At 69.0% G+C, this 57,671-nt stretch carries 55 protein-coding genes, 1 tRNA gene and 2 pseudogenes (1 of these 58 running past the window's edge); 46 read left to right on the top strand and 12 right to left on the bottom strand.

Translation table 11 applies throughout. The features are described 5' to 3' along the window. From alaS to G510_RS0100190, 22 genes are all read left to right on the top strand, one after another. On the top strand, positions 1 to 1,079 hold the 3' end of the coding sequence (gene alaS / locus G510_RS0100295) for an alanine--tRNA ligase (RefSeq protein ID WP_029151946.1). 1,582 nt of this gene lie to the left of the window's left edge; only the last 1,079 of its 2,661 coding nucleotides appear in the window; the start codon falls outside the window, past its left edge; it ends in the stop codon at positions 1,077 to 1,079. Beyond that, on the top strand, positions 1,076 to 1,540 hold the full coding sequence (gene ruvX, locus G510_RS0100290; protein WP_029151945.1) for a Holliday junction resolvase RuvX: 465 nt from the start codon (positions 1,076 to 1,078) through the stop codon (positions 1,538 to 1,540). Before alaS ends, ruvX begins: the two co-directional genes overlap by 4 nt. 7 nt (positions 1,541 to 1,547) lie before the next feature. Beyond that, positions 1,548 to 2,954, top strand: coding sequence for an endolytic transglycosylase MltG (gene mltG, locus G510_RS14805; RefSeq protein WP_051216081.1), 1,407 nt, complete (start codon positions 1,548 to 1,550; stop codon positions 2,952 to 2,954). Beyond that, positions 2,942 to 3,757, top strand: a complete 816-nt coding sequence (locus G510_RS0100280; protein WP_029151944.1) for a hypothetical protein — start codon at positions 2,942 to 2,944, stop codon at positions 3,755 to 3,757. Before mltG ends, G510_RS0100280 begins: the two co-directional genes overlap by 13 nt. Positions 3,758 to 3,762: 5 nt before the next feature. Continuing rightward, on the top strand, positions 3,763 to 4,971 hold the full coding sequence (aroC, locus tag G510_RS0100275) for a chorismate synthase (protein ID WP_029151943.1): 1,209 nt from the start codon (positions 3,763 to 3,765) through the stop codon (positions 4,969 to 4,971). Further along, positions 4,964 to 5,497 (top strand): shikimate kinase, encoded by a 534-nt coding sequence (locus tag G510_RS0100270; protein ID WP_029151942.1) that lies wholly within the window; start codon positions 4,964 to 4,966, stop codon positions 5,495 to 5,497. The genes aroC and G510_RS0100270 overlap by 8 nt, the downstream gene beginning before the upstream one ends. Beyond that, entirely contained in the window at positions 5,494 to 6,612 is a 1,119-nt protein-coding gene (gene aroB, locus G510_RS14800) for a 3-dehydroquinate synthase (RefSeq protein WP_051216079.1), read from the top strand. Before G510_RS0100270 ends, aroB begins: the two co-directional genes overlap by 4 nt. Before the next feature lie 63 nt (positions 6,613 to 6,675). Continuing rightward, positions 6,676 to 7,239 (top strand): elongation factor P, encoded by a 564-nt coding sequence (gene efp / locus G510_RS0100260; protein WP_029151941.1) that lies wholly within the window; start codon positions 6,676 to 6,678, stop codon positions 7,237 to 7,239. A 2-nt stretch (positions 7,240 to 7,241) separates the two neighbouring features. Further along, the gene (gene nusB, locus G510_RS0100255) at positions 7,242 to 7,652 is read left to right on the top strand and encodes a transcription antitermination factor NusB (RefSeq protein WP_029151940.1); all 411 of its coding nucleotides are present in this window, start codon (positions 7,242 to 7,244) and stop codon (positions 7,650 to 7,652) included. 62 nt (positions 7,653 to 7,714) lie between these two features. Further along, positions 7,715 to 8,254 (top strand): bifunctional pyr operon transcriptional regulator/uracil phosphoribosyltransferase PyrR, encoded by a 540-nt coding sequence (pyrR, locus tag G510_RS0100250; RefSeq protein ID WP_029151939.1) that lies wholly within the window; start codon positions 7,715 to 7,717, stop codon positions 8,252 to 8,254. After that, on the top strand, positions 8,254 to 9,222 hold the full coding sequence (locus G510_RS0100245) for an aspartate carbamoyltransferase catalytic subunit (RefSeq protein ID WP_029151938.1): 969 nt from the start codon (positions 8,254 to 8,256) through the stop codon (positions 9,220 to 9,222). Before pyrR ends, G510_RS0100245 begins: the two co-directional genes overlap by 1 nt. Further along, positions 9,219 to 10,529 (top strand): dihydroorotase, encoded by a 1,311-nt coding sequence (locus G510_RS0100240; RefSeq protein WP_029151937.1) that lies wholly within the window; start codon positions 9,219 to 9,221, stop codon positions 10,527 to 10,529. Before G510_RS0100245 ends, G510_RS0100240 begins: the two co-directional genes overlap by 4 nt. After that, positions 10,526 to 11,029, top strand: coding sequence for a PH-like domain-containing protein (locus tag G510_RS0100235; RefSeq protein WP_029151936.1), 504 nt, complete (start codon positions 10,526 to 10,528; stop codon positions 11,027 to 11,029). The genes G510_RS0100240 and G510_RS0100235 overlap by 4 nt, the downstream gene beginning before the upstream one ends. After that, the gene (gene carA, locus G510_RS0100230; RefSeq protein WP_029151935.1) at positions 11,026 to 12,192 is read left to right on the top strand and encodes a glutamine-hydrolyzing carbamoyl-phosphate synthase small subunit; all 1,167 of its coding nucleotides are present in this window, start codon (positions 11,026 to 11,028) and stop codon (positions 12,190 to 12,192) included. The genes G510_RS0100235 and carA overlap by 4 nt, the downstream gene beginning before the upstream one ends. After that, positions 12,185 to 15,466 (top strand): carbamoyl-phosphate synthase large subunit, encoded by a 3,282-nt coding sequence (gene carB, locus G510_RS0100225; RefSeq protein WP_029151934.1) that lies wholly within the window; start codon positions 12,185 to 12,187, stop codon positions 15,464 to 15,466. Before carA ends, carB begins: the two co-directional genes overlap by 8 nt. Then, complete coding sequence (pyrF, locus tag G510_RS0100220; RefSeq protein ID WP_029151933.1) at positions 15,463 to 16,311, top strand: orotidine-5'-phosphate decarboxylase; 849 nt, start codon at positions 15,463 to 15,465, stop codon at positions 16,309 to 16,311. The genes carB and pyrF overlap by 4 nt, the downstream gene beginning before the upstream one ends. After that, a complete protein-coding gene (gene gmk, locus G510_RS0100215; protein WP_029151932.1) occupies positions 16,304 to 17,203 on the top strand; it encodes a guanylate kinase in 900 nt (299 codons plus the stop codon). Before pyrF ends, gmk begins: the two co-directional genes overlap by 8 nt. A gap of 44 nt (positions 17,204 to 17,247) precedes the next feature. Then, on the top strand, positions 17,248 to 17,511 hold the full coding sequence (gene rpoZ / locus G510_RS0100210; protein WP_029151931.1) for a DNA-directed RNA polymerase subunit omega: 264 nt from the start codon (positions 17,248 to 17,250) through the stop codon (positions 17,509 to 17,511). Positions 17,512 to 17,612: 101 nt separating this feature from the next. Continuing rightward, positions 17,613 to 18,803: a methionine adenosyltransferase gene (gene metK, locus G510_RS0100205; RefSeq protein ID WP_029151930.1), complete on the top strand. Its 1,191-nt coding sequence runs from the start codon at positions 17,613 to 17,615 to the stop codon at positions 18,801 to 18,803. Between the two features lie 5 nt (positions 18,804 to 18,808). Next, positions 18,809 to 20,818: a primosomal protein N' family DNA-binding protein gene (locus tag G510_RS0100200; protein ID WP_245563196.1), complete on the top strand. Its 2,010-nt coding sequence runs from the start codon at positions 18,809 to 18,811 to the stop codon at positions 20,816 to 20,818. 19 nt (positions 20,819 to 20,837) lie between these two features. Beyond that, on the top strand, positions 20,838 to 21,770 hold the full coding sequence (fmt, locus tag G510_RS0100195; RefSeq protein WP_029151928.1) for a methionyl-tRNA formyltransferase: 933 nt from the start codon (positions 20,838 to 20,840) through the stop codon (positions 21,768 to 21,770). Then, the gene (locus tag G510_RS0100190) at positions 21,767 to 23,167 is read left to right on the top strand and encodes an RsmB/NOP family class I SAM-dependent RNA methyltransferase (protein WP_036321360.1); all 1,401 of its coding nucleotides are present in this window, start codon (positions 21,767 to 21,769) and stop codon (positions 23,165 to 23,167) included. The genes fmt and G510_RS0100190 overlap by 4 nt, the downstream gene beginning before the upstream one ends. On the opposite strand, the gene G510_RS0100185 is transcribed toward G510_RS0100190, so the two are convergent. Together G510_RS0100185 and G510_RS0100180 are read right to left on the bottom strand one after the other, a co-directional pair. Then, positions 23,161 to 24,576, bottom strand: coding sequence for a hypothetical protein (locus G510_RS0100185; protein WP_029151926.1), 1,416 nt, complete (start codon positions 24,574 to 24,576; stop codon positions 23,161 to 23,163). The genes G510_RS0100190 and G510_RS0100185 overlap by 7 nt on opposite strands. Before the next feature lie 44 nt (positions 24,577 to 24,620). Then, positions 24,621 to 25,412: a hypothetical protein gene (locus tag G510_RS0100180; RefSeq protein ID WP_029151925.1), complete on the bottom strand. Its 792-nt coding sequence runs from the start codon at positions 25,410 to 25,412 to the stop codon at positions 24,621 to 24,623. A 729-nt stretch (positions 25,413 to 26,141) separates the two neighbouring features. On the opposite strand from G510_RS0100180, the gene rpe reads away from it, so the two are divergent. From rpe to G510_RS0100095, 17 genes are all read left to right on the top strand, one after another. After that, positions 26,142 to 26,837 (top strand): ribulose-phosphate 3-epimerase, encoded by a 696-nt coding sequence (rpe, locus tag G510_RS0100175; RefSeq protein ID WP_029151924.1) that lies wholly within the window; start codon positions 26,142 to 26,144, stop codon positions 26,835 to 26,837. Continuing rightward, a complete protein-coding gene (locus G510_RS0100170; RefSeq protein WP_029151923.1) occupies positions 26,834 to 27,097 on the top strand; it encodes a phosphoribosyl-ATP diphosphatase in 264 nt (87 codons plus the stop codon). The genes rpe and G510_RS0100170 overlap by 4 nt, the downstream gene beginning before the upstream one ends. Positions 27,098 to 27,138: 41 nt before the next feature. Continuing rightward, positions 27,139 to 27,981: an ATP phosphoribosyltransferase gene (gene hisG / locus G510_RS0100165; protein ID WP_029151922.1), complete on the top strand. Its 843-nt coding sequence runs from the start codon at positions 27,139 to 27,141 to the stop codon at positions 27,979 to 27,981. A 7-nt stretch (positions 27,982 to 27,988) separates the two neighbouring features. Next, positions 27,989 to 28,780 (top strand): imidazole glycerol phosphate synthase subunit HisF, encoded by a 792-nt coding sequence (hisF, locus tag G510_RS0100160; protein WP_029151921.1) that lies wholly within the window; start codon positions 27,989 to 27,991, stop codon positions 28,778 to 28,780. Next, complete coding sequence (hisI, locus tag G510_RS0100155; protein WP_029151920.1) at positions 28,777 to 29,136, top strand: phosphoribosyl-AMP cyclohydrolase; 360 nt, start codon at positions 28,777 to 28,779, stop codon at positions 29,134 to 29,136. The genes hisF and hisI overlap by 4 nt, the downstream gene beginning before the upstream one ends. Continuing rightward, a complete protein-coding gene (locus G510_RS0100150; protein ID WP_051216076.1) occupies positions 29,099 to 29,758 on the top strand; it encodes a Trp biosynthesis-associated membrane protein in 660 nt (219 codons plus the stop codon). The genes hisI and G510_RS0100150 overlap by 38 nt, the downstream gene beginning before the upstream one ends. 58 nt (positions 29,759 to 29,816) lie before the next feature. Beyond that, positions 29,817 to 30,047 (top strand): DUF6704 family protein, encoded by a 231-nt coding sequence (locus G510_RS0100145; protein WP_029151918.1) that lies wholly within the window; start codon positions 29,817 to 29,819, stop codon positions 30,045 to 30,047. Next, entirely contained in the window at positions 30,047 to 30,835 is a 789-nt protein-coding gene (gene trpC, locus G510_RS0100140) for an indole-3-glycerol phosphate synthase TrpC (RefSeq protein ID WP_036321357.1), read from the top strand. Before G510_RS0100145 ends, trpC begins: the two co-directional genes overlap by 1 nt. Next, positions 30,835 to 32,046, top strand: a complete 1,212-nt coding sequence (gene trpB / locus G510_RS0100135) for a tryptophan synthase subunit beta (RefSeq protein ID WP_029151916.1) — start codon at positions 30,835 to 30,837, stop codon at positions 32,044 to 32,046. Before trpC ends, trpB begins: the two co-directional genes overlap by 1 nt. Then, complete coding sequence (gene trpA, locus G510_RS0100130; RefSeq protein ID WP_029151915.1) at positions 32,043 to 32,828, top strand: tryptophan synthase subunit alpha; 786 nt, start codon at positions 32,043 to 32,045, stop codon at positions 32,826 to 32,828. Before trpB ends, trpA begins: the two co-directional genes overlap by 4 nt. A 48-nt stretch (positions 32,829 to 32,876) precedes the next feature. Further along, complete coding sequence (gene lgt, locus G510_RS0100125; protein ID WP_084644126.1) at positions 32,877 to 33,881, top strand: prolipoprotein diacylglyceryl transferase; 1,005 nt, start codon at positions 32,877 to 32,879, stop codon at positions 33,879 to 33,881. A gap of 117 nt (positions 33,882 to 33,998) precedes the next feature. After that, entirely contained in the window at positions 33,999 to 38,573 is a 4,575-nt protein-coding gene (gltB, locus tag G510_RS0100120) for a glutamate synthase large subunit (RefSeq protein WP_029151913.1), read from the top strand. Beyond that, positions 38,566 to 40,023: a glutamate synthase subunit beta gene (locus G510_RS0100115; RefSeq protein ID WP_029151912.1), complete on the top strand. Its 1,458-nt coding sequence runs from the start codon at positions 38,566 to 38,568 to the stop codon at positions 40,021 to 40,023. Before gltB ends, G510_RS0100115 begins: the two co-directional genes overlap by 8 nt. 165 nt (positions 40,024 to 40,188) lie before the next feature. After that, entirely contained in the window at positions 40,189 to 41,631 is a 1,443-nt protein-coding gene (gene pyk, locus G510_RS0100110) for a pyruvate kinase (protein WP_029151911.1), read from the top strand. 45 nt (positions 41,632 to 41,676) lie between these two features. Beyond that, a tRNA-Leu gene (locus G510_RS0100105) sits at positions 41,677 to 41,759 on the top strand. Positions 41,760 to 41,787: 28 nt separating this feature from the next. Next, the gene (locus tag G510_RS0100100) at positions 41,788 to 42,111 is read left to right on the top strand and encodes an L-rhamnose mutarotase (RefSeq protein WP_029151910.1); all 324 of its coding nucleotides are present in this window, start codon (positions 41,788 to 41,790) and stop codon (positions 42,109 to 42,111) included. 69 nt (positions 42,112 to 42,180) lie between these two features. Continuing rightward, on the top strand, positions 42,181 to 42,795 hold the full coding sequence (locus G510_RS0100095; protein WP_029151909.1) for an ANTAR domain-containing response regulator: 615 nt from the start codon (positions 42,181 to 42,183) through the stop codon (positions 42,793 to 42,795). A gap of 52 nt (positions 42,796 to 42,847) precedes the next feature. On the opposite strand, the gene G510_RS0100090 is transcribed toward G510_RS0100095, so the two are convergent. After that, complete coding sequence (locus tag G510_RS0100090; protein ID WP_029151908.1) at positions 42,848 to 43,261, bottom strand: PaaI family thioesterase; 414 nt, start codon at positions 43,259 to 43,261, stop codon at positions 42,848 to 42,850. 57 nt (positions 43,262 to 43,318) lie between these two features. On the opposite strand from G510_RS0100090, the gene polA reads away from it, so the two are divergent. The 4 genes from polA to G510_RS18150 all read left to right on the top strand — a co-directional run bounded on the left by polA (position 43,319) and on the right by G510_RS18150 (position 49,256). Continuing rightward, the gene (gene polA, locus G510_RS0100085) at positions 43,319 to 45,943 is read left to right on the top strand and encodes a DNA polymerase I (RefSeq protein WP_029151907.1); all 2,625 of its coding nucleotides are present in this window, start codon (positions 43,319 to 43,321) and stop codon (positions 45,941 to 45,943) included. 43 nt (positions 45,944 to 45,986) lie between these two features. Then, on the top strand, positions 45,987 to 47,657 hold the full coding sequence (locus G510_RS0100080) for a DUF885 domain-containing protein (RefSeq protein WP_029151906.1): 1,671 nt from the start codon (positions 45,987 to 45,989) through the stop codon (positions 47,655 to 47,657). A 36-nt stretch (positions 47,658 to 47,693) separates the two neighbouring features. Further along, positions 47,694 to 49,007 carry an MFS transporter gene (locus G510_RS0100075; protein WP_029151905.1) on the top strand — a complete coding sequence of 438 codons (1,314 nt, stop codon included), beginning with the start codon at positions 47,694 to 47,696 and terminating at the stop codon, positions 49,005 to 49,007. 90 nt (positions 49,008 to 49,097) lie between these two features. Next, positions 49,098 to 49,256 (top strand): hypothetical protein, encoded by a 159-nt coding sequence (locus G510_RS18150; protein WP_157560366.1) that lies wholly within the window; start codon positions 49,098 to 49,100, stop codon positions 49,254 to 49,256. An 89-nt stretch (positions 49,257 to 49,345) separates the two neighbouring features. Here the strand turns inward: G510_RS18150 and G510_RS0100065 are convergent, their stop codons facing one another. Beyond that, on the bottom strand, positions 49,346 to 50,095 hold the full coding sequence (locus tag G510_RS0100065) for an SGNH/GDSL hydrolase family protein (protein ID WP_029151904.1): 750 nt from the start codon (positions 50,093 to 50,095) through the stop codon (positions 49,346 to 49,348). A 131-nt stretch (positions 50,096 to 50,226) separates the two neighbouring features. Between G510_RS0100065 and G510_RS14795 the strand changes: the two genes are divergently transcribed. Continuing rightward, on the top strand, positions 50,227 to 51,294 hold the full coding sequence (locus G510_RS14795; protein WP_051216074.1) for an LLM class flavin-dependent oxidoreductase: 1,068 nt from the start codon (positions 50,227 to 50,229) through the stop codon (positions 51,292 to 51,294). 389 nt (positions 51,295 to 51,683) lie between these two features. Here G510_RS14795 and G510_RS14790 read toward each other — a convergent pair. Beyond that, positions 51,684 to 51,917, bottom strand: a pseudogene (locus tag G510_RS14790) (integrase core domain-containing protein); the annotation flags it as partial. A gap of 86 nt (positions 51,918 to 52,003) precedes the next feature. On the opposite strand from G510_RS14790, the pseudogene G510_RS19045 reads away from it, so the two are divergent. Next, positions 52,004 to 52,243, top strand: a pseudogene (locus tag G510_RS19045) (IS110 family transposase); the annotation flags it as partial. 13 nt (positions 52,244 to 52,256) lie between these two features. Next, positions 52,257 to 52,475, top strand: coding sequence for an integrase core domain-containing protein (locus tag G510_RS18965; RefSeq protein ID WP_084644125.1), 219 nt, complete (start codon positions 52,257 to 52,259; stop codon positions 52,473 to 52,475). Between the two features lie 40 nt (positions 52,476 to 52,515). Here G510_RS18965 and G510_RS0100035 read toward each other — a convergent pair whose 3' ends face one another. The 7 genes from G510_RS0100035 to G510_RS0100005 all read right to left on the bottom strand — a co-directional run. Then, complete coding sequence (locus tag G510_RS0100035) at positions 52,516 to 53,262, bottom strand: ABC transporter ATP-binding protein (protein ID WP_245563194.1); 747 nt, start codon at positions 53,260 to 53,262, stop codon at positions 52,516 to 52,518. A gap of 26 nt (positions 53,263 to 53,288) precedes the next feature. Beyond that, complete coding sequence (locus G510_RS0100030) at positions 53,289 to 54,314, bottom strand: FecCD family ABC transporter permease (protein ID WP_245563193.1); 1,026 nt, start codon at positions 54,312 to 54,314, stop codon at positions 53,289 to 53,291. Positions 54,315 to 54,342: 28 nt separating this feature from the next. Next, the gene (locus G510_RS0100025; protein WP_245563192.1) at positions 54,343 to 55,293 is read right to left on the bottom strand and encodes an ABC transporter substrate-binding protein; all 951 of its coding nucleotides are present in this window, start codon (positions 55,291 to 55,293) and stop codon (positions 54,343 to 54,345) included. A gap of 95 nt (positions 55,294 to 55,388) precedes the next feature. Continuing rightward, positions 55,389 to 56,372, bottom strand: coding sequence for a DJ-1/PfpI family protein (locus G510_RS0100020; RefSeq protein WP_245563191.1), 984 nt, complete (start codon positions 56,370 to 56,372; stop codon positions 55,389 to 55,391). 47 nt (positions 56,373 to 56,419) lie between these two features. Next, positions 56,420 to 57,034 (bottom strand): integrase core domain-containing protein, encoded by a 615-nt coding sequence (locus G510_RS14785; protein WP_425411281.1) that lies wholly within the window; start codon positions 57,032 to 57,034, stop codon positions 56,420 to 56,422. Between the two features lie 42 nt (positions 57,035 to 57,076). Next, on the bottom strand, positions 57,077 to 57,304 hold the full coding sequence (locus G510_RS14780; RefSeq protein ID WP_051216065.1) for an IS3 family transposase: 228 nt from the start codon (positions 57,302 to 57,304) through the stop codon (positions 57,077 to 57,079). A 22-nt stretch (positions 57,305 to 57,326) separates the two neighbouring features. Further along, on the bottom strand, positions 57,327 to 57,671 hold a 345-nt coding region (locus G510_RS0100005), incomplete at its 5' end, for a transposase (RefSeq protein WP_029151898.1).

Raw genomic sequence — 57,671 nt, 5'->3', positions numbered from 1 at the left:
TCGACGTTCAGCGCCCGGTCGCCGGGCTCGTGAGCCACACCGTGACGGTGCACTCCGGCGAGGTCGCCGTGGGCGACGCCGCCACGACCGTCGTCGACGAGAACAACCGCCGGCGCGCTCAGGCCGCGCACTCCGCGACGCACCTTGTACACGCCGCGCTGCGCGACACCCTCGGGTCGGCCGCCACGCAGACCGGATCCCTGAACCGCGCGGGCTACCTGCGGATCGACTTCTCCTGGGGACAGTCGCTGTCGAACGCGACGAAGACCGAGATCGAGGAGATCGCCAACAGCGCCGTCTCCGACAACCTCGAGGTCACGACCCGGGTGATGAGCCTCGACGACGCCAAGGCCGCGGGCGCCACCGCGCTGTTCGGCGAGAAGTACGGCGCCGAGGTGCGCATGGTCGACATCGGCGGCCCGTGGTCGCGCGAGCTCTGCGGCGGCACCCACGTGGGGCGCTCGTCGGAGATCGGCCTCATCTCGCTCACGAGCGAGGCATCGGTCGGCGCGTCGAACCGCCGCGTCGAGGCCTTGGTCGGCCAGGACGCGCTGCGCGAGCTCACGGCAGAGCGCGCGCTCGTCGCCGAGCTCAGCGGCCAGCTGAAGGCGCCGAAGGATCAGCTCGCGGCGCGCATCGCTGAGCTGAGCGCCAACCTCAAGCGCGCCGAGAAGAAGATCGCGGCGTTCGAGGCCCAGAGCCTGTCGCAGCGCGTGCCCGCGCTCGTATCGGGCGCGGCGCCCGCCGGTCGCGTCCAGCTGGTCGCGGCATCGGTCGGCGAGGTCGGATCCGCGGATGACGTGCGCGCGCTCGTCACGCAGGTGCGCGAGCGGCTCGCCGCGCAGGCGGCCGTGGTCGCGCTCGTCGGCGTCGTCGGCTCGCGCCCCGTCGTCGTGATCGCGACGACCGAGGCCGCGCGCCAGGCCGGCGCACAGGCCGGAGCCCTCGTGAAGACGGCGACCGGCGTGCTCGGCGGCGGCGGCGGCGGCAAGCCCGACCTCGCCCAGGGCGGCGGCCAGGACGCAACTCGCGTCGACGCGGCCCTCGACGCGGTGCGGGCGGCCGTTCTGGCGCTGTGAGCGAGTTCCGAAGGGGCGTGCGCCTCGGCGTCGACGTCGGCCGGGCGCGCATCGGCGTCGCCCGGTCCGACGCCGACGGCATGCTCGCCGTTCCCGTCGAAACCGTCGCGAGGAACGACGGTTCGATCGCCCGCATCGTCGAGATCGCGGGCGAATACTCTCCGATCGAGATCGTCGTGGGCCTGCCCCTGAACATGCGCGGCGACGACACGCCGTCGACCGCCGACGCTCGCGAATTCGCCGCGCTGATCGCCGCGGCGCTGCCGGAGACCGGCGTGCGGCTCGTGGACGAGCGCCTGAGCACCGTGAGCGCCCACACCGCGCTCCGCCAGTCCGGCAGGTCGCAGAAGGGTTCTCGCGGTATCGTCGATCAGATTGCGGCGGTCGTGTTCCTGCAGCACGCCGTCGACACCGAGAAGAGCACCGGACGTGCGCCCGGAGCGCTGCTGGACGAGGAGTAGACCCGCCATGAGCGACCCCCTTTCCCCCGAGGGCCGACCCCTGTCGAGGCGCGAACTGCGCGAGCTGCGCGCCAGACAGTCGGCCGACTGGGACGCTGCCGCCCGGGCGGCGGGCGACTCGACGCCCTCGGATCCCTCGCCGTCGAGCGAACCCGCACGCGGGTCGACCGGCCCGCGCGCCACGCCCGCGCGCGGCGCGGTGCTGGAGACGACCGCGCCGGAGGCGATCGTCATGTCCGGCGGATCCCGCCTCGAGCCTGCGAAGTCGAACGATTCGCACGCGGGCCTGCACGACCTGTTGACCACCGGCTCGTCCCCGACGACGCGCGGACCGAAGAAGCGCCGGCGCGGCGCGATCATCATCCTCCTCGTCATCCTCGCGCTGATCGCCGCGCTCGCCTTCGGCGGCTGGTGGGCGGCCAAGCAGATCGGCGGACCGATCGGCGATTTCTTCGGCGTGAACGCCGAGCCGACCGACTACGAGGAGGGCCTGGCGACCGGCGAGGCCGTCATCGCGATCGAGCAGGGCGACACCGGGTGGGAGGTGTCGCAGAAGCTGAACGAAGCCGGCGTGACGATGACCGAGTCGGTGTTCTACGACATGCTCGTCTCGGCCCAGCAGAACCCCGAGTTCCGTCCCGGGGTGTACGAGCTCCAGCAGAAGATGACGGCGTCCGCGGCCCTCACGACGCTGACCGATCCCGACTCGCGCCTGCCCGGCGTCGTCTACCCCGAGGGCTACACGATCACGCAGATCGTGCCGATCATGGCGTCGGTGCTCGAGGTGTCCGAGGACGACGTCGACGACGCGCTGGCCGATCCCTCGGACTACGGCGTCGATGCCGATTCGCTCGAGGGCTGGCTGTTCCCCGCCGCCTACGACTTCGCGCCCGGAACCGACGCGACAGAAGCGGTGCAGCAGATGGTCGATCGCACTCGCTCGTCGCTCGACGACGCGGGGGTGCAGAAGGAGGACCGGCAGCGGATCCTCACGGAAGCGTCCGTGATCCAGCGCGAGGCGGCCGCGGAAGAGGACTTCTTCAAGGTCGCGCGCGTGATCGAGAACCGGCTCGACGACGACATGCTGTTGCAGATGGACTCGACGGCGCAGTACGGCGTCGGCAAAATGCACGACGGCGACGTCTTCAGCTCGGCGGAGGCGCTCGAAGACGACAACGCCTGGAACACGTACGTGCACAAGGGCCTTCCTGCGGGGCCGATCGCGAACCCCGGCGAGCTTGCGATCGAGGCGGCGGTGGAACCTGCCGACGGAAGCTGGCTGTACTTCGCCACGGTGAACCTTGCAACAGGCGAGACGCGATTCGCATCGACGCTGGACGAGCATGAGAAGAACGTCGCGCTGCTGCAGGAATGGTGCGCCGATAATCCCGACTCGACCGGATGCGGCGGTTGACCGGCGCGGAGGTCTGGGGCGCCCCGATCGCCCACAGCCGGTCGCCCGAGCTGCACCTCGCGGCGTACCGCGCGCTCGGCCTCGACTGGACGTTCGAACGGCGCCTCGTCGAGGCCGACCGGTTCGCCGATGAGCTTGCGCGCGCCTCGGTGCGCGGGCTCGCGGTCACGTTCCCGCTGAAGGACGCCGCCTTCCGTCAGGCGGCGCTCCGGGACCGGCCCGCCGAGCTCACGGGCGCGGTAAACACGCTGTTCTTCGGAGACGACGAGGGGCTCCGCGGGTTCAACACCGATGTCGGCGGGCTCGCGAACGCGCTCGAGGAGTCGGGCGTCGGCGGCGCGGAGACGGTTCGCCTCGTCGGATCCGGCGCGACCACGACCTCGGCGCTCGTCGCCGTATCCGCGCTCGGGGCGCGCCGCGTCGAGATCGCCGCGCGCCGGCCCGAGCGCGCCGCGGCGATGCTCGCTCTGGCCGCGCGCATCGGCGTCCCGGCGCGCGCGGTCGCGCTCGGCGAGGTGCGGGATCCGGTGGATCTGACGATCGCGACGCTGCCCGGGGGCGCGGAGCTCGATCCGGGCCACGCCGACGCGCTCGCGGACGCGGGCGGCGTGCTGTTCGACGTGGCCTACAGCCCGTGGCCGAGCGCGCTCGCGCAGCGGTGGCAGGCTGAGGCGCATCACGGCCTCGGCATGCTGCTGCACCAGGCCGTGCTGCAGGTGCGGATCTTCGTGTCGGGCGACGCCGATCGCGAGCTGCCGGACGAGGCTCAGGTCATTCGGGCGATGCGGGACGCCCTAGGCTAGAGGTCATGCTTCGCGTTCTGACCGCCGGGGAGTCTCATGGCCCCGAACTCATCGCCATCATGGAGGGCCTGCCTGCTGGCGTGCCCGTGAGCCCGGACGACATCCAGGCAGATCTTCAGCGGCGCAAGCTCGGCTACGGCCGCGGCTCGCGCATGAAGTTCGAGCAGGACGAGCTGTCGATCTCGGGCGGCATCCGCCACGGCCTCACGATGGGAAGCCCCATCGCGGTTCGGATCGGCAACACCGAGTGGCCGAAGTGGACCGAGGTCATGAGCGCCGAGCCGGTCGAGCTCAGCGAGAAGTCGCGCGGTCGCGGCGCTCCTCTCACCCGCCCCCGTCCGGGGCACGCCGACCTCGTCGGCATGCAGAAGTACGGCTTCGACGAGGCGCGCCCGGTGCTCGAGCGCGCGAGCGCCCGCGAGACGGCGGCGCGCGTCGCCCTCGGCGCGATCGCGCGCAAGTTCCTGGGCGAGCTCGGGATCCGCCTCGTCAGCCACACGCTCTCGATCGGCCCCGTCGCCTCTCCCGAGGGCGCGCCCGTGCCGACGCCCGACGACGTCGCGTCGCTCGACGCGGATCCGCTGCGCTGCTTCGACGCGGAGACGAGCGCGAAGATGGTCGCGGAGGTCGACGACGCGAAGAAGGCCGGCGACACGCTCGGCGGCATCGTCGAGGTGCTCGCCTACAACGTTCCCCCGGGGCTCGGTTCGCACGTGCACTGGGACCGCCGCCTCGACGCCAAGCTCGCGCAGGCGCTCATGAGCATCCAGGCCATCAAGGGCGTCGAGGTCGGCGACGGCTTCGAGACCACGCGCCGCCGCGGATCCGCCGCGCACGACGCGCTGTTCCCGACCGACGACGGCGTCGCCCGCGGCACCGATCGCGCCGGCGGCACCGAGGGCGGCATGTCCACCGGCACCACTCTGCGCGTGCGCGCCGGCATGAAGCCGATCGCGACCGTGCCGCGCGCCCTCGAGACGATCGACGTCGCCACGGGCGAGAAGGCCGCGGCCCACCACCAGCGCTCCGACGTGTGCGCGGTCCCGGCCTCCGGCGTCGTGGCCGAGGCGATGGTCTCGATCACGCTCGCCGACGTCGTGCTCGAGAAGTTCGGCGGAGACTCGATCGACGAGACCCGGCGCAACGTCGATGCGTACCTCGCCGCGATCCCGGAGAACCTGCGGAGCACGGCGCAGTCGCTCGGACATGCGTGAGGCGATCGTCTTCATCGGGCCGATGGGCGCCGGTAAGTCGAGCATCGGCCGCAGGGTCGCCAAGCGGCTCGGCACGACGTTCACCGACACCGACTCGATGATCGTGCGCGAGCACGGCCCGATCGCCGACCTCTTCGAGGCGCAGGGCGAGGCCGAGTTCCGGCGCATCGAGCGCGAGACGGTGGCGACGGCGCTGGGCGCGGGAGGCGTCATCGCGCTCGGCGGCGGCGCCGTGCTCGCCCCCGAGACGCGCGAGGCTCTTCAACCCCACCTGGTCGTCGCCCTCACCGTCTCCCTGCGCACGATCGCGTCGCGGATCCACGGTTCGAAGCGCCCGCTGCTGAACGGCGGGGATCCGATGAAGGAGTGGGCGCGCATCGCCGAGGAGCGGCGCCCCATCTACGAATCGCTGGCCGACGTGACGTACGACACGTCGCGCGGGCCCCTCAAGAACGTCGTCGAGGAGGCCGCCGAATGGGCCGCGGAGCGCCTCGGCATCGTTCTCGAACGAAAGGAATCCGAATGAGCGACGACACCGTCATCCATGTCGAGGGAACCCCCGGCTACGACGTTACGATCGGGCGCGGGCTGCGACACCGGATCCGCGAGGCGCTGCCCGAGGAGACGAAGAAGGTCCTCATCGTCCATCAGCCGACGATGGGCCGGATCGTCGCCGACCTGCGCGACGAGATGATCGCCGGCGGCGACCTCGAGGTGCTGCTCGCGGAGATCCCGGACGCCGAGGACGCCAAGCGCATCGAGGTCGCCGCGTTCCTGTGGGGGATCCTGGGGCAGGCCGACTTCACGCGCACCGACGCGATCGTCGGCATCGGTGGGGGAGCGGCAACCGATGTCGCGGGCTTCGTCGCCGCCACCTGGCTGCGCGGGGTCGCCGTCGTGCAGGTGCCGTCGACCGTGCTCGGCATGGTCGACGCGGCCGTCGGCGGGAAGACGGGCATCAACACCTCGGAGGGCAAGAACCTCGTGGGGGCGTTCTGGTCGCCGCGGGCTGTGCTCTGCGACCTCGACCTGCTCGAGCCGCTGCCGAAGAACGAACTGACCGCGGGCTTCGCCGAGGTGCTGAAGGCCGGATTCATCCGGTACCCCGAGATCCTCGACATGGTTGAGCGCGACCCGGTTCAGGCCCTCGATCCCGAGTCGGACGAGTTCCGCCGGGCGCTGGAGCTGGCGATCCGCATGAAGGCCGACGTCGTGGGGCAGGACTTCCGCGAGGCGGGGCTGCGCGAGATGCTCAACTACGGGCACACGCTGGGCCACGCGATCGAACACGCCGAGCGCTACCAGTGGCGCCACGGGGCCGCCGTGTCGATCGGCATGATGTTCGCGGCCGAGCTGTCGCGGCTCGCGGGGCGCCTGAGCGACGAGTCCGTCGACCGGCATCGCCGGATCCTGACCGCGCTCGGTCTTCCGACCACGTACCGCGCGGGCGCGTTCTCGCAGCTGCTGGCGACGATGCAGCGCGATAAGAAGACGCGGGCGGGGCAGCTGCGATTCATCGTGCTCGACGAGATCGGCAAGCCCGCCGTGATGCAGGCGCCCGACCAGTCGCTGCTGTTCGCCGCGTACCAGGAGATCGGCGAAGAATCCTCCGGCAACATCATTCGCACGCGTTCGCGATAGAATCTCTCGTTGGGCGCTGATCACGCCGCGCCCGCACACACCACGAAACGGAATCTCACACACATGGCATCCACCGCAGACATCCGCAACGGCGTCGTTCTGTCCATCGACGGACAGCTCTGGAACGTCATCGAGTTCCAGCACGTGAAGCCGGGCAAGGGCGGTGCGTTCGTGCGCACGAAGATGAAGAACGTCGTGTCGGGCAAGATCATCGACAAGACGTTCAACGCCGGCGCCAAGATCGACGTGCAGAACGTCGATCGCCGCGACTTCCAGTACCTGTACAACGACGGCGACAGCTACGTGTTCATGGACGTCGAGGACTACGACCAGATCAACGTCACCGACACGGTCGTCGGCGACGCCAGCCGCTTCCTGCTCGAGAACATGAAGGTGCAGATCGGCATGCACGATGGGCAGCCGCTGTACCTCGAGATGCCGCCGTCGGTCGTGCTCGAGATCACCTACACCGAGCCGGGCCTGCAGGGCGACCGCTCGAACGCGGGCACGAAGCCCGCAACCGTCTCCACGGGCGCCGAGATCCAGGTTCCGCTGTTCCTGGGCGAGGGCGTCAAGGTCAAGGTCGACACCCGCACGGGCGACTACCTCGGCCGAGTGAACGACTGACCTTGAGCGCACGCACCAAGGCCCGCAAGCGCGCCCTCAACATCCTCTTCTCCGCCGACGTGCGGGGAGACGCGATCGCCTATTCCCTCCAGGAGGAGGCGCGCCGCGCGGCGAGCGAGCCCGAACGCGAGGCGTCGTGGCTCTACGCCCGCGACATCGTCGACGGCTACCTCGACCATCGCGACGAGATCGACGAGCAGATCGAGACGCACAGTCGCGACTGGCGGATCGAGCGCATGCCCGCCGTCGACCGCGCGCTGCTGCGGCTCGCGGCCTGGGAGATCCTCTGGAACGACGAGGTCCCGACGGCCGTCGCGATCGATGAGGCGGTCGAGCTCGCCAAGGAGCTGTCGACCGAGGAGTCCGGGGCGTTCGTGCACGGCGTGCTCGCGCGCATCGCGCGCTCGAACTGAGTAGACTTTCACACATCCAGCACCTTTAACCCCGTCCCGTGAGGCGGAGAAGGGAGCGGCGGATGAGCACACGAACTGTGCTTCACGAAGCCGATATCGCGCGCGCCCTCACGCGCATCGCACACGAGATCCTCGAGTCGAACAAGGGGCCGGACGGTCTCGTGCTCCTCGGGATCCCCTCGCGCGGCGTTCCTCTCGCCGAGCGCATCGCGGCCCTCATCGAGCGCGTGTCGGGAGCGTCGATCGCCGTCGGCCAGCTCGACGTCACAATGTACCGCGACGATCTCTCGCGGCACCCCACGCGCACGCCGCGGCCCACATCGATCCCGGCCGGCGGCATCGACGGGCGCACTGTCGTGCTCGTCGACGACGTGCTGTTCTCCGGCCGTTCGATCCGCGCCGCCCTCGACGCGATCGGCGACATCGGGCGACCGTCCGCCGTGCGGCTGGCGATCCTCGTCGATCGCGGGCATCGCGAGCTGCCGATCCGCCCCGATTTCGTGGGCAAGAACCTGCCGTCGGCGCGCAGTGAGCGCGTCAACGTGGCGCTGAGCGAGGTCGACGGCATCGACGAGGTCACGATCCGGGGAGAGGCCGACTGATGCGCCATCTGCTCGATACCCGCACACTGACGCGCGACGACGCGATCCGCATCCTCGACGTCGCGGAGGACATGGCGGACACGCAGGAGCGCGAGGTCAAGAAGCTCCCGACGCTGCGCGGCAGGACCGTCGTCAACCTCTTCTTCGAGGATTCCACGCGCACGCGGATCTCGTTCGAGGCGGCCGCCAAGCGGCTCTCGGCCGACCTCATCAACTTCTCGGCGAAGGGCTCGAGCGTGTCCAAGGGGGAGAGCCTCCAGGACACGGCCCAGACGCTCGAGGCGATGGGCGCCGACGCCGTCGTGGTGCGGCACGGCGCATCCGGCGCGCCGCGCACGCTGGCCTCGAGCGGATGGATCGACGCGGGCGTCGTCAACGCCGGCGACGGCACGCACGAGCATCCCACACAGGCCCTCCTGGACGCGTTCACGATGCGGCGGCGCCGATACGGCGCGAGCAGCCGCGGCCGCGACCTCGCCGGGTACCGCGTGACCATCGTCGGCGACGTGCTGCACTCGCGCGTCGCGCGCTCCAACGTGTGGCTGCTTGACGCCCTCGGCGCCGAGGTCACGCTCGTCGCCCCGCCGACCCTCGTGCCTCAGGACGTGACGCGCTGGCCGGCGACGATCCTGTTCGATCTCGACGAGGCGATCGCGGCAGCGCCCGACGCGCTCATGATGCTCCGGATCCAGACCGAACGCATGACCGGTTCGTTCTTCCCCAACGAGCGGGAGTACGCGCGGCTGTGGGGGCTCGATCCGGTCAGGTTCCGGGCGCTTCCCAGCGATACGATCGTGATGCACCCCGGGCCGATGAACCGTGGGCTCGAGATCTGCGCGGAGGCGGCGGACTCCGCCCGTGCGACGGTGCTGGAGCAGGTCGCGAACGGCGTATCCGTGCGCATGGCCGTGCTCTATCTCCTGCTCGCGGGAGAACAAGCGGGAACTGACAGCAAGGAGAACCGATGAGTGAGCCGATCCTCATCCGCCGAGCGGCGATCGCCGGCGAAGGCCGAACCGACATCCTCATCGAGGACGGCCGCATCTCCGACGTCGGCGCGGGCCTTAGCCGTGCGGGCGCCCGGACGATCGATGCCGATGGACTGATCGCCCTGCCGGGCCTCGTCGACATGCACGTGCACCTGCGCGAGCCCGGCTTCGAGGCGAGCGAGACGGTGCTCACGGGCTCGCGGGCCGCGGCGGCCGGCGGTTTCAGCGCGGTCTTCGCGATGCCGAACACGAACCCCGTCGCCGATACCGCGGGCGTGGTCGAGCAGGAGCTCGCCCTCGGTGAAGCGGCCGGATACGCGACCGTGCAGCCGATCGGCGCCGTGACGGTGGGACAGAAGGGCGAGCGGCTCGCCGAGCTCGGCGCCATGGCGCGCTCGAAGGCGAACGTGCGCGTGTTCAGCGACGACGGCAGCTGCGTGTGGGATCCGCTGCTCATGCGCCGCGCGCTCGAGTACGTGAAGTCGTTCGGCGGCGTGGTCGCTCAGCACGCCCAGGATCCGCGCCTGACCGAGGGCGCGCAGATGAACGAGGGCGTCGTCTCGGCCGAGCTCGGCCTCGCCGGCTGGCCGGCTGTCGCCGAGGAGTCGATCATCGCCCGCGACGTTCTGCTCGCGGAGCACGTCGGGTCGCGCCTGCACATCTGCCACCTGTCCACAGCCGGATCCGTCGACCTCATCCGCTGGGCGAAGAAGCGCGGGATCAACGTGACCGCGGAGGTCACCCCGCACCACCTGCTGCTCACCGAGGAGCTCGTGCGCGGATACGACGCACGGTTCAAGGTGAACCCGCCGCTCAGGCGCGACGAGGACGTTCTCGCGGTGCGCGAGGGCCTCGCCGACGGCACGATCGACATCGTCGCCACGGACCACGCGCCGCACCCCGCCGAGGCGAAGGCCACCGAGTGGGCTGCCGCCGCGCACGGAATGGTCGGCCTCGAATCCGCGCTGCGCGTGGTGCACAAGACCATGGTCGCCACGGGGCTCATCGGCTGGTCGGACGTGGCGCGCGTCATGTCCGAGGCGCCCGCCCGGATCGGCGGGCTCGCCGCCCACGGCCGGCCGATCCGGGCGGGGGAGCCCGCCGAGCTGACGCTGTACGACCCGAGCGCCGGGGGCGAGTTCTCGGCCCACGACCTCGCGGGGCGCAGCACCAACTCGCCGTTCTTCGGCGAGACCCTTCCGGGCAGCGTGCGCGGCACGATCCACCGCGGATACGAGACGCTCTCAGACGGCGCCCTCGTGGACCTCGAAGGGGTTCGCGCATGACCCGCGAACTCGCCGTCGGCATCATGATCGCGCTCGCGGTCGTGATGCTCGCCCTGATGGCGTGGGGCTGGATCCGCCGCACCCGTCGCGACTCGGACGTCGCGATCCCGTTCGGCAGCACGATCGGCGGCGCAACGTTCTCGGCGGTCGGCTTCTACGTCGCGACCACGCGCCACGATTCCCCGCTCGACCGCATCGCGGCGCGCCCGCTCGCGTTCCGCTCCCGCGCCGACATCACGGTGACCGACGCGGGGCTCGGCCTCTCGATGCCTGGCGAGACCGACGTGTTCGTGCCCGCCGCGCACATCCTGGGCGCGGGGCGCGCGACGTGGACCATCGATCGGACCGTCGAGCGCGACGGCCTCGTGATGGTCGCCTGGAGCGACGGATCCCAGATCCTCGATACTTATCTTCGTCTGCAGGACGACGAACCCGCGACGCTGGTCGCGGCGATCGACCAGATCGCGTCTGCAGAATCACCGACGGGAGCACACGCATGACCCTCACCTCCTTGTTCGACCACGATCCCGCGGTCCTCGTCCTCGAGGACGGCACGCGATACGAGGGCCGCGCCTATGGTGCGCGCGGCACCACCTTCGGCGAGGTCGTCTTCACGACCGGCATGAGCGGGTACCAAGAGACCCTCACCGACCCGTCCTACGCCGGACAGATCGTGCTGCAGACCTCGCCCCACATCGGTAACACGGGTGTCAACGCCGAAGATGCCGAGTCGCACCGCATCTGGGCCGCCGGGTACATCGTGCGCGACCCGAGCCGCGTGGTGTCCAACTGGCGCGCCGACGAGTCGCTCGATGAGGCCCTCGAGGCCGACGGCATCGTGGGCATCTCCGCCATCGACACGCGCGCCGTGACGCGGCGGATCCGTTCGGACGGTTCGATGCGCGGCGGCGTCTTCTCGGGAGCCGACGCCGCGATCAGCGCCGACGAACAGCTCCGCGCCGTTCGGGAGGCGCCCGGCATGGCCGGTCGCAACCTCTCCGCCGAGGTGTCCGTGACGTCCACCCGGATCACGCCCGCGATCGGCGACAAGATCGGCAGCCTCGCGGTCGTAGACCTGGGCATCAAGGCCTCCACCGTCACCAACCTCGGGCGCCGTGGGTTCGAGGTTCACCTGCTGCCGCAGTCGGTCACGTACGCCGAGGTGAAGGCGATCGATCCCGCCGGGCTGTTCTTCTCGAACGGTCCGGGCGACCCGTCGGCGTCCGATGCGCACGTGGAACTGCTGCAGGCGGCTCTGAAGGACGGCCTGCCGTACTTCGGCATCTGCTTCGGCAACCAGCTGTTCGGTCGCGCCCTCGGCCTCACGACCTACAAGCTGCCGTTCGGCCACCGCGGCATCAACCAGCCCGTTCTCGACAAGTCGACCGGACGCGTCGAGATCACGGCGCAGAACCACGGCTTCGCGGTCGACGCCCCGATCGAGGGCACCTTCGACAGCCCCGCCGGCTTCGGCCGCGTGGAGGTCAGCCACGTCGGCCTGAACGACTCGGTCGTCGAAGGCCTGAACGCCCTCGACATCCCGGCATTCTCGGTGCAGTACCACCCCGAGGCGGCCGGCGGACCGAACGACGCCAACTACCTGTTCGACCGTTTCCGCGACCTCGTTCTCGAGTCGCTCAGCAAGAAGGGCGCACATGCCTAAGCGCGACGACATCTCCTCCGTTCTCGTCATCGGATCCGGCCCGATCGTCATCGGCCAGGCCTGCGAGTTCGACTATTCGGGCACCCAGGCCTGCCGCGTGCTGCGCGAAGAGGGCGTGCGCGTGATCCTCGTGAACTCGAACCCCGCCACGATCATGACCGATCCCGACTTCGCCGACGCGACGTACATCGAGCCGATCACCCCCGAGGTGATCGAGACGATTATCGCGAAGGAGAAGCCCGACGCGATCCTGCCGACCCTCGGCGGTCAGACGGCGCTCAACGCCGCCATGGCGCTGCACCACGGCGGAATTCTCGAGAAGTACGACGTCGAGCTGATCGGCGCGAAGCCCGAGGCGATCCAGCGCGGCGAGGACCGCAAGATCTTCAAGGACCTCGTCATCGAGGCGGGCGCGGAGGTGGCTAAGAGCCGCATCGCGCACACGATGGAGGAAGTGCTCGCCGGAGCCGCGGAGATCGGGTATCCGATGGTCGTGCGTCCGTCGTTCACGATGGGCGGCCTGGGCTCGGGCTTCGCGTACAACGAGACCGAGCTGCGCCGCATGGCCGGCCAGGGCCTCATCGAGTCGACCACGACCGAGGTGCTGCTCGAGGAGTCGATCCTCGGGTGGAAGGAGTACGAGCTCGAGCTCATGCGCGACACGGCGGACAACACCGTCGTGGTCTGCTCGATCGAGAACGTCGACCCGGTCGGCGTGCACACGGGCGACTCGATCACGGTCGCCCCGGCGCTGACGCTCACCGACCGCGAGTACCAGAAGCTGCGCGACGTCGGAATCGACATCATCCGCGCGGTCGGCGTCGACACGGGCGGCTGCAACATCCAGTTCGCAATCGACCCCGCTACGGGCCGCGTGATCGTCATCGAGATGAACCCGCGCGTCTCGCGCTCCTCGGCGCTCGCTTCGAAGGCCACAGGCTTCCCGATCGCGAAGCTCGCCGCGAAGCTGGCCCTCGGGTACCGGCTCGACGAGGTGCAGAACGACATCACGAAGGTGACGCCGGCATCGTTCGAGCCCGCGCTCGACTACGTCGTCGTCAAGGTGCCCCGCTTCGCCTTCGAGAAGTTCCCGGCCGCAGATGCGACGCTCACGACCACCATGAAGTCGGTCGGCGAGGCGATGGCGATCGGTCGCAACTATGCAACGGCGCTGCAGAAGGCGCTGCGCTCGATCGAGAAGCGCGGCTCCAGCTTCCACTGGGGAGAAAAGACCCGCACGGTCGATCAGCTGCTCGAGACCATCGTCACCCCGACCGATGGCCGCATCGTCGACGTGCAGCAGGCGCTGCGCCTCGGCGCCACCGCCGAGCAGATCTTCGACGCGACGAAGATCGACCCGTGGTTCATCGATCAGATCGTGCTCATCAACGAGGTCGCCGACGCGATCGCTCAGGCCGATGCGCTCAGCGAGCGCGTGTTCCGCGTCGCCAAGGACCACGGTTTCTCGGACGTGCAGATCGCGCAGCTGCGCGGAATGACGGAAGAGGATGTGCGCGAGGCGCGCCACGGGTTCGGCGTTCGCCCCGTGTTCAAGACGGTCGACACGTGCGCCGGCGAGTTCCCGGCCACGACGCCGTACCACTACTCGTCGTACGACTCCGAGACCGAGGTCGCCCCGAGCGACCGCCAGAAGGTCGTCATCATCGGATCCGGTCCGAACCGCATCGGCCAGGGCGTCGAGTTCGACTACTCGTGCGTGCACGCCTCGTTCGCGCTGAGCGACGCCGGCTTCGAGACCGTCATGGTCAACTGCAACCCGGAGACGGTCTCGACCGACTACGACACCTCGGACCGCCTGTACTTCGAGCCGCTGACGCTCGAGGACGTGCTCGAGGTGCTGCACGCCGAGAGCCAGTCGGGCGAGATCTTCGGCGTGATCTGCCAGCTCGGCGGCCAGACGCCGCTGGGCCTGGCGAAGGGGATCAAGGCCGCCGGGTACACCGTGCTCGGCACGAGCCCCGCCGCGATCGACCTCGCGGAGGACCGCAAGCTCTTCGGCGAGATCCTCGAGCGCGGCGGCCTGCTGGCTCCGCGCAACGGCACCGCGACGAGCGAGTCCGAGGCGACCGCGATCGCCGAGGAGATCGGCTACCCGGTGCTCGTGCGCCCGTCGTTCGTTCTGGGCGGGCGCGGCATGGAGATCGTGTACGACTCGCCGAGCATGCACGATTACTTCGAGCGCATTGCCGCCGACGCCATCATCGGCGAAGAGGCGCCGCTGCTCGTTGATCGCTTCCTCGACGACGCCGTGGAGATCGACGTCGACGCACTGTTCGACGGCGACCAGCTCTACATCGGCGGCATCATGGAGCACCTCGAGGAGGCCGGCATCCACTCCGGCGACTCGTCGTGCGCCCTGCCGCCGATGTCGCTCGGGCGCAGCGAGATCGAGCGCGTGGTCGAGGCGACGCGCGCGATCGCGCAGGGCGTCGGGGTTCGCGGGCTGCTGAACGTGCAGTACGCGATCAGCGCCGGCGTGCTGTACGTGATCGAGGCGAACCCGCGCGCCAGCCGCACGGTGCCGTTCGTGTCGAAGGCGCTCGGGATCCAGCTGGCGAAGGCCGCGAGCCGCGTGATCGCGGGCACGTCGATCGCTGATCTCAAGGCCGAGGGCATCCTGCCGGAGGCCGACGGATCGATCATCCCGCTCGACGCGCCGGTCTCGGTCAAGGAGGCCGTGCTGCCGTTCAAGCGGTTCCGCACGGTCGATGGCGCGATCGTCGACTCGGTGCTCGGCCCGGAGATGCGCTCCACGGGCGAGGTCATGGGGATCGACCGCGACTTCCCGACCGCGTTCGCGAAGAGCCAGGCGGCGGCCTACGGCGGAATCCCGCTCGAGGGCACGGTGTTCGTCTCGGTCGCCGACAGCGACAAGCGCGACGTGATCCTGCCCGCCCACCGTCTGCAGCAGCTCGGCTTCCGGCTGCTCGCGACCGAGGGCACTGCCGAGATCCTCACGCGCAACGGCATCAGCGTCGAGGTGGTCCAGAAGTTCTCCGCGACGCAGGAATCGGGCGAAGACAACATCGTCGACCTGATCACCCGTGGCGAGGTCGACATCATCGTGAACACGCCGAGCGGAATGTCGGCGCGCGCCGACGGCTACGAGATCCGGGCGGCCGCCGTCGGCGCCGACAAGGCGCTGTTCACGACGATCGCGACACTGGGCGCCGCCGTGAGCGCCATGGACAAGATGCCCGGCGGATTCCGCGTCAAGAGCCTCCAGGAGTACCAGGCGGAGCGCGCGGCGTGACCGCATCCTTCGGACAGCGCGCCCGGGCCGGCATCGCCCGGCTCGGGCCGCTGTGCGTCGGAATCGACCCGCACCTCGGGCTGCTCGACGACTGGGGCCTGCCGCACAGCGCGGCGGGCGTGCGCGAGTTCGGAATGCGCGTCGTCGACGCCGCGGCGGGTCGCGCCGCGTTCGTCAAGCCGCAGGTCTCGTTCTACGAGCGGTTCGGATCCGCGGGCTACGCCGCGCTGGAAGACGTGCTCGCCGCGGCGCGCGCGGCGGGGATCCTCGTGATCGCCGACGCGAAGCGCGGCGACATCGGAACGACCATGGACGCCTACGCGGGCGCCTGGCTCACGCCCGGTTCGCCGCTCGAGGCGGACGCGGTCACCGTGAGCCCCTACCTCGGCGTCGGCGCGCTGTCGGGCGCGATCGACCTCGCCTACGACAACGGCAAGGGCGTGTTCGTGCTCGCGGCGACGAGCAACCCGGAGGCGGAAGGGCTGCAGCGCGCGGTCGACGACGGCTCCCGGTCGGTGTCGCGCCGCGTGATCGACGAGGTCTCCGCGCAGAACGCCACGCGCGACCTCGACGGCGACTGGGCGAGCGCGGGATTCGTCATCGGCGCCACGGTCGACTGGGCGACAACCGGGATCCGCCCGTTCGCCCCGGTGGCACCCATCCTCGCGCCCGGCTACGGCCACCAGGGCGCCCACCCGAGCGACACCGGCGAGATCTTCGGCGACATGGCTCCCGCAGTCATCATCAGCGAGAGCCGGAGCATTCTCTCGGCTGGATCAGACAGGATTGAGTCCGTGATCGAAGAACACGCTCGGTCTGCGCGAGAGCAAGACCGTCATGACTGAGGCCGCACGTCCCCCCGAGGTCGACCGCGTGGCCGCGTCCCGCAAGGCCGTCGCCGCGCGGCGGGCCAGGGCGAGCCTGAAGCGGGATATCGCCATGCGCGTCGTGAGCCCGCAGGAGGTGCTGCGCCGCGCGCACGCCGACGCGTCCTCGCCGGCCGGCACGCTGCGCGTGACGGAGTTCCTCACGTCGCTGCCCGCCATCGGGCGCGGCAAGCGAGATCGGATCCTCGAGGATCTCCAGATCTCGCCGGTCAAGCGCCTCGGCGGCCTCGGGGCGCGCCAGCGCGGTGCGCTCGCGGACTGGCTCGACACGCGCTTCCGCGAGTCGGTTCCGCGCCCCGGCCGCAGCAGCCTCGTCGTGCTCGCCGGTCCGACGGCGGTCGGCAAGGGCACGGTCGCCACGCACATCCGGCAGAACCACCCCGACGTGATGCTGTCAGTCTCAGCGACCACGCGCGCGCCGCGGCCCGGTGAGGAAGAGGGACGCCACTACTACTTCGTCGACGACGCCGAGTTCGATCGCATGATCGCGAACGGCGATCTGCTCGAGTGGGCGACGGTGCACGGCACGCACCGGTACGGCACGCCGCGCGGGCCCATCGATCGCGCGATCTCGGAGGGCCGCCCGGTTCTGCTCGAGATCGATATGCAGGGCGCCTTCCAGGTGCGGGCCACGGAACCGCGCGCTACTCTGGTGTTCCTCCTGCCGCCGAGCTGGGACGAACTCGTGCAGCGGCTCGTCGGCCGCGGCACCGAGGACGAGGAGGAGCGCACCCGTCGGCTGCGCACTGCCCGCGCGGAACTCGCAGCCCAGGGCGAGTTCGATCACCACATTGTCAACGACGACGTCGACCAAGCGGCCCGGCAGGTCGTAGACTTGATGCAGGCGTGACGCGCGCTGAGGGTTCCGCGCGCGCAGATTCAGGAGGAAAAGGCATGGCAACGGAGAACAAGGGCATCATCGATCCGCCCATCGACGAGCTGCTCGAGCGCGTCGACTCGAAGTACCAGCTCGTGATCTACAGCTCGAAGCGGGCGCGTCAGATCAACGACTACTACACCGACCTGCAGGAGGGTTCGCTCTTCGACAACGTCGGCCCGCTCGTCGACTCGGCCGTCGAGGACAAGCCGCTGTCGATCGCGCTGCGCGAGATCCACCAGGACAAGCTGCGTCTGCGCCACGTCGACGCCGCCGAGTGATCGCACTCTGAGCGACTCGAGAACCTCCGACATCTTTTTGTCGGGGGTTCTCGGCATCATTGATGCCGTCCACCTCTGCCACTCTCACTCAAGGATCCGCCATGAGTCTTCGCCTGTTCACCTCCGAGTCCGTCACCGAGGGACATCCGGACAAGATCTGTGATCAGATCTCGGACAGCGTGCTCGACGCGCTTCTGACGCAGGATCCGGGCGCGCGCGTCGCCGTGGAGACGCTCGTGACGACAGGCCTCGTGCACGTCGCCGGCGAGATCCGCACCGACGGCTACGCCGACATCTCGACGATCGCGCGCGACGTGATCCGCCGCATCGGCTACACGTCGAGCGACATGGGCTTCGACGCCGATTCCTGCGGCGTCACGGTGTCGGTCGGCGAGCAGTCGCAGGAGATCGGCGACGGAGTCACGACGAGCTCCGAGCACCGTTCGGGCTCAGACGGCGATGCGCTCGACCAGCAGGGCGCGGGCGATCAGGGCATCATGTTCGGCTACGCGACCAACGAGACGCCGACGTACATGCCGATGGCGATCTGGATCGCGCACCGCCTCGCCGAGCGACTGACGGATGCCCGGCGATCGGGCACGCTCGCGTTCCTGCGCCCCGATGGCAAGACGCAGGTGACGCTCGGCTACGACGGCCTCGTGCCGCGCACGGTCGAGACCGTCGTGCTTTCGACGCAGCACGCCCCCGAGATCTCGCAGGTCGATCTGGCGGAGGCCGTGGAGCGCGTCGTGATCCGCCCGGTCCTCGAGGAGACCGGCCTCGATACGTCGAACCTCCAGCTGCACATCAACCCGTCCGGCAGCTTCGAGCTCGGCGGCCCGAAGGCCGATGCGGGGCTCACGGGCCGCAAGATCATCATCGACACGTACGGCGGCGCGGCGCGGCACGGCGGCGGTGCGTTCAGCGGCAAGGACCCGTCGAAGGTCGATCGCTCGGCCGCGTACGCCATGCGCTGGGTCGCGAAGAACGCGGTCGCCGCGGGGCTGGCCGACCGGCTCGAGGTGCAGGTCGCGTACGCGATCGGCAAGGCGAAGCCCGTGGGGCTGTATGTTGAAACGTTCGGCACGGGGCACGTCGACGAAGATAAGATCACGGCCGCGATCGATGCCGTGTTCGACCTGCGCCCGGCCGCGATCATCCGTGATCTCGATCTGCTGCGCCCCATCTATGCGAAGACGGCGGCGTACGGCCACTTCGGGCGAGAGCTCCCCGAGTTCACGTGGGAGAATCTCGACCGCGTCGAGGCGCTGCGGGCCGCCGCCGGGCTGTAGGCATCGTGCCCGAGCACCCGGCACACATCGCCCCGCAGGGCCCGCGGCCGATCGCACGGGTCCTCGTGGATACGCCCCTGCCTCAGCTCGATCGGCTCTTCGACTACCAGATTCCGCGCGAGTTCGCCGACGAGGCGAAACCGGGCGTGCGCGTGAAGGTGCCGCTGAAGAGCGCGGGGCGCGTGCTGCAGGGCTACATCGTCGAGGTCGGCGAGGAGACCGACCCGGAACGCGCCCTCGCCGAGATCGACACCGTCGTCTCTGATGCGGTCGTCCTGCCGGATCGGCTGTACCGGCTGGCGCGCGCCGTCGCCGATCGCTCCGCCGGGTCGGCGACCGATGTGCTGCGTCTCGCGATCCCGCGGCGCATGGTGCGCGCCGAGAAGGCGTGGCTTGCGCACCCGGAGGGGCCGGATATCGAGCCCATCCCGGGCGCGACAGATGACCTGGGCTCGTATCCCGGACTCACCGATGCGCTGACGGCGGGGGAGCGGCTGGCGCTCGACGCGCCGCCCGGCGTCGTGGGGCTGGTGCCCGAGTGGGCGCGACTGTTGGCATCGATCGCGGCCTCGGCGCTCGATCGCGGCACGTCCGCGATCATCGCGGTGCCCGACCACCGCGACCTCGACCGGCTGCTGTCCGGGCTCGACGGCATCGTGCCGGCAGGCGCGATCGTGCGCGTCGACGCCGACCAGACGGCGCAGGAGCGGTACGCCGCCTATCTGCGCACGACGGGCGCGGGGCCGTGCGTCGTGGTCGGCAACCGGTCGGCGGTCTACGCGCCGGTCGCCGACCTGGGCGTGCTCGCGATCTGGGACGACGGCGACTCGTCGTTCGAGGAACCGCTCGCGCCGTACGCGCACGCCCGCGACGTCGCGCTCGTCCGGCAGAGCCTCGACGGCGGCGCCCTGGTGTTCTGCGGGCACTCGCGCTCGTCCGACGTCGAGCGACTTGTGAGCATCGGTTTCGCGGTGTCGGTGGGCCCCGAGCGCCGTCGCTCGCCGCGCGTGGTCATCGCCGCTCCCCAAGACACGCCGAACACCGGCCGGATCCCGTCGGCGGCCTTCCGCTCCGCGCGGCAGGCCCTCGAGCTGGGCCCCGTGCTCGTGCAGGTCGCGCGCCCGGGGTACGCCCCGAGCCTCGTCTGCGCCGAGTGCCGCAGCCCGGCGCGCTGCGCGTCCTGCGGGGGTCCGCTCCACGCGCCCGCTCGCGGGGCGACGCCGGTCTGCAGCTGGTGCGCGCGCGCCGCGCTCGGGTGGCAGTGCTCGAGCTGCGAGGCGACGAGCGTCCGGCTTGCGTCGAGCGGATCCGAGCGCACGGCCGATGAGCTCGGGCGCGCGTTTCCCGGTGTGCGCGTGATCGTCGCCGACGGCGCGCATCCGGTGCAGACGATCGAGGATCAGCCGGCGCTCGTGGTCGCGACGCGCGGGGCGGAGCCGCTCGCCCCGAACGGTTACCGCGCCGTGCTGCTCCTCGACGGTGAGCGCATGCTGCAGGCCCCCGACCTGCGCATCGGCGAGGCCTGCCTGCGCGGGTGGTCGAACGCCGCGGCTCTCGCGGCGCCAGGCGCGGCGACGCATCTCGTGGGCGTCACCGGTCCCGTCGCCCGCGCCCTCGCGACATGGAATCAGCCCGCGTATGCGCGCACGGAGCTGATGGAGCGTGCGCCGGTGAAGATGCCGCCGGTCGTGCGCGTCGCGCGGGTCGAGGGCGACGTTCCGCAGCTCGAGAAGGCGCTCGTGCGGCTCGGGGCCGACGCTCCGGGGCTCTCACCCGATGCGATCCTCGGCCCGGTGCCGCTCGCGGACGTGTCCGGCCGCAAGCGGGCGCGCGCGCTCGTGAGGTTCGACTACGGCCGCGGGACCGCCGTCGCCGAGAGCCTGCGCGCCTCGGTGATCGAGGCCGCCGTGAAGAGCCGCTCGCGTCGCCCTCGCGGGCCCGCGGAAGCAGGAAGACCCCGGACTCCCACGAATACACTCTCTGTGCGGCTCGACGTCGCCGATCCCGATCTCTGAAGCTGAGGACACCGACACCATGCCGCACCCCACCGTCCCTCCGCGGATCGTCTTCGCGGGCACGCCCGACGCCGCGGTGCCCTCGCTCGTCGCGCTCGTCTCCTCGGGCGTTGATGTCGTCGGCGTCGTGACACGGCCCGACGCGCCGCTCGGCCGAAAGCGCGTCATCACACCGTCGCCCGTTGCACGCAAGGCCGAGGAACTCGGCCTTCCGGTCGTCAAGGCGGCGCGCCTCGACGACGACGCCACGGCGCAGATCCTTGCGTTCGAGCCCGACCTCGGGGTCATCGTCGCGTACGGCGGCCTGGTGCGGGATCCACTGCTGACGGCGCCGGAGCACGGCTGGATCAACCTGCACTTCTCGCTGCTGCCGAAGTGGCGCGGCGCGGCTCCCGTGCAGCGGGCGCTCATCGCGGGCGACGAGGTCACGGGTGCGGCGGTGTTCCAGCTCGTGAGCGCGCTCGATGCGGGCGACGTCTTCGATCAACTGACCTATCGGCCGGGCGCCGACGAAACGGCGGGCGAGGTCCTCGCCGCCCTCGCTGACTCGGGCGCGCAACTGCTCGCCGACGTCGTCGACCGCATCGCCGACGGCACGGCCGAAGCCCGGCCCCAACAGGGCGAGGAGTCGCTCGCGCCGAAGCTCGCGATCGACGACGGCCTGCTCGACTTCTCGCGCCCCGCTGACGAGGTGCTCGCCCGTTTCCGCGGCGTCACGCCCGAGCCCGGGGCGCACACGCGGCTCGCCGGGGAGCGGTTCAAGATCCATTCGGCGACGCGCGGTGAGGGAGCGCTTGCGCCGGGCGCGGTCGCTCCCGCTCAGGGCGGCGTGTTGGTCGGAACCGCGAGCGACGCGATATTCGTCGATCGCGTACAGCCCGCCGGTAAGCCGGCGATGGCGGCCGACGCCTGGTACCGCGGCCTGCGCGGCGATGTGGAGCTCGGATCATGAGCGGCCGCCCCGACCCGCGTCGGCGCCGCGATGCGCCCCCGACGATCGTGCAGCGCTCCCGTGAGGTCGCGTTCGCCGTCATGCACGCTGTCGATGCCGACGACGCGTATGCGAACCTCCTCCTGCCGATCGAGATCGATCGCGCAGGGCTCTCGCCGGCCGATGCGGCTCTCGCGACCGAGCTCACCTACGGCACGCTGCGCGGCCGCGGCATGTACGACGCCATCATCCGGATTGCCGCGGGCCGCGAGCTCGACGAGATCGACCACGGCGTGCTCGACGCACTCCGGCTCGGCGCCCACCAGCTGCTCGCGACGCGCGTTGCGCCGCACGCCGCCGTCAACGAATCGGTCGAGCTGGCGCGCCGGTCGTCGGGCCGGAGCGCGACGGGCTTCGCGAACGCGGTACTTCGGCGCATCTCGCGCAACGACCTCGACGGCTGGCTCGACCAGGTCAGGGCCCTCGCCCGCAGCGATGACGAGGCGATCGGCTGGACGAGCTCGCACCCCGTGTGGATCGTGCGCGCCATGCGCCGCGGCCTGCGGGCCGAGGGGCGCGAGCACGAGCTGGAGGAGCTGCTCGCCGCCGACAACGCCTCGCCGTCGGTCACGATGGCGGCCCTGACGGGCCTTGCCGAGCCGCGCAGCCCGCGCACGCGCTTCTCGCCGATCGGCTTCCGGGCGCCGTCCGGCGATCCGGAGCCCCTCGTTCGTTCCTCGGGCGGCGCGATGCGGGTGCAGGACGAGGGATCCCAGCTCGTTGCGCTCGCGCTCGCTCGCCGGGCGCCCGTCGCGGGGGAGCGGTGGCTCGACCTCTGCGCCGGCCCCGGGGGAAAGACCGCCGTCCTGGCGGCGGAGGCCCGGAACGCGTCGGCGCTGCTCGAGGCGAACGAGTTGATCCCGGCGCGTGCCGGTCTCGTGCGCCGCGCGCTGGAGGCGATCCCCGAGCCCGTCGAGGTGCACGAGCGCGATGGCCGTGAGCTCGCGAGCGAGAACGCGGGCGCGTTCGACCGGATTCTCGTCGACGCCCCCTGCACGGGCCTCGGCGCGCTGCGCCGGCGTCCCGAGGCTCGCTGGCGTAAATCGCCGCAGGACGTCACCGACCTGGTCGACGTGCAGACGGGCCTGCTCGACCGCGCGATCGACGCGCTGAAGCCGGGCGGCGTCGTCGCCTACGTCACGTGCTCGCCGCACCCGGCCGAGACGACCGGTGTCGTGCGCGCGATCCTGGACCGTCGAGACGACGTCACGCTGCTCGATGCCGCCGCGTCCCTGCAGGCGGTCGCACGCGAACCGCTCGACCTCGCCGAGCGCTCCGACGGGCTGACGACCGCGCAGCTCTGGCCGCACCGCCACGGCACCGACGCGATGTTCCTGGCGCTGATCGAGCGTCAATAGCCCCAGGTGACCGGCAGGTCGGGATCCGCGAAGTCGACCGACGGGCTCGCGAGGTACGGGCCGCCGTAGATCTGATCCCGGCCGGCGCCCGAGGCCCCCGACCAGTCTCCCGTGAATACCACCTCGGCGGAGAAGAACGCATCCTCCATGACGAGCGGTGCGGATGACGACGCGGTCGGCTCGAGCGCATCGATCTCCGCCCAGGACTCCTCGCTGATCGTGCGCTCGATCGTGCCGTCGATGAGCGAATTGCCGCCCTGCAGCCCCGGCGTCACCGCGAGCTCGCAGCCGGCGTCGAGCGCCGTCGATGACAGGCATTCCTCGGCGGAGGTGCGGGCCCGACTGCGGAACTGAGCAAGCCCCTCGTCCGTGAGCGTTGGTTCATGTTCGCGCGTGTAGGCGTACGCGAACCCGGTGGTCGCGATGATCGGTGCGCCCGCGAGTTCGACGTATTCGGCCGACGTCGCGAGCTCGTACACGCCCGGCACAACCGAATAGATCGAGCCCGAGCCCGTCGCGGCGACCGTTCCGTTGACCGCGATCTCCATGTCGCCGAACCCGCCGTCGAACGTGAGGAGGGGCAGGTCGAGGTCGACCGCACCCTCCGTGGAGTCGCGATCGATCGTGTCGATGCCGATCTCATAGACGAAGGCCTGATCGCCGAGCCGGTAGGCGATCTCGACGTCCTGAATGCCCGCGGAATCATCGGTTCCGATGGCGGTGACGGACGTCTCCGAGAGCGGATGGCGCTCGAGCATCTCCGCCAGGACCGCGTCGGTGATCAGCGCGGCATCGCCCATGAGCGTGCTGCCGATCAGGCTCTGGAGCGCGGCGCCGTCGGCCGTGCGGATCGCCTCGACGAAGTCGTTGCCGACCTCGATCGCCCGCTCCGCGGGAGCAGCCTCCTCGATGACGTCGGCGGGCACCGCCTGGGGCTCATCGTTCGGCGTCGTGGCGTTGAACGAGGTGAATACCCCGTATCCGACGCCCGCGATCACGAGCACGGCGACCGCGACGATGATCGTCGTGCGGATGCCCGTGCCGGAACGGTGGGCGCTTCGGGGCCGCTTCCGGTTCGCGAGCTCCGTCTGCGGGCGGGAGCGAGCCTTCTTCTGACGCGGCTGCGACGGTCGCGGCGCGCCGATCGGGTGCGCTGGCGTCATCGACGCGTGCGTCGTGCGCGGCTCGTGCCGCGGCTGCTCGGTGGCGGTCTCGTCTGCCTGTTTCTGCTCGACCGGCGTATGTTCCGCGGGGGCCTGCCCGGTAGCAGCCTCGCTGCGCCACGGCATGGATCGCCCGGGCGACGCCTGCGTGCTCGGCCGCTGCGCCCAGGGAAAGTTCGACGCGTCGCCGTCGTGAGATTCGTCGTCAGAGGCGCCGTCGAGCTTCTGCCACGGAAAGTTCGTCATTCCGCGCCTCCTATGCGTCGCGGCTCAGTGGGCCGCTGGGGTTGTCAATCGACACTCTCCCACGTCACGCGTGCGCTCCCGGTACCGAAATCGACGTTGGGGTAGCCGAAGAATTCCATCCCGGAGCATTCGACACCGCCGTCGCACGTCGCTTCGTACTCCGCGCCGACCGTGGTGATCTCGCGCAGCCGGTCCTGATCGCCCATGACCGGTCGCGGTTCGAAGTCGAGATCGCTGAACTCCTCGTCGAGATGCCGCGCGACGGTGCCGTCGACGGCCCCGTCGTCGGCCGCGGATCCGCCGGCTCGCGCGCACTCGCTATCGCCGTTCGTCGACGAGACGCACGCGTCGATCGAGGCCATCACCGCCTCCGTGAATGCCGACTGCCCCGACGCCGACACGCCGAGGTCGATGTAGGCATCGTCGCCGAGGGGAAAGGTCACGACGGCGACGTCGGATCCGTCCTCGGACGACGTACCCGCGCCGATCCCGGGCATCGTGACGAGCGACAGGTGCGGAGAATCGGGGAAGGCGACTTCGTACTCGCCGGGGAAGGCCAACACCTGCGCATCCACCTCTACGGGCTCGCCGTAGACGGTCGGCCGCAGCCCCTCGAACATCGTCGAGGGAAACATCATCGAGCGCGAGTCGAGGCGCACGCTCCACCCGTCATCGGACGAGGCGTGGTTCCAGAGGTCGACGGTGGTGGTGGTGTCCTCGCCTCTGAGCAGGTACGTGACGTCGGCGGTCGCGTGGAAGCGGTAGTCGGGGTCGAAGTCGACGCTCGCGACCGTGATCTCGTCGATGGGTGCGCGGTCTTGCGCGGCCGCCAGCACGTCGTCGGTGAGAAGCGACCCGTCCGCGTCCTCGAGATCGCTGGGGTCGACATAGGTCAGCGCGCGCCGCGTCCGCCTCCATGATCGCGTCGAAATACCCGCTCACCGTGTCGGTGAGCTGCTGGCGCAGGTCGCCCTCTTCCTCCGCCGTGCGCTCGTAGGTTGGCGCATCGTCGTCACCAAGCGAGTTCACGATTCCGGTGATCACGCTGCCCCCGACGAGAACGAGGGCGACGCCCATTCCGACCTTCGTTCCGGTCGAGGACTTCTTGGCCGGCGAGCGCTTCGCCGCCGAGGCACCCCTCGGGGCCGGCGACGCCGGCGTCATCGACCGCGCCGCTCTCTTCTTGCGCGACTTCTTCTTCTCCCGCTGCGGGGGTGCGGCCGGCGCGGGCACAGCGTGTTCCGGTGAAGCGGCTTCGGGCGGATACGCGGGCGGAGTCTGGGGCGCTTCGGGCACTTCCTGTGCCGGCTCGCGCGGGGGATCGGGTTGCGGAGCGGCTTCGTGCGGCTCAGGATCCTGCGACTCAGGGGCAGGGGCAGGGGCAACGGGCGGCTCGGGCTCGCCGAGCGCGTCGTCTTCTGCGTCGCGCTGCCACGGCATGCCGGACCGGCGCCACGTGCGCCGCTCGCGGTCCGGATCCTTCTGCCACGGGAAATCTCCCATCCGACATTCCCCCTCGCTATCGGATGCCGATCCATTATCGCGTGGACCGGGATAATGAGAGGGTGACGCTTCCCGACGCCCCCCGCATCAACCCGAGCATTCTCTCCGCCGACTTCGTGAACATGCAGCGTGACCTCGAGCGCATCTCCGGCGCCGACCTCGTGCACGTCGACGTCATGGACAACCACTTCGTGCCGAACCTGACGTTCGGGCCGCAGATGGTCGAGCGCGTGCAGGCGACGAGCCCCCTCCCGCTCGACGTGCACCTCATGATCTCGGACGCCGACCGATGGGCCCCCGGCTACGCCGAGATCGGCGCCGCCTCGGTCACGTTCCATCTCGAGGCCGCCCGCGAGCCGGTCGCTCTCGCACGGCGCCTGAGGCAGATCGGCGCGCGCGCGGGCGTGGCCGTGAAGCCCGACACTCCCGTCGAGGGCATGTTCGAGCACCTCGACGAGTTCGATCAGATCCTCGTGATGACGGTCGAGCCGGGGTTCGGCGGGCAGAGCTTCCGCACCGACATGATGCCGAAGCTGCGCGCCCTCAAGAACGAGGCGGCGCGCCGCGGTTCCGAGGTGTGGCTGCAGGTGGACGGGGGCATCTCGCTCGACACGATCGCGCAGGCCGCCGAGGCGGGCGCCGATACGTTCGTGGCCGGATCCGCGGTGTTCGGCGCGGCGGACATCGATCAGCGAATCGGCCAGCTGAGAGCCCTTGCGGCTCGGCACTCCCACGGAGCGGATAGCCTGGACTCGTGAAATCGTTCGAGGACCTGTTCGCCGAGCTGAGCGACAAGGCCGCCACCCGTCCCGCCGGATCCGGCACCGTCGAGGAGCTCGACGCCGGCGTGCACTTCATCGGCAAGAAGATCGTCGAGGAGGCCGCCGAGGTGTGGATGGCCTCGGAGTACGAGACCGACGAGGCGGCCGCCGAGGAGATGTCGCAGCTGCTCTACCACCTGCAGGTGATGATGATCGCCAAGGGCCTCACGCTCGAAGACGTCTACCGACATCTCTGATCCGTCGCCGACGCAACCGACCCGATCAGAAAGACCTCACCGTGCTACGCATCGCCATCCCCAATAAAGGCTCGCTGTCCGAGACCGCCGTTCAGATGCTCTCGGAGGCCGGCTACGCCACGCGCCGCGACTCCAAAACGCTGCACCTCGTAGACGAGGCCAACGGCGTTGAATTCTTCTACCTGCGCCCGCGTGACATCGCGACCTACGTGGCACACGGAGCGCTCGACGTGGGGCTCACCGGGCGCGACCTGCTGCGCGACGTCTGCCTGCCGGACGCGCGCGAGATCGAACCGCTGGGCTTCGCCCGGTCGACCTTCCGCTTCGCCGCCCCCGCCGGCCGCTTCTCGTCCATCGAACAGCTCGACGGCAAGCGCATCGCGACCAGCTACGCGGGACTCGTGGAGTCGTTCCTCACCAGCCAGGGCATCTCCGTCGAGGTCGTGCCGCTGAACGGCGCCGTCGAATCGGCCGTGCAGCTCGGCGTGGCCGATGCGATCGCCGACGTCGTCGAGACGGGCACGACCCTGCGGCAGGCGGGCCTCGAGATCTTCGGGCCCGTGATGCTCGAATCCGAGGCCGTGCTCATTCAGGGCCCGAGCGAGCCGGCCGGCATCGACCGGCTGCTGCGCCGCCTGCGCGGCGTGCTCGTCGCGCGGCGCTACGTGATGCTTGACTACGACCTCCCCGCCGAGCACGTGCAGCAGGCGACCGAGGTCGCCGCGGGCATGCAGTCGCCGACGGTCTCGCCGCTGCAGCGCCCCGGGTGGGTCGCCGTGCGGGTGATGATCCCGCGCCGCGATGCCAACCGGATCATGGACGACCTGTACGCGATCGGCGCGCGCGCGCTGATCGTGACGGCGATCGACAACGCCCGCCTGTGAGCCCCGCATGACGAACGAGCAGACGACGGCCGCCGATCTCGGCGTCGCAACGCGCGTGATCCCCTGCCTCGACGTCCAGGGCGGCAAGGTCGTCAAGGGCGTCAACTTCGAGAACCTCCGCGAGATGGGTGATCCCGTCGAACTCGCCCGCGACTACTACGAGCAGGGCGCCGACGAGCTCACCTTCCTCGACGTGGGCGCATCGGTCGAGCAACGGGACACGATGTACGACGTCGTGCGCCGCACGGCCGAGCAGGTCTTCATCCCGCTCACCGTCGGTGGGGGAGTGCGCTCGGTCGACGACGTCGCGCGATTGCAGGAGGTCGGTGCGGACAAGGTCGGCGTGAACTCCGCCGGTATCGCGCGCCCGGGCCTGCTCGACGAGATCGCCGACCGGTACGGGGCGCAGTGCCTCGTGCTCTCGCTCGACATCAAGCGATCGGCCAGGACAGCCAGCGGCTTCGTCGTGACGACCCACGGCGGCCGCCGCGAGACCGACCTCGATGCGCTCGACTGGGCGCGCGAGGCGATCGAGCGCGGCGCCGGCGAGCTCCTCGTGAACTCGATCGATGCCGACGGCACGAAGGACGGGTTCGACCTCGAACTGATCGGGCTCGTGCGCGAGCTGTCGTCCGTCCCGGTGATCGCGTCCGGCGGCGCGGGCGACGAGTCGCACTTCGCCCCGGCTGTCCGCGCGGGGGCCGACGCGGTGCTCGCCGCTACCGTGTTCCACTCCGGCCAGATCCGTATCGACGACGCGAAGCGCGCGATGCGGGAGGAAGGCATTCTCGTCAGATGACAGATCTCGATCTCAGCCTGCGCATCGCGAAGGTGCGCTTCGATGCCAACGGGCTCGTCCCTGTCGTGGTGCAGGACCACGACAGCCGCGACGTGCTCATGCTCGCGTGGATGAACATCGAGGCCCTGCGCCGCACCCTCACCGAGGGACGTGCCACGTACTGGTCGCGCAGTCGCCAGGAGTACTGGCGCAAGGGCGACACCTCGGGCCACATCCAGGTGGTGAAGGCCGCGAGCATGGACTGCGACGGCGACACGATCCTGCTCTCGGTCGAGCAGACCGGGGCCGCATGCCACACGGGCACGCGCACGTGCTTCGATGGGGCAGAGCGCGACCTCGGACCGGTCGTCGAATGACGGCGTCGTCGTGACGGCGCGTCGCGAGAGCTGGGTGTCTGGGCGCGGCCGCCTGCTGAGCGTCCTGGTCATTCTCACCGGCGGCGCGCTCGCCCTGATCTCGTCGACCCAGACCTGGGCGACGACTGAGCTGCAGGCCACCCTGCTCGAGGCGAAGGGCGCCGACGCGCTGTCATTGCTGCAGCCGCTCGCCCTCGCCGCGCTCGCCCTGTCGCTCGCCCTGGCCCTCGCGGGCCGGATCGTGCGCATGGTTCTCGCCGCGATCGCCGTTGTCCTGGGCGTCGGCCTCACCTGGATCTCCGCGGCCGTCGTGTTCGGCTCGCCCGTGACGGCCGTCGAGTCCACGGTGACGGAGCACACGGGGATCGCCGGCACCGAGGGCGTGGCATCCGTGGTCTCCGGCACCGCGATCACCGCGTGGCCCGTCATCGCGCTCGTCTGCGGTGTGGTCGTCGCCATCGGCGGCGCGTTCGCACTCGCAACCGGCCTCGCCTGGCGCCGCGGCGGCCATCGCTACGACGCGGCGGGAAGCGCGCACCAGGCGCGTTCCTCCGGCCCGCTCGACGCGGTCGATTCCTGGGACGACCTCTCGCGCGGTGACGACCCCACGGACCGGCAGTGACGCGGTCATCGCGTAGACTCGACAACGATCCCCTGGCAGCATTTCGAGGAGCATCCTTATGACGAATCCCATCGGCGACCCCGGTCACGGCCACTCACCTGCGGCGTGGACCGCGATCCTCATCATGCTGGTCGCCGTCTCGATCGGCACGGTGGCGCTGTACCTCGACCAGATCTGGCTCGTGTGGGCAGCGGGCGGCCTCGTCGTCGTCGGCCTGATCGTCGGATGGATCCTCTCGAAGGCCGGATTCGGCGTCAACGGACCCAAGTACCAGCCCAAGGGCCACTGATGTCGCTCCTCGCCGACCTCACGCTCGGGGCGGTCGAGGACGCGCAGGCTCGACGCGCGCAGCTCCCGCTCGCCGACGTCGAGCGGATCGCGGCCGAACAGTCGGCAGCGCTCGATGCCACGACGTTCCTCGCGCGCGGCGAAACGGTGCGCGTCATCGCAGAGGTCAAGCGCGCGAGCCCGTCCCGCGGCGACCTCGCGGCGATCCCGGATCCGGCGCTGCAGGCGTCGCGCTACGAGACCGGCGGCGCCAGCGCGATCAGCGTTCTCACGGAGGGGCGACGGTTCAAGGGATCCCTCGACGATCTCACGGCCGTGAAAAAGGCCGTGGGCCTTCCCGTCCTGCGCAAGGACTTCATCGCGACGACCTATCAGGTCGCCGAGGCGCGCGCCGCGGGCGCCGACCTCGTGCTCCTGATCGTCGCGGGCCTCGACCGGCCGACGATCGCCGAGCTGTTCTCGCTCACGGTCGATATGGGCATGACCCCGCTCGTCGAGGCGCACACGGCTGACGAGGTGCAGATCGCCGTCGACCTCGGCGCACCGATCATCGGCATCAACGCCCGCGACCTCAGCGACTTCTCGCTCGATCGCAACCTCTTCGAGCGGCTCGCGCCGGGAATTCCGGACAGCACGATCCGCGTCGCCGAGTCGGCCGTGGCCGTTCCGGACGACGTCGTGCATTACCGCACCGGCGGCGCCGACGTCGTGCTCATCGGCGAGGCGCTCGTCACGGGCGACCCGGTCGCGACGCTTTCGGCATTCATCTCGGCGACGGAAGGAATCTGATGTCCCTGCGCGATCAGCCCGGACCCACCTACGGCGAGTTCGGCGGCCGCTACATGCCGGAATCGCTCATCGCGGCGCTCGACGAGCTGACGCTCGCGCACTCCGAGGCGATGTCCGACCCGGCATTCCTCTCCGAGCTCGCGGGGCTCCTCACCGACTACGCCGGGCGTCCCTCGCCCGTGACCGAGGTGCCGAGGTTCGCCGAGCACGCCGGCGGCGCACGCATCCTCCTCAAGCGCGAGGACCTCAACCACACCGGCAGCCACAAGATCAACAACGTCCTGGGCCAGGCGTTGCTCACGAAGCGCCTCGGCAAGACGCGGGTGATCGCCGAGACCGGCGCCGGCCAGCACGGCGTGGCGACCGCGACCGCGGCGGCGCTGTTCGGCATGGACTGCACGATCTACATGGGCGAGGTCGACACTGAGCGGCAAGCGCCGAACGTGGCACGCATGCGCATGCTCGGCGCCGAGGTCGTCGCCGTGAAGACCGGATCGCGTACGCTCAAGGACGCCATCAACGAGGCGCTGCGCGACTGGGTCGCGAGCGTCACGACGACCAATTACATCTTCGGAACGGCGGCGGGCCCGCATCCGTTCCCGGCGCTCGTGCGCGACTTCCAGAAGGTCATCTCGGAGGAGGCGCGCGCGCAGATCCTCGAGCGCACCGGCGCCCTCCCTGACGCGGTGATCGCATGCGTCGGCGGCGGATCCAACGCCATCGGCATGTTCGACGCGTTCATCGATGACGCATCGGTGCGCCTCTACGGCGTCGAGGCGGCCGGCGACGGCGTCGACACCGAGCGGCACGCCGCATCGCTCGAGCGCGGACGTCCCGGCGTGCTGCACGGCGCGCGCACGTTCGTGCTGATGGACGAGGACGGGCAGACGGTCGAGTCGCACTCGATCTCGGCCGGCCTCGACTATCCCGGCGTCGGCCCCGAGCACGCGTGGCTCGCATCGACCGGTCGCGCCACCTACATCCCCGCCACCGACGACGAGGCGATGCAGGCGATGCGGCTGCTGACCCAGACCGAGGGCATCATTCCCGCGATCGAGTCCGCGCACGCGCTCGCGGGCGCGATCCGCATCGGCCGCGAGCTCGGCCCCGACGCGACGATCGCCGTGTGTCTGTCGGGCCGAGGCGACAAGGACATGGACACGGCCGCGACGTACTTCGGGCTGTATGACGACGAGGAGGCGACATCGTGACCTCGCGTGTCGAGCAGGCGATCGATCTCGCGGCAGCAGACGGCCGCGCCGCGTTCGTCGGCTATCTGCCGGCCGGATACCCTGACCTCCCCACCTCCATCGAGGCTGCCGTCGCGCTCGCGGAGAACGGCGCCGACGTCATCGAGCTCGGCCCGCCCTACAGCGACCCCGTCATGGACGGTCCGGTGATCCAGGAGGCGACCAACATCGCCCTCGAGGCCGGTTTCCGGACTGCCGACCTGTTCACGGTGATCCGGGAGGTCGCCGCGCGAACCGACGTCCCGGTGCTCGTGATGAGCTACTGGAACCTCATCGTGCAGTACGGCGTCGAACGCTACGCGGCCGATCTCGCAGCGGCCGGGGGAGCGGGCATCATCACGCCCGACATCACCCCCGACGCGGCGGAGGAATGGATCCGCGCGTCCGACGCGCACGGCCTCGATCGCGTCTTCCTCGCGGCGCCGAGCTCCACCGACGAGCGCCTCGCGCTCGTGTCTCAGAACTCGTCGGGCTTCGTCTACACCGTCTCCACCATGGGGATCACCGGCGAGCGCGCGTCGCTCGATGCAGCCGCCCAGCGACTCGTCGAGCGGCTGCGCGCTGCCGGCACGAAGCGCGCGTGCGTCGGCATCGGCGTCACGACCGCCGAGCACGTGGCGAGCATCGCCGAGTACGCCGACGGCGCGATCGTCGGGACCGCGCTCGTTCAAGCCCTGCGCGACGGGGGAGTCGCGGGTCTGGCGTCGAAGGCGCGCGAACTCTCCTCCGGCACGCGCCGCTGAACCTCCTCCCACGTCGAACATCAGAGAAAGCTCTAGACTTCTCCCATCATGCTGTCATTCCCTGCGCTCCCCGCGAGCATTCCGAGCCCGCCGATCTCGTCGTTCTCCTTCGGAAGCGAGTGGACGATCTTCGGTCTCACGTTCGGACCGTTCACGATCCACTACTACGCGCTGTGCATCCTGCTCGGCATCGTCGTGGCGGCCATCATCACGAACCGACGCCTCACCAAGCGCGGGGCCGAGTCGTGGGTCGTGATCGACATCGCGCTGCCCGCGGTGATCCTGGCGTTCATCGGCGCGAGGGCGTACCACGTGCTCACCCACTGGGGCTTCTACTTCAGCGGCGACCGCGAGTGGTGGAATCCGACCCAGCAGGATGCGATCTGGAACATCTGGGACGGCGGCATCGCCATCTTCGGCGCGCTGCTGGGAGGCGCGCTCGGCGCGTGGATCGGCTGCCGCTGGGCGGGGATCCGCTTCACGGCGTTCGCCGATGCGCTCGCGCCCGGCCTGATCCTCGCGCAGGCGTTCGGACGGTTCGGCAACTGGTTCAACCAGGAGCTCTTCGGGCTGCCCACCGACCTGCCGTGGGGCCTCGAGATCGATGCCGACAACTCCTCAATCCCGGCGGGCCTTCCCGAGGGCACTCTGTTCCACCCCACCTTCCTCTATGAGGTCGTGTGGAACGTGCTCGGCGCCATCGTGCTCGTCTGGCTCGGTCGCCGCGCCACTATGCAGTGGGGGCGCCTGCTCGCGGTCTACCTCATCTGGTACGGCGCCGGACGCGTGGTCTGGGAGTCGATCCGCATCGACCCGAGCGACGTGTTCCTCGGCCTGCGCACCAACGTGTGGGCGGCCCTCGCGGCCGTGATCCTCGGAATCGTCGTGCTCATCGTGCAGGCGAAGCACCACCACGGCACGGAGCCGAGCCCGTACACGCCGAAACATCTTCGTAACGCAGCCGCCGTAGAATCGGAACACGAGTTCGTCGACGTCAGCGACCCCGCGGTCACCGACGAGCCCGCTCAGCCGTCGCCACAAGCGGCGTCGTGACGATCTAGAAAGCTCTGCTGCTCCTTCGGAAGGGGCACGAGACAGGTCGCGCGACGCGCGGCCGTTGCGGGCGTACTGCCCGGCGATGCTCGTGACCTCTGATCGAAGGATGAAGCCATGTACTTTCAGCCTCCCTACGGCGCGAGCGGGGCGTATCCTCCGCAGCAGGGGATGTACAACCCGCGTTTCGAGAAGGACGCCTGCGGCCTCGCCATGGTCGCCACGCTCCGCGGAGAGCCGGGCCACGACATCGTGTCCCTCGCGCTCGAGGCGCTGCGCAACCTCGAACACCGCGGTGCCGTCGGATCCGACTCGGGAACGGGCGACGGCGCGGGCATCCTGATCCAGATGCCCGATGCGTTCTTCCGCGAAGAACTCTCTTTCGACCTTCCTCCCGCCGGCGAGTATGCGGCCGGCATCGCATTCCTTCCCACCGTTCGTCTCGAACGGGAGAAGCAGAAGCGGCAGATCGAACGGATCGCCGCGACAGAGAATCTCCACGTGCTCGGATGGCGCGAGGTGCCGGTGGATCCGGCGCACCTCGGACGCCTCGCACGGGAGGCCCAGCCCGCCATCGAGCAGCTGTTCGTCGCGAGCGCCCAAGCCGGGCACGTCGATCCGCTCCGCGGCGTCGATCTCGACCGCCGCGCGTACCGCCTGCGCAAGCGCGCCCAGCACGAGGCGGGCGCCTACTTCGTCACCATGTCCGCCCGCACCATCGGGTACAAGGGCATGGTCACCACCCTGCAGCTCGAGCCGTTCTACCTCGATCTGCGCGACGAGCGCTTCGCGTCCGAGCTGGCCATCGTGCACTCGCGCTATTCGACCAACACGTTCCCGTCGTGGCCGCTCGCGCAGCCGCTGCGCATGATGGCGCACAACGGCGAGATCAACACCATCAGCGGCAATCGCAACTGGATGCGCGCCCGCCAGTCGCAGCTCGCGAGCGAGCTGCTCGGCGACATCGAGCCGCTCCTGCCGATCTGCTCCGACGGCGAGAGCGATTCCGCCTCGTTCGACGAGGCACTCGAACTGCTCGAGCTGACGGGCCGCAGCCTGGCGCACGTCATGATGATGATGGTGCCGGAGGCCTACGAGAACAAGCCCGACCTCGACCCCGACCTGCGCAGCTTCTACGACTACAACGCGGGACAGATGGAGCCGTGGGACGGGCCCGCGGCGCTCATCGCAACCGACGGATCCCAGGTCGTCGCCACGCTCGATCGCAACGGACTGCGCCCGGGCCGGTGGACGATGACGACGGACGGCCTCATCGTGGCCGGATCCGAGACGGGCATCCTCGAGTTCCCGCCCGAGCGCATCGCGCGACGCGGGCGCCTGCGTCCCGGCGCGCTCTTCGTCGTCGACACGAACGAAGGCCGCATCATCTCCGACGAGGAGATCAAGCAGCAGGTCGCGACGAGCGCTCCGTGGCGCGACTGGCTCGACGAGGGCATCGTGCGCCTCGCCGATATGCCCGAGCGCGAGCACCTCGTGCACCCGGTCACGTCGATCCGTCGCCGCCAGCGCACGTTCGGCTACACGGAAGAAGAGCTCAGGATCCTCATCGCCCCGATGGGGCGCACGGGCGCCGAGCCGCTCGGCGCGATGGGATCCGACGCGCCGATCGCAGTGCTCAGCGGCCGACCGCGCCTGCTGTTCGACTACTTCGTGCAGCAATTCGCGCAGGTGACCAACCCGCCGCTCGACTCGATCCGCGAAGAGGTCGTCACGAGCCTCAAGATGACGCTCGGCGGCGGCAACAACCTGCTCACCTGGGGGCCGGAGCACGCCCGACTCGTCGCGCTGGACTTCCCCGTGATCGACAATGATGAGCTCGCGAAGATCCAGCACATCGGGCGCACGAACTCGCGGCACGAGGCCGTCACGATCTCGGCGCTGTACCGCGTGTCGGCGGGCGCGAAGGGCATGCAGAAGCGGCTCGATCAGATGTGCCGCGAGGCCGACCGCGCGATCGCGCAGGGCGCGAACCTCATCGTCATCAGCGACCGCGACTCGGATCAGGAGCTCGCACCGATCCCGTCCCTGCTCGCCGTCTCCGCGGTGCATCACCACCTGATCCGCCAGGAGACCCGCATGATGGTCGGTCTCGTGGCCGAGGCGGGCGATGTGCGCGAGGTGCACCACGTGGCGACGCTGCTCGGCTTCGGCGCGAGCGCCGTGAACCCCTATCTCGCGATGGAATCCGCGGAGCAGCTCGTGCGCTCGGGCGAGGCCACGGGCATCGAGCCGGAGCGGGCCGTCAAGAACCTGATCTACGCGCTCGGCAAGGGCGTGCTGAAGATCATGTCGAAGATCGGCATCTCCACCGTCTCGTCGTACGCCGGCGCGCAGGTGTTCGAGGCCGTCGGCCTGTCTCCCGCGCTCGTGGAGAAGCACTTCACCGGCACGGAGACCAAGATCGGCGGCATCGGCCTCGACGTGATCGCCGCCGAGACGGCCGCGCGTCACGCCTTCGCGTACCCGACCGACCGTGCGCCGCTCGCGCACGAGCGCCTCTGGACGGGCGGCGAGTATCAGTGGCGCCGCGACGGCGCACCGCACCTGTTCAACCCTGAGACGGTGTTCCGGCTGCAGCACTCGACGCGCACGGGCAGCTACGACGTCTTCCGGCAGTACACGAAGCTCGTCGATGACCAGGCGTCGGAGCTCAAGACGCTGCGCGGGCTGTTCGCGTTCAAGATAGGTCAGCGCGCGCCCGTGCCGCTCGACGAGGTCGAGCCCGTCGCGAGCATCGTGAAGCGGTTCTCGACGGGCGCGATGAGCTACGGATCCATCTCGCGCGAGGCCCACGAGACACTCGCGATCGCGATGAACCAGCTGGGCGGGAAGTCGAACACGGGCGAGGGCGGCGAGGATGTCGATCGGCTCCTCGACCCCGAGCGACGCAGCGCCGTCAAGCAGGTGGCCTCGGGTCGTTTCGGCGTCACGAGCATGTATCTCACGCACGCCGATGACATCCAGATCAAGCTCGCGCAAGGCGCGAAGCCGGGCGAGGGCGGGCAGCTGCCTCCTGGCAAGGTGTATCCGTGGGTGGCGCGCACGCGCCATTCCACGCCGGGCGTCGGGCTCATCTCGCCGCCGCCGCACCACGACATCTACTCGATCGAGGATCTCAAGCAGCTCATCTTCGACCTGAAGCGCGCGAACCCGCGGGCGCGGATCCACACGAAGCTCGTCAGCCAGTCGGGCATCGGCGCGGTCGCGGCCGGCGTCGCCAAGGCTCTCTCGGACGTGATCCTGATCTCGGGGCACGACGGAGGCACGGGCGCGAGCCCGCTGAACTCCTTGAAGCACGCGGGAACCCCGTGGGAGCTCGGCCTCGCCGAGACGCAGCAGACGCTCATGATCAACGGCATGCGCGACCGCGTCGTGGTGCAGGCCGACGGCCAGCTGAAGACGGGTCGAGACGTGATGATCGCCGCCCTGCTGGGCGCCGAGGAGTTCGGCTTCGCCACAGCCCCGCTGGTCGTGGAGGGCTGCATCATGATGCGCGTGTGCCACCTCGACACGTGCCCGGTCGGCGTCGCGACGCAGAACCCGGTGCTCCGTGAGCGGTTCAGCGGCAAGGCCGAGTACGTCGTCAACTTCATGCGATTCATCGCGCAGGAGGTGCGCGAGTACCTCGCCGAGCTCGGATTCCGGTCGATCGATGAGGCCGTGGGCCGCGTCGACGCCCTCGACGTGAACGCCGCGATCTCGCACTGGAAGGCGGACGGGCTCGACCTGACGCCGATCCTGCACGACATGGGCGCCTCTGACGACGCGCCCCGCTCGCACGCCCGCGCGCAGGATCACGGCATTGAAGAGCATTTCGACGTCGCGCTGATCGACGCCTCGCGCGAGGTCATCGATTCGGGGGGCGAGGTCGAGATCGACCTGCCCGTGCGCAACACCGCCCGCGCGGTGGGAACGATGCTCGGACACGAGGTCACGAAGGCGCACGGCGAGCACGGCATGACGAACGGCCGGATCCAGGTGAACCTCACGGGGTCGTCCGGGCAGTCGTTCGGCGCGTTCCTCCCGGGCGGAATCTCGCTCTCCCTCACGGGCGACGCGAACGACTACGTCGGCAAGGGGCTCTCGGGCGGCAGCATCGTCGTGCGACCGCCGCACGGCGCGAGCTTCCGGGCCGACGAGAACGTCATCGCGGGCAACGTCGTCGGCTACGGCGCGACCCAGGGATCGATGTTCCTCTCCGGCACCGTCGGCGAGCGGTTCCTGGTGCGCAACTCCGGCGCCACCGCGGTCGTCGAGGGCGCGGGCGACCACGCGCTTGAGTACATGACCGGCGGCCTGGCGGTGATCCTGGGGGAGACCGGCCGCAACCTCGGCGCCGGTATGTCAGGCGGCACGGCATACGTGTATGGCCTCGACGAGTCCCACGTCAACGCCCAGGCGCTCGCCTCGGGCGAGCTGACGCTGTCGGTGCTCGACTCGGCCGATCTCGAGATCCTCCGCGATGTCCTCGAGCGGCACCTCACCGAGACGGGGTCCGACAGGGCCCGCGCGCTGCTCGCCGACTTCACGGCGGAGTCGGGGCGATTCGTCCGTGTGCTCCCGCGCGACTACGCCGCCGTGCAGAAGGCGCGTCAAGACGCGTCCGACGAGGGGCTGGATCTCGACGGCGACGTCGTCTGGAACCGTATCCTGGAGGTGACCCGTGGCTGATCCCCGTGGTTTTCTGACCGTCACCGAGCGCGAGTTTCCCGCGAAGCGCCCTGTGCCGGTGCGCATCATGGACTTCGCCGAGGTCTACGAGAAGCGCGACTCGGGCATGCTCACCCGGCAGGCCGGGCGCTGCATGGACTGCGGCGTGCCGTTCTGCCACCAGGGGTGCCCTCTCGGCAACCTCATCCCGGAGTGGAACGACCTCGTCCGGCGGGGCGAGGGGCACGCCGCGATCGAGCGGCTGCACGCGACCAACAACTTCCCGGAGCTCACCGGTCGCCTGTGCCCCGCGCCCTGCGAGAGCGCCTGCGTGCTGGGCATCAACCAGCCCGCCGTGACGATCAAGCAGGTCGAGGTCTCGATCATCGACGAAGCGATGGAGAAGGGCTGGGTCGAGCCGAAGCCGCCGACGCGCCTCACCGGCAAGACGGTCGCGATCGTCGGATCCGGCCCGGCGGGCCTCGCCGCCGCGCAGCAGCTCACGCGCGCGGGGCACACGGTCGCCGTGTACGAGCGCGACGACCGCATCGGCGGGCTCGCGCGGTACGGGATCCCCGACTTCAAGATGGAGAAGGTCACCCTCGACCAGCGTCTCGAGCAGATGCGCGCCGAGGGAACGCGCTTCCGCCCCGGCGTCGTGATCGGCACGGACATCGGCTGGGAGGAGCTGCGGCAGCGCTACGACGCCGTCGTGATCGCGACCGGCGCAACCGTGCCGCGCGAGCTCTCGCTGCCCGGGCACGACCTGGGCGGGATCCATGTCGCCATGGACTATCTCGTCGAGTCCAACCGTGTGGTCGCCGGCGACGATGTGCGGTCGCAGATCTCCGCGGCCGGCAAGCACGTCGTCGTCATCGGCGGCGGCGACACGGGCGCCGACTGCATCGGCACGGCGCACCGTCAGGGCGCCGCGAGTGTGACGAACCTCGCGATCGGCCGACGCCCGGGGGACACGCGCCCGGATCACCAGCCGTGGCCGACCGATCCGACGGTGTTCGAGGTCTCGAGCGCGCACGAGGAGGGCGGCGAACGCCGGTTCCTCGCCTCGACGGTCGAGTTCGTCGGCGACGACGCGGGCCGCGTCACGGCGCTGCGCGTCGCGGAGACCGAGTACGTCGGCGACCGGCGCGTGCCGAAGGCCGGCACGGAGCACGAGATCCCCGCGGACCTGGTGCTGATCGCGATGGGGTTCACCGGACCCGAGCGCGACAGCCTCGAGGACCAGCTCGGCATGCGCTTCACGGATCGCGGCGCGATCGACCGCGATGACCGCTACGAGACCTCACAGCCGGGCGTTTTCGTCGCGGGCGACGCCGGGCGCGGCCAGTCGCTCATCGTCTGGGCGATCGCGGAGGGCCGCTCGGCCGCCGCGCGCGTCGATGAGCACCTGATGGGCGAGACTCTCCTGCCCGCACCCGTGCGTCCGACCGACGTCGGAATGCACGTGTGACCGCGTCGGGGGCCGGTGCTTCGAGGTCGGCCCCCGAAGCGAGTAGTCTGAACAGAGCGTTCAAGCAGGATTCCGAGCGGCGGCACGTGCGGTGTCGCATGCATTCGGCGGAACGCATCTCCATAGCCACGGGCAGGCATGCCCAGCAGTGCGGAAGGCAATTTTGTGAGAAGAGCCAAGATCGTCGCGACCCTCGGGCCGGCGACCTCGACCAAAGAAACCGTCCGGGAGCTGATCGACGCGGGTCTCGACGTCGCTCGATTCAATCTCAGCCACGGCGACTACTCCGTTCACGACCAGAACTTCGTGAACGTGCGCAGCGCGGCCGAGGAGGCGGGGCGCCCCGTCGCGATCCTCGCCGATCTCCAGGGACCGAAGATCCGTCTCGCGACGTTCGCGAACGGCCCCCACGATCTCGCCGAGGGCGACATCTTCAAGATCACGATGGAGGACGTCGAGGGCACGAAGGAGCTCGTCGGCACCACCTACAAGGGCCTCGCAGACGATGTCGCCCCCGGTGACTTCCTGCTGATCGACGACGGCAAGGTGCGCGTCCGGGTCCTCGAGACCGACGGCACGGTCGTCACGACCGAGGTCGTCGTGGGCGGCCCCGTCAGCAACAACAAGGGCATCAACCTGCCCGGCGTCGCCGTCAACGTGCCGGCGCTGAGCGAGAAGGATGAAAACGACCTGCGTTGGGCGCTCCGCAAGGGAGCCGACATCATCGCGCTGTCGTTCGTCCGCAGCGCCAAGGACGTGCAGCGCGCCCACGTGATCATGGCGGAGGAGGAGCGCCGCGTTCCGATCATCGCGAAGATCGAGAAGCCGCAGGCAGTCGACGTTCTCGAGGAGATCGTCGAGGCGTTCGACGGCATCATGGTCGCGCGCGGCGACCTCGGCGTCGAGCTGCCGCTCGAGGCCGTGCCGATCGTGCAGAAGAACGCGATCAGCATCGCCCGCCGCCTCGCCAAGCCCGTCATCGTCGCGACGCAGATGCTCGAGTCGATGATTCAGAGCCCCGTGCCCACGCGCGCCGAGACGAGCGACGTCGCCAACGCGGTGCTCGACGGCGCCGACGCGGTCATGCTGTCGGGCGAGACGAGCGTCGGCAAGTATCCGACCGTCACGGTGCAGACGATGGCTCGCATCGTCGAGTCGACCGAGGATCACGGCCTCGACCGGATCGATGCGCTCACCACGAAGCCGCGCACCCAGGGCGGCGCGCTGACGGTTGCGGCCGTCGAGGTCGCCGACTTCGTCGACGCGAAGTTCCTGTGCATCTTCACGCAGACGGGCGACTCGGCTCGTCGCATGTCGCGCCTGCGCCCCGCGCGGCCGATGATCGCGTTCACGATCGAGGAGGAGACCCGTCGTCGCATGCAGCTGACGTGGGGGATCCGCTCCGCGATCGTGCCGCTCGTCGAGCACACCGACCGCATGTTCCTCCAGGTCGACGAGTACCTGCTCGGAAACGAGCTCGCGCGCGTCGGCGACAAGGTGATCGTGATCTCGGGATCCCCTCCCGGAATCGCGGGATCGACGAACGACCTGCGCGTGCACCGCGTGGGCGACGCGATCCACGGTGCCGCGCCCGCCTACGAGAAGTAGGAAGGCGCAGCACGCGGACGGCGATCCCCTAGGATTGTCGTCTGGGCCGGTGTGGCGGAACGGTAGACGCGACGCACTCAAAATGCGTTGTCCGCAAGGGCGTGTGGGTTCGAATCCCACCACCGGCACAATATGTCTTCGTGGCAGAGTAGAGCCATGAAGCGCATCGCATCAGTCATCGGACTCGCGGCGGAGCATCGCGAGGAGTACGAGGCCTATCACGCCGCCGTGTGGCCGGAGGTGCTGCAGACGATCAGCGACTGCAACATCCGCAACTACTCGATCTTTCGGTACGGCGACCTCCTGTTCTCGTACTTCGAGTACGTCGGCGACGACTACGACGCCGACATGGCGAAGATGGCCGCGGATCCCGCGACGCAGAAATGGTGGTCGGTTCAGGAGCCTCTGCAGACCCGGCTGCCGGGCACGCCGGAGGAAGAGCAGTGGCTCCCGATCGCCGAGGTCTTCCACCACGATTGAGCACCCGAACGGGCGTGTCTTACGACTCGCTGAAGACGATCCGGCGCACCCGGTCATAGGATGGACGATGTGAGCGAAGAGCAGAGCGAGAACGCGCAGACCGCACCGCGCCGAGTGGTGGTTGCCGAGGACGAGTCCCTGATCCGTATGGACATCGTCGAGATCCTTCGGGATAACGGCTTCGAGGTCGTCGGCGAGGCCGGCGACGGCGAAACGGCGGTGCAGTTGGCGACGGAGCTTCGTCCCGACCTCGTCGTGATGGACGTGAAGATGCCGCAGCTGGACGGCATCACGGCCGCCGAGCAGCTGAGCCGCGATAACATCGCGCCCGTCGTCCTGCTGACGGCGTTCAGCCAGAAGGAGCTCGTCGAGCGCGCAACGGAGGCGGGCGCCCTCGCTTACGTCGTCAAGCCGTTCACGCCGAACGACCTGCTGCCGGCCATCGAGATCGCCCTGGCCCGCCACGAGCAGATCATCACGCTCGAGGCCGAGGTCGCCGATCTCGTCGAGCGCTTCGAGACCCGCAAGCTCGTCGATCGCGCGAAGGGCCTGCTCAACGAGAAGATGGGCCTCGCCGAGCCCGAGGCGTTCCGCTGGATCCAGAAGGCGTCGATGGATCGCCGCCTCACGATGCAGGACGTCGCGAAGGCCATCATCGAGCAGCTCGCTCCGAAGAAGGACTGACAGACTCTTCGAACAGAATCGGCGGTCCCCTCGAGGGGGGCCGCCGATTCTGTTAGAGGAGCGGCTTGATCAGGTTCGTGATGCGCACGGTCGAGCAGCGGCGGCCGCTCTCGTCGGTCACGACGATCTCATGGACCGTGAGCGTGCGGCCGAGGTGGATCGCGGTGCAGACACCCGTGACGATCCCGCTCGTCGCGGATCCGGTGTGCGTCGCGTTGATGTCGACGCCGAGCGCGAGGTGCCCGCGGCCCGCGTGGAAATTGGCCGACATGGATCCGAGCGACTCGCCGAGCACGACGTACGCGCCGCCGTGCAGTAGCCCGACGGGCTGGGTGTTGCCCTCGACCGGCATTGTCGCGACCGAATGGTCGGCGCTGAGCTCGAGGAGTTCGATTCCCATGCGATCGGCAAGGGCTCCGAGGCCGCGTTCCGCGGCCCAGTCCAGTCCGGCACTTCTTGAGGGCATGCTCATCCTTTTCGTGGCGAGGCAGACGTTTGGCGGGGCGCCGCTTACCCTGGAGGGGTGACGGATCCCACGAAGCCTACCCTGCTCATCGTCGACGGCCACTCGCTGGCCTTCCGCGCGTTCTTCGCGCTGCCGGTCGACAGTTTTGTGAACGCGGAGGGCCAGCACACGAACGGCATCCACGGCTTTCTGTCGATGTTCATCGGGCTGCTGCGCGATCAGGCGCCGACGCACGTCGCGGTCGCCTTCGACGTGTCCGACCACACGTTCCGCAAGGAGGAGTACCCCGAGTACAAGGAGGGGCGCCAGGAGACGCCGTCCGAGTTCAAGGGGCAGATCCCGCTGCTGAAGACGGCCCTCGAGGCGATGAACATCACGGTGCTCGAGAAGGACGGCTTCGAGGCCGACGACATCCTCGCGACGCTCGCGAAGCGCGGATCCGAGGCGGGGCTCGACGTGCTCGTGTGCTCGGGCGACCGCGACGCGATCCAGCTCGTGAACGATCGCGTCACGCTGCTGTACCCGTCGGTGCAGGGCGTGTCGAAGCTCAAGCGCTACGACCCCGAGGCGGTCATGGAGCGCTATGGGGTCACGCCGGAGCAGTATCCGGACATCGCGGCGCTCGTCGGCGAGAAGGCCGATAACCTCCCGGGCGTGCCGAAGGTCGGAGAGAAGACGGCCGTCAAGTGGATCAACCAGTTCGGCTCGCTCGACGCGATCATCGAGGGCGCCGAGACGATCAAGGGCGTCGTCGGCCAGAACCTGCGCGACCACGTCGAGGATGTGCGGCGCAACAGGCGCCTGAACCGTCTGCTCGACGACATCGATGTGCCGGTCGAGATCGAGTCGCTCGAGGTCGGGGCGGTCGATGAGCCGGCCGTGCGCGATGTGTTCTCGCAGCTCGAGTTCCGCACGCTGCTGAAGCGCGTGCTCGATCAGCTCGGATCGGGCGAGGCCTCGCCCGATGTGCCGACCGTCGAGGTGCCCGCGGCGCGCTCTCTCTCCGGCGACGAGCTCGCGTCGTGGCTCGGCGATACGAACGGCACGGTGGGCGTCACGGTCGAGATCGACGGCGGCCGGCCCCGCGCCGTGGGCTTCGCCTTCGGTGATTCCGCGGTCGAGACGGCGTGGACCGACGAGATCGCCGAGGCGGTGCGCGACTGGTTCGCCTCCGATGCTCCGACGGCCATGAGCGATGCGAAGCCGCAGATCAAGGCCCTGGCGCGCGCCGGCGTCGAGGTGCGGGGCACCGTGATCGACGCGCTCATCGCGGGGTGGATCGCGCGGCCGTCGTTCCCCGACAAAACGCTCGCCCACCTCGTGGACCGCTACCTCGGCGAGCAGCTGCCGGTGGCAGACCCCGACCAGCTCGTCCCCGAGAACGACGGCGCGTCGCCCGGTCAAATGAGCTGGTTCACGCTGCGTGCGGCGTCGGCCGCGGTCGAGGAGCTTCCCGAGCGTGCGCGGGAGGTGCTGCTCGACATCGAGATGCCGACCCTCGTGACGCTCGCGCGGATGGAGCTCGCGGGCGTCGCCGTCTCGCACGAGAAGCTCTCGACGCTGTCGGCGGATCTGGGCGCCCGCGCCGCGGCGGTCGCGAGCGACGCGTATGCCGAGATCGGTCGCGAGGTGAACCTCGGGTCGCCGAAGCAGCTCCAGCAGGTGCTCTTCGAAGAGCTCGAGCTGCCGAAGACGCGCAAGACGAAGACCGGCTACACGACCGACGCGAGCGCTCTCGCTGATCTGCAGCAGAAGACGGGGCACCCGTTCCTCGGCCAGCTTCTGGCGCACCGCGAGGCGACGAAGCTCAAGCAGATCATCGATGGCCTCGACCTCGCGATCGCCGACGATCAGCGCGTGCACACGACCTACCTGCAGACGGGCAGCCAGACGGGGCGCCTGTCGAGCACGGACCCGAACCTGCAGAACATCCCGGTGCGTACCGAGGACTCGCGGCACATCCGCGCGGCGTTCGAGGTGGGCGAGGGATACGAGACCCTGCTGACCGCCGACTACTCGCAGATCGAGATGCGGATCATGGCGCACCTCTCGGGCGACGAGGGGCTCGTCTCCGCGTTCAAAGCGGGGGAGGACCTGCACCGTTTCGTCGGCGCGCAGGTGTTCGGCGTGACCCCCGAGGAGGTCTCCGCGGAAATGCGCAGCAAGGTCAAGGCGATGAGCTACGGCCTCGTGTACGGCCTCAGTGCGTTCGGGCTCGCGAAGCAGCTGGGCATCGAGCAGAAGGAGGCCAAGCAACTCATGCTCGGCTACTTCGAGCGCTTCGGCGCCGTGCGCGACTACCTGCGCTCGTCGGTCGAAAAGGCCCGCGAAGACGGATACACCGAGACGATCTTCGGTCGCCGCCGGCCGTTCCCCGACCTCACGAGCCCGAATCGCGTGCTGCGGGAGAACGCCGAGCGCGCCGCGCTCAACGCCCCGATCCAGGGGAGCGCCGCGGACATCATGAAGATCGCGCTGTTCCGCATCGATGAGGATCTCCGCCCGCTGCGTTCGCGCCTGCTGCTGCAGATCCACGATGAGGTCGTCGTCGAGGTCGCGCCCGGTGAGTGGGACGACGTCGAGCGCATCGTGCGCGACCGCATGTCCGGTGCCGCAGAGCTGACGGTGCCCCTGTCGGTGCAGGTCGGGCATGGCGCGAACTGGAACGAGGCGGCCCACTGAGCATGAATTCGCCCTGCGCGGGCTGAGAGTTAGCCTGGGAGGAATGCGTAACGAACCTCGTCCCCAGTCTCAGATCGATGCCATCGCGGAAGCGTGGCTCGACCGCGTCGTCGATCTCGTCCCGACAGTCGGCACCTACATCGGCCGCCCCGGAGGCGACGACCGATATGGGGACTACGGGCCGGCCGGCGATGAGGCGTACGCGGCGGAGGCGCGCGATGCGCTCGCGCAGCTCGAGCAGGCGACCCCGGCAGACGACGTCGATCGCGTGACGAAGTCCGACCTCGCTCGCGAGCTGCGCCTCGACATGGAGCTGCACGAATCCGGCTGGAACCTGCGCAACATCAACGTGCTCGAGAGCCCGGCGCAGGAGATCCGCCAGGTCTACGACCTGATGCCGACCGACACGGAAGACGACTGGTCGGTCTACGCGAAGCGGCTGTCCGGGATCCGGGGCGCGCTCGACGGCTACACAGAGACGCTTCGGAGGGGCATCCACGACGGCATCGTTCCGGCCGTGCGACAGGTTCACGAGGTCGCCGATCAGGCCCGCGCGTATGCGGCGCCCGGAGGCTTCTTCGACAGTGCGATCGCGGGTGCCGTGGGATCCGCCGACCTGCCTGCGGCGCTGCGGCGCGACCTGGTGGCCGGCGCCGACAGCGCGCGGAGCGCGTACGCGCGGCTCGCGCGGTTCCTCGACGGCGTGCTCGCGCCGCGGGCGACGGAGGGCGACGCGGTCGGGCGCGAGCTGTACGCGCTGCACTCGCGGCGCTTCCTCGGCGCAGAAGTCGATCTCGACGAGACCTACGAGTGGGGCCTCGAAGAGCTCCGCCGCGTGACGGACGAGCAGGAGTCCCTCGCGCGCGAGATCCGGCCGGGCGCGAGCGTCGAGGAAGCCGTGGCGTTCCTCGAGCGCGACGTGTCGCACAAGCTCATCGGCACTCACGCGCTCCGGGACTGGATGCAGACGACGGCCGACCGCGCGATCGAGGAGCTCGGCCGCACCCACTTCGACATTCCGGAGCCGGTGCGCCGCATCGAATGCATGATCGCGCCGACGACCTCGGGAGAGATCTACTACACCGGCCCGAGCGATGACTTCTCGCGCCCGGGGCGGATGTGGTGGTCGGTTCCCGAGGGCGTCGAGACCTTCGACACGTGGCGCGAGCTGACCACGGTGTACCACGAGGGCGTTCCGGGCCACCACCTGCAGATCGGGCAGGCGGTCGTGGGCCGCGACAAGCTCAACAGCTGGCGGCGGCTGCTGGCGGGCAGCTCGGGGCACGCGGAGGGGTGGGCCCTCTACGCCGAGCGGCTGATGGAGGATCTCGGCTACCTCGACGACCCGGCCGCGCGATTCGGCATGCTCGACGGCCAGAGAATGCGGGCGGCTCGCGTCGTGCTCGACATCGGCGTGCACCTCGGAAAGCAGCGCCCCGACGGCGAGGGCCCTTGGAATGCCGCGTTCGCGCTCGAATTCATGCGGCGCAACGTCAACATGGACGACGCGTTCGTGAAGTTCGAGGTGAACCGCTATCTGGGCTGGCCGGGTCAGGCGCCGTCATACAAGGTCGGCCAGCGCATCTGGGAACAGCTGCGCGACGAGGTCGCCGAGCGCGAGGGCGCGCGCTTCTCGTTGAAGGAGTTCCACCGCCGTGCGCTCGATATCGGAGGTGTCGGCCTCGACACGCTCCGCGAAGCGCTCCTTGGATAGTTGGTGTTCATGTCGGAATGACATTAACCTGACGACGTGAGCTCTCCTCAGCAGGACCTGCCGTCCGCGCGCCTCGATCGCGCGCGCTTCTCGCGCGAGCACGTGCGGATCCTCTCGGGTTCCGGCATCGGGTGGGCGCTCGATGCCATGGACGTCGGGCTGATCTCGTTCATCATCGCGGCACTGACCGTCGAGTGGTCGCTCGACGGCTCCACCGCGGGCTGGATCGCGTCAGTCGGATTCATCGGCATGGCCATTGGCGCGAGCCTGGGCGGGCTGTTGGCCGACAAGCTCGGACGGCGCCAGGTGTTTGCGATCACGCTGCTGATCTACGGCGTGGCGACGGGCGCATCGGCCCTCGTCGGGGGAGTGGCGGCGCTCCTCGCGCTGCGCTTCGTCGTCGGCCTGGGGCTCGGATCTGAGCTGCCCGTCGCGTCGACGTACGTCAGCGAGTTCGCGCCCGCGCGGATCCGCGGTCGCCTCGTGGTGATCCTCGAGGCCTTCTGGGCGGTCGGTTGGACGGCCTCGGCCGTGATCGGATACTTCGTCGTGCCGCTCGAGAACGGCTGGCGCTGGGCGTTCGCGATCGGCGCGATCCCTGCCGTATATGCGCTCGTGGTGCGCTGGGGCCTGCCGGAATCTCCGCGCTGGCTCGAGTCGAAGGGCCGCGTCGAGGAGGCCGACCGGATCGTGCGGCGCTTCGAGGGCGGATCCGACGCGCCGTTCGTCCCCGTCTCGCGCACTGTGACGGTGGGCCGCACGAATGTGGCGGATCTGTTCCGCGGCGGCCTGGCGCGTCGCACGATCGCGCTCTGGCTGGTCTGGGCGTTCGTGAATTTCAGCTACTACGGGGCGTTCATCTGGATCCCGTCGATCCTCGTATCGCAGGGCTTCGGGCTCGTGAGATCGTTCGAGTACACGCTGATCATCACGCTCGCGCAGCTGCCGGGGTATGCGCTGGCGGCGTGGCTGATCGAGGTGTGGGGTCGCCGCGCGACACTGTCGGTGTTCCTCGCCGGATCTGCGGTGTCGGCGATGCTGTTCGGCACGGCGGGGGAGGTCTGGCAGATCCTGCTGTACGGGTGCCTGCTGTCGTTCTTCAATCTCGGTGCGTGGGGCGCGCTGTACGCGGTGAGCCCGGAGGCGTATCCGACGGCGGTGCGCGCGACGGGTGCCGGCGCAGCCGCGGCCGTAGGACGGGTCGCGTCGATCGTCGCGCCGCTGTTCACGCCGTGGGCGCTGAACATCGGCGGCGCGCCGCTCGTATTCACCGTGTTCGCGATCTGCTTCGCGGTCGCGGCCGTGAGCGCATGGGGTCTGAGCGAGCTGCGGGGGCGTTCGCTCACCTGACGGGCTCGAGGCTGTGCCGCGGGGCGGAATCGTCGCGGTGGTGGATCAACATCACCGAACGCATACCTCAGCGCCAGCCCGGCGTGTGCCGTGCACGACCTTCGCATCCGCCAGCGCGCTCGTCCGGAACAGATCCGCCACGAGGTCGTAGGAGAGTTGATCGAGTGCGCGGGGGTCCTCCACATGCGGCTGCGCGGGGTCCACCTCGGCGGCATCGACGAACCGCTGACCGCCCCGCCGTGGCCGTAGCGCAGAAGCCCGATCTGACGAAGCTGCGATGACCGCCACATCTCAGAGGTATCCCGAAACGCACGGGCACCCGTCACGCGTGCGCGCGATCAGACGATCGTCGTCCACTCGCCGTACTTGGGTGCGCGGCCGTCTCCGGAGGAGCGCCCCGTAAAGCGGCGCTTCACCCACGGGCCCACGTGGGTGCGATAGTACTCACGCGTCGCGAGATGGGGCGCCGCGGCTTCGGGAAGATCCCACCATGTGGCGGGCGCCGCGATATCGAGCGACTCCAGCACCCGCGCGGCGACGCGATGATGTCCACGGAAGTTCATGTGCAACCGGTCGGGCGACCAGAACGACGGATCCCGCAGCGTTGCGTCCGTCCAGTTGATCGCCCAGACGATGTCGTCGGTCCGCCGTAAGCGAGCGGTCACCGCAGCGGTGAGAGCATCACCGCGCCGTCTAATGAGGCCTGCCATCGGCAACCCTCCCGTCGGGTCTGCGCCCGCGAGCAAGATCGGGACCACGCCCTTCTCCTGACAGCGTCGCGCGACCGTGACGAACGCGTCGACGATGCGCTCGACCTTCGTTCCCGGCCGCAGCATGTCATTGCCGCCGCCGTTGAAGCTCAGATGCGTCGGCCCGAGAGCGAGCGCGACCTCGAGCTGCTCGTCGACGACCGGCCACGCAAGACGCCCGCGGATCGCGAGATTGGCGTACTCGATCGGTTCGCCGAGTCCGGCGGCCCAGCCCTGTGCGGCGAGATCCGCCCATCCGCGCGGCGTACCGTCGGGTCGTTCGTCACCGACGCCCTCCGTGAAACTGTCTCCGATTGCCACAAAGCGCACGTTCGTCACGCGACAAGTCTAGGGCGGGTCCGTACGAGCAGAGGCGAATTGCCGCCCGCCACGGAATACCGCCTCGCGTCAGGCATAGAGAATCGGGACGAGTCAGGAATGATCCCCATTACATGTTGTTGAATGGAAGTATGAACAAGATCGGATTCCTCTCGTTCGGGCACTGGACGCCGCACCCGCAGTCCCAGACACGGTCCGCAAGCGACGTGTTGCACCAGTCCATCGATCTCGCGCAGGCAGCGGAGGACCTCGGTATCGACGGCGCGTACTTCCGGGTGCACCACTTCGCCCGCCAGCTGTCTTCCCCGTTCCCGCTCCTCGCCGCGGCGGGTGCGCGAACGAGCCGCATCGAGCTCGGAACCGGCGTCATCGACATGCGCTACGAGAACCCGATGTACATGGTGGAAGACTCGAGCGCCGCCGATCTGATATCCGACGGACGCCTGCAACTCGGGATTTCGCGCGGCTCACCCGAGCAGGTCATCGACGGATGGAAATACTTCGGCTACGGGTCGGAGGAAGACGATCCCTCGGGCGCGGAGGCCGCGCGTCGCAAGACCGAGCTGTACCTGCAGCTCCTCGAAGGCGAGGGATTCGCGGAGCCGAACCCGCGCCCGATGTTCCCGAATCCGCCCGGCATGCTGCGGCTCGAGCCGACGAGCGAGGGTCTGCGCCAGAGAATCTGGTGGGGCGCCGGATCGGATGCGACGGCCGTGTGGGCGGCGCAGAACGGCATGAACCTCATGAGCTCGACACTGAAGAACGACGAGTCGGGTGAGCCTTTCCATGTGCAGCAAGCGAAGCAACTGCGCGCTTTCAAGGACGCTTGGGATTCAGAGAGGTGGGGCTTCGAACCCCGCACGTCCATCTCGCGCTCGATCATCCCGATCACGACCGATGCCGATCGGCGTTACTTCGTGGGCGGGGGAGATGCAGAGGACCAGATCGGCAACATCGACGAGACCACTCGCGCGATCTTCGGCCGCTCCTACGTCGACGAACCCGACGCCCTCGTCGAGCAGCTGCGCAATGACGAAGCGATCGCCGAGGCCGACACGCTTCTGATCACAGTACCGAACCAGCTGGGGGTTGCTTATTGTGTGCATATCTTGGAGTCGTTCGCGAAACATGTAGCCCCCTCGCTCGGCTGGAAGCCAAACTGGGAAGGCCCGGTCGAGGGGGACACGATCCAGCAGTGAGGGTAGGTTCGGACCGTGGACAGAGATGATGACCTCGCAGATGAACCGGGCTACTCGCCGTTGCGAGAGGATGAGGACTCTTACACCGAACTGGGGAGCTTCACGGTAGACGGAGAGACATTCCTTGTGCGCAGACGCAACGAGGACGGTTCTCATCACTATGACTGGGTGTCGGGACCCAACGACGGGTACGGCTTTAGTGTTTCCGGCGGATCCGAGCTGACCAGTCGCGAACGGCATAGGACCGCCATCCGCGACTTTCTCACAGCGATCGACCCCGCGACGGGCTATCTATAGCCGAGGACGAGTACGGGACTGTCAACCGGCTTCCAACCAGTTGGGCGTCGCTTGTTCACTCTGAAGCGCCCTGGGTCTGATGGAGACTCGCGCTATTTGATTCCCACCGGCTGAGTGCGGTCGGCTTGGACAGCATAGAACGTCTGCTCGAATTCGGTGGGCGGGATGTCGCCGAGGTAGCCGTGGAGGCGCTGAGTGCTGTGCCAGTGCACCCAGCCGAGCGTCGCGAGCTCGAGATCCTCGACGGTTCTCCAGGGGCCGGATCGTGCGGGTCCGCGGACGAGTTCGGTCTTGTAGTAGCCGTTCACCGTCTCGGCGAGGGCGTTGATGCTCCTATAGTTGTCAACTCACGATTTCACCCGTTCTCGGGTCGGTCTTAACCAGGTGGTAGACCTCCGTCCCGACCGGCTCGGGAATGACCAGTGGGAAGCACCGCATCAATCACGGAGGGCACCGACAGCTCAACGCCGCGATCTATCGGACCGTGATCGTCCGGATGAGGTTCCACGAGCCCACGCTTGCTTACGTCGCGCGCAGGACCGCCGAGGGCAAGAGCAAACGCGACATCATCCGCTGCCTCAAACGCTACGTCATTCGCGAGGTCTACCACCTCGTCAAAACTGACCCGAGAACGGGTGAAATCGTGAGTTGACAACTATAGGAGCATCAACGCCCTCGCGGAGTCCCAGATCGGGCTCTACAAGTCCGAACTCATCCACCACGAAGGCCCGTGGCGCGACGTCGATCAGGTCGAGGTCGCGACCGCCGGCTGGGTGCAGTGGTTCAACACCGACCGAATCCACGGCTCGATCGACGACCTCACCCCGCTCGAGGCCGAGCAGTTCAGCTACGCTCTGACCGAACCCCTCGAACGAGCGGGCTGACACCAGAAACCAGCCCTCCGGACACGCCGGGGCGACTCACTCACTCCCCGGCGGCACGAGCTCGCGCGGAGCGTAAGAGAAGATGCGTTTGGCCTCCGGCTGTGGTCACGCTTTCGCTGTCGATCGCGAAGACTTCGAGAACCCGAGACTTCGTCAGCACGGCGTCGGGGTGTCCGTGTGCGCGCAACTGCCCCTCGGCGAGGAGGAGCATGTCGTCCGTGTAGCGGATCGCGAGGTCGAGGTCGTGGAGGGCGCAGAGGACCGTTACCCGAAGGTCTTGCAGGAGCTCCATGAGGGCGAATCTGTGCTGGACGTCGAGGTGGTTCGTGGGCTCGTCCAGCACCAGCAGAGTGGGGTCGTGACGGAGGGCTCGTGCGAGAAGTGCGCGTTGCAGTTGTCCGCCGGAGAGAGCCGCGACTGGTTCGGTCGCGAGTTCGTCGAGTCCGACGCGCGCCAGGGTGCGATTGACCTGGTGCGTGGAGAGCGTCTGAGGGCCCAGAGCGACGAGTTCGGTCACGGTGACGTCGGGAAGGGGCCCCGTGTGTTGCCGGAGAACTCCGATCTTCCGAGCCCTGTCGCGAGCGCGCATCGTGCTGATGTCTTCACCGTCGACCGTGACGGTGCCGGTGAAGGCCGGATGGTGTCCGGTAAGGAGGCTCAGGAGAGTTGACTTGCCGCATCCGTTGGGTCCGACGACGGCGACGATCTCACCCGCTGCGATTGTGGCGCTGACGTTGTCGAGCGCGCGCCGTGGTCCGTAGTTCACGGACACGGCGTTGAAAGCCACTTCGGATGGCGTCGTATGCGATGAGCTCATGAGAGGGCCATGGCGCGATTCTTGCGCATGAGGAGGATGAAGATTGGCACGCCGATCGCCGCGGTGAAGATCCCGACTGGAAGCTCTGACGGTGCTAGCACGGTGCGCGCGGCGAGGTCCGCCGAGCTGAGCAGGATCGCCCCCAGCAACGCAGACACGGGAATGACGCGCTTGTGCATACCGCCCACGAGGAGACGGGCGATGTGCGGCACGATGAGGCCCACGAAGCCGATAGCCCCCGAGACGGCGACTGCGGCGCCGGTCATCAGGGAAGCGAGAGCGAAGACGAGCACCCGGGAACGCCCCGGATGCACCCCTGACGCGGCCGCTTGAGCGTCTCCGAGGCCGAGGAGGTCAAGGCGCCCGCTAGACATTGCGACGAGAACGATCGCGACGATGATCACGGGGCCGATGACGAGCAGCAGTCGCCATTGGGCGCCTGCCAGACTCCCGAGAAGCCAGAACATCACCTGCTGAGTGGCATCGGAATTCCCGGATCGGATGAGGAGAAAGGACATCACCCCTCCGAGAAGTTGACCGATCGCGACTCCGGACAGCACCAGTCGGCCTGCGGACATCCCCCAGCGTGAGGTCGCTGTGGCCGCGACGATGATTCCGGTCGCAGCGGCACCGACGAAAGAGGCGACCGGGAGCAACAGCACTCCGAAGGTGGCAACACCGACGGAAGTGATGACCAGGACCGCCGCGACCCCGGCTCCGGAAGACAGGCCGAGGACGTAGGGGTCGGCGATGGGGTTGCGGACGAGGACCTGTGCGCACGCTCCGGCGACTGCCAGGGCGGCGCCGACCACTGCGGCCTGCAACACGCGCGGCATGCGTAGTGCCCAGACGATGAAATCCAGGGAGCCAAGCTCGGGTTTTCCCGCCACGCGCCCGGAGATGACCTCGATCACCTCTCCGGGGGCGATCGATACCGCGCCGACACCGACGCTGATCACCATCACTGTCAGAAGCAGGAAGAGGAGCCCGATGAGGATGGCGGTCAGAGGGATGGCGCGCAAGGCCCCGGTTCGGCGTCTGCGCGTCTCCTCAGGAAGCGTTCGCGACCGCATCGGCGATGATCTGGACGGCGTCCGGATTCAGCAGGCTCGGTGACAGGAGGATGCGCTGCGGCACCACGACGACGTTCTCGTTCTTGACGGCGTCGGTCTCGGCCAACAGCGGGCTGGCGATGATGGCCGCCTTCAGGTCCTCATCGCTGGAATCCGCGAAACCGGACACCACCACGATCACAGCCGGGTTGGCCTCTGTCACCGCCTCCGCAGACAAGCTTGCGAAGTCCTGGAGCTGGTCACGGGCGATGTTGGTACCGCCGGCCAAGGTGATGATGCCGTTCGCGAAGCTTGATCCGCCGTTGGTGTTGATGCCCGCGCCAGCGTCGGGCACGGAGGACAAGCTGAGCACGGGCACGTCTGCGTCCCGCGAGGCCGCCGTCGCGTCTGAGACCTGAGTACGAATCCGGTCGATCAGCTCCTCGCCACGCTCGGTAACGTCGAATGCATCGGAGAGCGCGCTTATATACCTGTACGTCTCATCGATGTTGTCCATCGGGACATCCTGCACCGCGCCGCAGGCGGACAGGGCGGCAGATCCCGCGGACTCCAGTTGATCGACAGACGCGGTGCCGTCGAAACCGCCGAACTCGTACTGCGAGATTCCCGTGACCAGGTCCGGGTCGGAGGCGATCACTGCCTCAGCTGACCCCTGTCCGTCGTCAAGAACGGGCACTGCGTCGAGTTGAGCGCGGATGTCTCCGGAGAAGTCGGTCTTGAAGTCTGGAGCCGCAGTGCCCACAACCGTGTCGCCGAGTCCGAGTTCGATGAGAAAGGCCGCCGCTCCGGCGTCCATGGTCACAACGCGCTCGGGGACGGATTCGAGTGAGACAACCGCCGGGCATGTGGGGTCGGTAACGACGTCGGCGGCGCCGGTGGGAGAAGCCGAGGAGCCGGCGGAGTGCCCGCTGTGGTCGGAATGGTCCATCGACCCGCCACCGCATCCCGCGAGGGCGGCGATCGTCAGGGTGGCGAGGAAAGCAGAGGGGAGGATGCGTCGCGAAGTCACCTCTTAACTCTACATTATGTAGAGATAACGGCCTCGCCGCGAGCTTCTGGATGCCACGGGTACTCCATCACGCTGCAGATTCGGTGAGCGACGGCGCGGGAGTCGAACCGATCTACGAGGTGCAGGGCCATGTCGATTCCGGCCGACACGCCGGCGCTCGTGACGACATCGCCAGAGTCGACCCATCGTTCGCCCGACGAGATGCGCGCTGACGGGTGGGACTTCTGGAGCTGGCCGCGGGCCATCCAGTGGGTCGTCGCATTGATCCCGTCGAGAAGGCCAGCAGCGCCGAGCACCTGGGCGCCAGTGCACACGGACGCCATCGTTGCTCCCTGTTCAGCGAGGCGCGAGATCCGCCCGACCTGTTCGAGATCCCCCGCGAGGATGTCGGCACCGCGACCACCCGGGACTATAAGAAGATCGATGGGGCGGTCGCCAAGGCTACCGTCGACATCGACGGTGAGCCCCTTCGCGCAACGGACCGACTTGCCGTCCAAACTCACCGCACGCACGTCGACGCGTCGGTCACCAAGCTCCGCCCAGAAGCGGAGCACTTCCCAGGGACCGATTGCATCGAGTTCCTCGGCCCCGTCGAAGAAAAGCACGTCGACTGCGAGGTCGGGCGCGTTCGTAGTCGAACCGAGGAAGCTCATCGCATCAACACGAGCGAGTGCGAATGCGCCGCCGGCGTGTAGTACGCCCTCGACCTCGCCGTCCGTGAGCTCACGGTCGGCGACCACGCTCACCGTGGATACGCCACCCTCGACGAGATCGATGTTCACCTCTTTGACGCCGCGCACAGCAATCAACTGCGCGGTGACCGTCTCGACACAACCGTGACAGGTCAAGCCCGTCACCGGGGAGCTCCATGTGTTCGTGCTCATTCTCAACCTTCCGTTAGCTTCGGATGCGACTGCCGTCTCCCAGCCGCACGCGTTCCCTTTCAATCTACGCCTGGGCGTTCCGGATTGGGTGCAGTCTCCTGGGAGCTCGGTCATCAGATCCGAGGGGAGTTTGGGACCGAAAACGGGCAGATCGGGCTATGTCAAGCTGCGTGGAGTCGCTCGGGCTCGGCTTTGGCATCGTCGGTCGGCTTGGGGAGGTTGATGCCGACGATGTCGGCGGGTGCGGGCGTGTGGGGCGGTCGACGGAATCGCTCGGGATGCTTGTCGTAGTACGCCTGCTGGGTCGCGTCGCGTCGGTTCCAGGCGTGGTGCCAGGTGCCGTCGTGGACCTCGTTCGGGCTGAACAGGGCGATGCCGGAGTGCTTGTGGTTCTGGTTGTACCAGGGGACGTACCACTCGACATAGGCGCGCGCCTGTTCGATCGTCGCGAAGGTGCCGGGATAGTTCGGCCGGTACTTCATTGTCCGGAACTCCGATTCGGAGAACGGGTTGTCGTTGCTCACCCGGGGCCGGTTGTGTGTCTGCGTGACGCCGAGCTCACTGAGGAAGTCCTTGAGCGCTCCGGAGCGCATCGCAGGGCCGGAGTCAGCGTGGACGGCGTCGGGTATCCCATGCCGACCGAACGCGTCCTCGAACATCTCGACGGCGAGGTCGTCGACTTCGCGTTCCTCGACGCGGCAGCCGACGAGCTTGCGGGAGAAGATATCGATGATCGAGTACGCCTTGAACGCGACGCCGCGCCACGGGGTGCGCAGGTCGGTGATGTCCCAGCTCCTGAATCGGCCTGACTTTCGTTCCTATTGGGAGCCTTGTCCGGTGGGTGCCGGTTGGCCTGATTCTTGGCCAGCGTAGTACGCCTCCTCAACCTCGATCGGGGTGCGCATGTCGAGCTCTCCGTGGAGGCGGGAGTTGTTCCACCACCACACCCACTCGAGAGTCGCGAGCTCGACCTGCTTGACTGTCCGCCAGGGGCCGCGCTGACGGATCAGCTCGGTCTTGTAGAGGTTGTTCACCGCCTCGGCCATCGCGTTGATGCTCCTATAGTTGTCAACTCACGATTTCACCCGTTCTCGGGTCGGTCTTAACCAGGTGGTAGACCTCGCGGATCACGTAGCGTTTGAGGCAGCGGATGATGTCGCGTTTGCTCTTGCCCTCGGCGGTGCGTCGGGCGACGTAGGCGATCGTGGGCTCGTGGAATCTCATCCTGACGATCACGGTTCGGTAGATCGCGGCGTTGAGTTGGCGGTGCCCTCCGTGGTTGATGCGGTGCTTCCCACTGGTCATTCCCGAGCCGGTCGGGATGGGGCTGATGCCGGCGAGTTTCGCGAACGCTGCTTCGCTTCTGATGCGTTCGGGGTTGTCTCCGGCGACGATGAGGATCTCCGCTGCGGT

This window comes from Microbacterium gubbeenense DSM 15944 (genome assembly GCF_000422745.1).
Classification (GTDB): Bacteria; Actinomycetota; Actinomycetes; order Actinomycetales; family Microbacteriaceae; genus Microbacterium; species Microbacterium gubbeenense.
This window is presented reverse-complemented; position numbering and strand designations above follow the sequence as displayed.

Coding starts and splice junctions, on each gene's coding strand:
- mltG (WP_051216081.1), top strand. CDS start 1,548: ATGAGCGACCCCCTTTCCCCCGAGGGCCGACCCCTGTCGAGGCGCGAA.
- G510_RS0100280 (WP_029151944.1), top strand. CDS start 2,942: ATGCGGCGGTTGACCGGCGCGGAGGTCTGGGGCGCCCCGATCGCCCAC.
- aroC (WP_029151943.1), top strand. CDS start 3,763: ATGCTTCGCGTTCTGACCGCCGGGGAGTCTCATGGCCCCGAACTCATC.
- G510_RS0100270 (WP_029151942.1), top strand. CDS start 4,964: ATGCGTGAGGCGATCGTCTTCATCGGGCCGATGGGCGCCGGTAAGTCG.
- aroB (WP_051216079.1), top strand. CDS start 5,494: ATGAGCGACGACACCGTCATCCATGTCGAGGGAACCCCCGGCTACGAC.
- efp (WP_029151941.1), top strand. CDS start 6,676: ATGGCATCCACCGCAGACATCCGCAACGGCGTCGTTCTGTCCATCGAC.
- pyrR (WP_029151939.1), top strand. CDS start 7,715: ATGAGCACACGAACTGTGCTTCACGAAGCCGATATCGCGCGCGCCCTC.
- G510_RS0100245 (WP_029151938.1), top strand. CDS start 8,254: ATGCGCCATCTGCTCGATACCCGCACACTGACGCGCGACGACGCGATC.
- G510_RS0100240 (WP_029151937.1), top strand. CDS start 9,219: ATGAGTGAGCCGATCCTCATCCGCCGAGCGGCGATCGCCGGCGAAGGC.
- G510_RS0100235 (WP_029151936.1), top strand. CDS start 10,526: ATGACCCGCGAACTCGCCGTCGGCATCATGATCGCGCTCGCGGTCGTG.
- carA (WP_029151935.1), top strand. CDS start 11,026: ATGACCCTCACCTCCTTGTTCGACCACGATCCCGCGGTCCTCGTCCTC.
- carB (WP_029151934.1), top strand. CDS start 12,185: ATGCCTAAGCGCGACGACATCTCCTCCGTTCTCGTCATCGGATCCGGC.
- gmk (WP_029151932.1), top strand. CDS start 16,304: ATGACTGAGGCCGCACGTCCCCCCGAGGTCGACCGCGTGGCCGCGTCC.
- rpoZ (WP_029151931.1), top strand. CDS start 17,248: ATGGCAACGGAGAACAAGGGCATCATCGATCCGCCCATCGACGAGCTG.
- metK (WP_029151930.1), top strand. CDS start 17,613: ATGAGTCTTCGCCTGTTCACCTCCGAGTCCGTCACCGAGGGACATCCG.
- fmt (WP_029151928.1), top strand. CDS start 20,838: ATGCCGCACCCCACCGTCCCTCCGCGGATCGTCTTCGCGGGCACGCCC.
- G510_RS0100190 (WP_036321360.1), top strand. CDS start 21,767: ATGAGCGGCCGCCCCGACCCGCGTCGGCGCCGCGATGCGCCCCCGACG.
- G510_RS0100185 (WP_029151926.1), bottom strand. CDS start 24,576: ATGACGAACTTTCCGTGGCAGAAGCTCGACGGCGCCTCTGACGACGAA.
- hisF (WP_029151921.1), top strand. CDS start 27,989: ATGACGAACGAGCAGACGACGGCCGCCGATCTCGGCGTCGCAACGCGC.
- hisI (WP_029151920.1), top strand. CDS start 28,777: ATGACAGATCTCGATCTCAGCCTGCGCATCGCGAAGGTGCGCTTCGAT.
- G510_RS0100150 (WP_051216076.1), top strand. CDS start 29,099: ATGGGGCAGAGCGCGACCTCGGACCGGTCGTCGAATGACGGCGTCGTC.
- G510_RS0100145 (WP_029151918.1), top strand. CDS start 29,817: ATGACGAATCCCATCGGCGACCCCGGTCACGGCCACTCACCTGCGGCG.
- trpC (WP_036321357.1), top strand. CDS start 30,047: ATGTCGCTCCTCGCCGACCTCACGCTCGGGGCGGTCGAGGACGCGCAG.
- trpB (WP_029151916.1), top strand. CDS start 30,835: ATGTCCCTGCGCGATCAGCCCGGACCCACCTACGGCGAGTTCGGCGGC.
- lgt (WP_084644126.1), top strand. CDS start 32,877: ATGCTGTCATTCCCTGCGCTCCCCGCGAGCATTCCGAGCCCGCCGATC.
- gltB (WP_029151913.1), top strand. CDS start 33,999: ATGTACTTTCAGCCTCCCTACGGCGCGAGCGGGGCGTATCCTCCGCAG.
- G510_RS0100100 (WP_029151910.1), top strand. CDS start 41,788: ATGAAGCGCATCGCATCAGTCATCGGACTCGCGGCGGAGCATCGCGAG.
- G510_RS0100090 (WP_029151908.1), bottom strand. CDS start 43,261: ATGCCCTCAAGAAGTGCCGGACTGGACTGGGCCGCGGAACGCGGCCTC.
- G510_RS0100080 (WP_029151906.1), top strand. CDS start 45,987: ATGCGTAACGAACCTCGTCCCCAGTCTCAGATCGATGCCATCGCGGAA.
- G510_RS14795 (WP_051216074.1), top strand. CDS start 50,227: ATGAACAAGATCGGATTCCTCTCGTTCGGGCACTGGACGCCGCACCCG.
- G510_RS0100025 (WP_245563192.1), bottom strand. CDS start 55,293: ATGGACCATTCCGACCACAGCGGGCACTCCGCCGGCTCCTCGGCTTCT.
- G510_RS0100020 (WP_245563191.1), bottom strand. CDS start 56,372: ATGACCGAGCTCCCAGGAGACTGCACCCAATCCGGAACGCCCAGGCGT.
- G510_RS14780 (WP_051216065.1), bottom strand. CDS start 57,304: ATGGCCGAGGCGGTGAACAACCTCTACAAGACCGAGCTGATCCGTCAG.